The organism is Providencia sp. PROV122 (assembly GCF_028482365.1).
In the GTDB taxonomy this organism is placed as follows: domain Bacteria; phylum Pseudomonadota; class Gammaproteobacteria; order Enterobacterales; family Enterobacteriaceae; genus Providencia; species Providencia stuartii.
Genome location: NZ_JAMPQI010000001.1, coordinates 288,358 through 346,028 on the forward strand (window position 1 = coordinate 288,358; position 57,671 = coordinate 346,028).

47 protein-coding genes (2 of these 47 only partly in view) are annotated in these 57,671 nt (G+C 41.2%); 38 read left to right on the forward strand and 9 right to left on the reverse strand.

Translation table 11 applies throughout. From position 1 onward, the window contains the following. A protein-coding gene (leuA, locus tag PSE69_RS01270; protein WP_004921957.1) for a 2-isopropylmalate synthase crosses the window boundary here: on the reverse strand, positions 1–57 show its start. It extends 1,524 nt beyond the left edge of the window; the window shows 57 of its 1,581 coding nt (coding positions 1–57); its start codon is at positions 55–57; its stop codon lies beyond the left edge, outside the window. 886 nt (positions 58–943) lie between these two features. Between leuA and leuO the strand changes: the two genes are divergently transcribed. From leuO to lpxC, 21 genes are all read left to right on the forward strand, one after another. Next, positions 944–1,897 (forward strand): transcriptional regulator LeuO, encoded by a 954-nt coding sequence (leuO, locus tag PSE69_RS01275; RefSeq protein WP_121874977.1) that lies wholly within the window; start codon positions 944–946, stop codon positions 1,895–1,897. Between the two features lie 288 nt (positions 1,898–2,185). Further along, on the forward strand, positions 2,186–3,967 hold the full coding sequence (locus tag PSE69_RS01280; protein ID WP_169342124.1) for an AMP-dependent synthetase/ligase: 1,782 nt from the start codon (positions 2,186–2,188) through the stop codon (positions 3,965–3,967). A gap of 296 nt (positions 3,968–4,263) precedes the next feature. Then, entirely contained in the window at positions 4,264–5,991 is a 1,728-nt protein-coding gene (gene ilvI / locus PSE69_RS01285) for an acetolactate synthase 3 large subunit (protein ID WP_004921947.1), read from the forward strand. Positions 5,992–5,993: 2 nt separating this feature from the next. Further along, a complete protein-coding gene (gene ilvN, locus PSE69_RS01290) occupies positions 5,994–6,485 on the forward strand; it encodes an acetolactate synthase small subunit (protein WP_004921945.1) in 492 nt (163 codons plus the stop codon). A 164-nt stretch (positions 6,486–6,649) separates the two neighbouring features. Further along, positions 6,650–7,660 (forward strand): catabolite repressor/activator, encoded by a 1,011-nt coding sequence (gene cra, locus PSE69_RS01295; protein WP_004921942.1) that lies wholly within the window; start codon positions 6,650–6,652, stop codon positions 7,658–7,660. Positions 7,661–8,358: 698 nt separating this feature from the next. Next, a complete protein-coding gene (gene mraZ / locus PSE69_RS01300; RefSeq protein WP_004921936.1) occupies positions 8,359–8,817 on the forward strand; it encodes a division/cell wall cluster transcriptional repressor MraZ in 459 nt (152 codons plus the stop codon). A 2-nt stretch (positions 8,818–8,819) separates the two neighbouring features. Beyond that, positions 8,820–9,770, forward strand: a complete 951-nt coding sequence (gene rsmH, locus PSE69_RS01305; RefSeq protein ID WP_040133348.1) for a 16S rRNA (cytosine(1402)-N(4))-methyltransferase RsmH — start codon at positions 8,820–8,822, stop codon at positions 9,768–9,770. A 2-nt stretch (positions 9,771–9,772) separates the two neighbouring features. Continuing rightward, positions 9,773–10,093, forward strand: coding sequence for a cell division protein FtsL (gene ftsL / locus PSE69_RS01310; protein ID WP_004921932.1), 321 nt, complete (start codon positions 9,773–9,775; stop codon positions 10,091–10,093). A 12-nt stretch (positions 10,094–10,105) separates the two neighbouring features. Beyond that, positions 10,106–11,872, forward strand: coding sequence for a peptidoglycan glycosyltransferase FtsI (gene ftsI, locus PSE69_RS01315; protein ID WP_004921927.1), 1,767 nt, complete (start codon positions 10,106–10,108; stop codon positions 11,870–11,872). Next, positions 11,859–13,346, forward strand: coding sequence for a UDP-N-acetylmuramoyl-L-alanyl-D-glutamate--2,6-diaminopimelate ligase (gene murE, locus PSE69_RS01320; protein ID WP_040133347.1), 1,488 nt, complete (start codon positions 11,859–11,861; stop codon positions 13,344–13,346). The genes ftsI and murE overlap by 14 nt, the downstream gene beginning before the upstream one ends. Further along, positions 13,343–14,716 carry a UDP-N-acetylmuramoyl-tripeptide--D-alanyl-D-alanine ligase gene (murF, locus tag PSE69_RS01325; RefSeq protein WP_004921921.1) on the forward strand — a complete coding sequence of 458 codons (1,374 nt, stop codon included), beginning with the start codon at positions 13,343–13,345 and terminating at the stop codon, positions 14,714–14,716. The genes murE and murF overlap by 4 nt, the downstream gene beginning before the upstream one ends. Further along, on the forward strand, positions 14,710–15,792 hold the full coding sequence (gene mraY / locus PSE69_RS01330) for a phospho-N-acetylmuramoyl-pentapeptide-transferase (RefSeq protein ID WP_004921918.1): 1,083 nt from the start codon (positions 14,710–14,712) through the stop codon (positions 15,790–15,792). The genes murF and mraY overlap by 7 nt, the downstream gene beginning before the upstream one ends. Positions 15,793–15,794: 2 nt before the next feature. Next, positions 15,795–17,120: a UDP-N-acetylmuramoyl-L-alanine--D-glutamate ligase gene (murD, locus tag PSE69_RS01335; protein ID WP_121874989.1), complete on the forward strand. Its 1,326-nt coding sequence runs from the start codon at positions 15,795–15,797 to the stop codon at positions 17,118–17,120. After that, positions 17,120–18,313: a cell division protein FtsW gene (gene ftsW / locus PSE69_RS01340; RefSeq protein WP_004921913.1), complete on the forward strand. Its 1,194-nt coding sequence runs from the start codon at positions 17,120–17,122 to the stop codon at positions 18,311–18,313. The genes murD and ftsW overlap by 1 nt, the downstream gene beginning before the upstream one ends. Then, the gene (murG, locus tag PSE69_RS01345) at positions 18,310–19,383 is read left to right on the forward strand and encodes an undecaprenyldiphospho-muramoylpentapeptide beta-N-acetylglucosaminyltransferase (protein WP_272674907.1); all 1,074 of its coding nucleotides are present in this window, start codon (positions 18,310–18,312) and stop codon (positions 19,381–19,383) included. Before ftsW ends, murG begins: the two co-directional genes overlap by 4 nt. A gap of 57 nt (positions 19,384–19,440) precedes the next feature. Continuing rightward, positions 19,441–20,904, forward strand: coding sequence for a UDP-N-acetylmuramate--L-alanine ligase (gene murC, locus PSE69_RS01350; RefSeq protein ID WP_036941184.1), 1,464 nt, complete (start codon positions 19,441–19,443; stop codon positions 20,902–20,904). 3 nt (positions 20,905–20,907) lie between these two features. Continuing rightward, positions 20,908–21,828: a D-alanine--D-alanine ligase gene (locus tag PSE69_RS01355; protein WP_121874990.1), complete on the forward strand. Its 921-nt coding sequence runs from the start codon at positions 20,908–20,910 to the stop codon at positions 21,826–21,828. Position 21,829: 1 nt separating this feature from the next. Continuing rightward, a complete protein-coding gene (gene ftsQ, locus PSE69_RS01360) occupies positions 21,830–22,639 on the forward strand; it encodes a cell division protein FtsQ (protein WP_053110640.1) in 810 nt (269 codons plus the stop codon). 36 nt (positions 22,640–22,675) lie between these two features. Then, complete coding sequence (gene ftsA, locus PSE69_RS01365; RefSeq protein ID WP_004921898.1) at positions 22,676–23,932, forward strand: cell division protein FtsA; 1,257 nt, start codon at positions 22,676–22,678, stop codon at positions 23,930–23,932. A 57-nt stretch (positions 23,933–23,989) separates the two neighbouring features. Then, positions 23,990–25,150, forward strand: coding sequence for a cell division protein FtsZ (gene ftsZ, locus PSE69_RS01370; RefSeq protein ID WP_014656415.1), 1,161 nt, complete (start codon positions 23,990–23,992; stop codon positions 25,148–25,150). A 100-nt stretch (positions 25,151–25,250) separates the two neighbouring features. Continuing rightward, entirely contained in the window at positions 25,251–26,168 is a 918-nt protein-coding gene (gene lpxC / locus PSE69_RS01375) for a UDP-3-O-acyl-N-acetylglucosamine deacetylase (RefSeq protein WP_004921892.1), read from the forward strand. Between the two features lie 63 nt (positions 26,169–26,231). On the opposite strand, the gene PSE69_RS01380 is transcribed toward lpxC, so the two are convergent. Beyond that, the gene (locus PSE69_RS01380) at positions 26,232–26,753 is read right to left on the reverse strand and encodes a DUF721 domain-containing protein (RefSeq protein ID WP_004921887.1); all 522 of its coding nucleotides are present in this window, start codon (positions 26,751–26,753) and stop codon (positions 26,232–26,234) included. Between the two features lie 211 nt (positions 26,754–26,964). On the opposite strand from PSE69_RS01380, the gene secM reads away from it, so the two are divergent. From secM to mutT, 3 genes are all read left to right on the forward strand, one after another. Then, positions 26,965–27,492: a secA translation cis-regulator SecM gene (secM, locus tag PSE69_RS01385; protein ID WP_014656414.1), complete on the forward strand. Its 528-nt coding sequence runs from the start codon at positions 26,965–26,967 to the stop codon at positions 27,490–27,492. Between the two features lie 103 nt (positions 27,493–27,595). Next, the gene (gene secA, locus PSE69_RS01390; protein WP_004921881.1) at positions 27,596–30,307 is read left to right on the forward strand and encodes a preprotein translocase subunit SecA; all 2,712 of its coding nucleotides are present in this window, start codon (positions 27,596–27,598) and stop codon (positions 30,305–30,307) included. Positions 30,308–30,360: 53 nt separating this feature from the next. After that, on the forward strand, positions 30,361–30,765 hold the full coding sequence (gene mutT, locus PSE69_RS01395) for an 8-oxo-dGTP diphosphatase MutT (RefSeq protein ID WP_041705387.1): 405 nt from the start codon (positions 30,361–30,363) through the stop codon (positions 30,763–30,765). Positions 30,766–30,954: 189 nt separating this feature from the next. On the opposite strand, the gene yacG is transcribed toward mutT, so the two are convergent. From yacG to ampD, 7 genes are all read right to left on the reverse strand, one after another. Then, positions 30,955–31,152, reverse strand: a complete 198-nt coding sequence (yacG, locus tag PSE69_RS01400) for a DNA gyrase inhibitor YacG (protein WP_004921873.1) — start codon at positions 31,150–31,152, stop codon at positions 30,955–30,957. A 16-nt stretch (positions 31,153–31,168) separates the two neighbouring features. After that, positions 31,169–31,927, reverse strand: a complete 759-nt coding sequence (gene zapD / locus PSE69_RS01405; protein WP_004921870.1) for a cell division protein ZapD — start codon at positions 31,925–31,927, stop codon at positions 31,169–31,171. A gap of 9 nt (positions 31,928–31,936) precedes the next feature. Beyond that, positions 31,937–32,542 carry a dephospho-CoA kinase gene (coaE, locus tag PSE69_RS01410; RefSeq protein WP_014656411.1) on the reverse strand — a complete coding sequence of 202 codons (606 nt, stop codon included), beginning with the start codon at positions 32,540–32,542 and terminating at the stop codon, positions 31,937–31,939. A 155-nt stretch (positions 32,543–32,697) separates the two neighbouring features. After that, on the reverse strand, positions 32,698–33,885 hold the full coding sequence (locus PSE69_RS01415) for a type II secretion system F family protein (protein ID WP_004921863.1): 1,188 nt from the start codon (positions 33,883–33,885) through the stop codon (positions 32,698–32,700). Next, positions 33,885–35,285 (reverse strand): ATPase, T2SS/T4P/T4SS family, encoded by a 1,401-nt coding sequence (locus PSE69_RS01420; protein ID WP_004921861.1) that lies wholly within the window; start codon positions 35,283–35,285, stop codon positions 33,885–33,887. The genes PSE69_RS01415 and PSE69_RS01420 overlap by 1 nt, the downstream gene beginning before the upstream one ends. A 14-nt stretch (positions 35,286–35,299) precedes the next feature. After that, on the reverse strand, positions 35,300–35,725 hold the full coding sequence (ppdD, locus tag PSE69_RS01425; protein ID WP_004921858.1) for a prepilin peptidase-dependent pilin: 426 nt from the start codon (positions 35,723–35,725) through the stop codon (positions 35,300–35,302). Positions 35,726–36,278: 553 nt separating this feature from the next. Then, the gene (gene ampD / locus PSE69_RS01430) at positions 36,279–36,827 is read right to left on the reverse strand and encodes a 1,6-anhydro-N-acetylmuramyl-L-alanine amidase AmpD (protein ID WP_116820419.1); all 549 of its coding nucleotides are present in this window, start codon (positions 36,825–36,827) and stop codon (positions 36,279–36,281) included. 259 nt (positions 36,828–37,086) lie between these two features. On the opposite strand from ampD, the gene nadC reads away from it, so the two are divergent. The 14 genes from nadC to PSE69_RS01500 form a co-directional block, all read left to right on the forward strand. Beyond that, positions 37,087–37,986 carry a carboxylating nicotinate-nucleotide diphosphorylase gene (gene nadC, locus PSE69_RS01435; RefSeq protein ID WP_004921849.1) on the forward strand — a complete coding sequence of 300 codons (900 nt, stop codon included), beginning with the start codon at positions 37,087–37,089 and terminating at the stop codon, positions 37,984–37,986. Positions 37,987–39,036: 1,050 nt separating this feature from the next. After that, the gene (pdhR, locus tag PSE69_RS01440; RefSeq protein WP_014656406.1) at positions 39,037–39,807 is read left to right on the forward strand and encodes a pyruvate dehydrogenase complex transcriptional repressor PdhR; all 771 of its coding nucleotides are present in this window, start codon (positions 39,037–39,039) and stop codon (positions 39,805–39,807) included. Between the two features lie 165 nt (positions 39,808–39,972). Next, complete coding sequence (gene aceE / locus PSE69_RS01445) at positions 39,973–42,639, forward strand: pyruvate dehydrogenase (acetyl-transferring), homodimeric type (RefSeq protein WP_004921831.1); 2,667 nt, start codon at positions 39,973–39,975, stop codon at positions 42,637–42,639. Positions 42,640–42,652: 13 nt separating this feature from the next. Continuing rightward, positions 42,653–44,524 (forward strand): pyruvate dehydrogenase complex dihydrolipoyllysine-residue acetyltransferase, encoded by a 1,872-nt coding sequence (aceF, locus tag PSE69_RS01450; protein WP_121874991.1) that lies wholly within the window; start codon positions 42,653–42,655, stop codon positions 44,522–44,524. Positions 44,525–44,728: 204 nt separating this feature from the next. Then, a complete protein-coding gene (lpdA, locus tag PSE69_RS01455) occupies positions 44,729–46,156 on the forward strand; it encodes a dihydrolipoyl dehydrogenase (RefSeq protein ID WP_014656403.1) in 1,428 nt (475 codons plus the stop codon). 388 nt (positions 46,157–46,544) lie between these two features. Next, a complete protein-coding gene (locus tag PSE69_RS01460; protein ID WP_121874992.1) occupies positions 46,545–46,898 on the forward strand; it encodes a VOC family protein in 354 nt (117 codons plus the stop codon). A gap of 440 nt (positions 46,899–47,338) precedes the next feature. Further along, positions 47,339–49,936, forward strand: coding sequence for a bifunctional aconitate hydratase 2/2-methylisocitrate dehydratase (acnB, locus tag PSE69_RS01465; protein ID WP_004921820.1), 2,598 nt, complete (start codon positions 47,339–47,341; stop codon positions 49,934–49,936). Positions 49,937–51,053: 1,117 nt separating this feature from the next. Continuing rightward, positions 51,054–51,686 carry a fimbrial protein gene (locus tag PSE69_RS01470; RefSeq protein WP_014656401.1) on the forward strand — a complete coding sequence of 211 codons (633 nt, stop codon included), beginning with the start codon at positions 51,054–51,056 and terminating at the stop codon, positions 51,684–51,686. Positions 51,687–51,747: 61 nt separating this feature from the next. Further along, positions 51,748–52,455: a hypothetical protein gene (locus PSE69_RS01475; protein ID WP_004921813.1), complete on the forward strand. Its 708-nt coding sequence runs from the start codon at positions 51,748–51,750 to the stop codon at positions 52,453–52,455. Positions 52,456–52,457: 2 nt separating this feature from the next. Then, positions 52,458–53,114 carry a hypothetical protein gene (locus PSE69_RS01480; RefSeq protein WP_127891336.1) on the forward strand — a complete coding sequence of 219 codons (657 nt, stop codon included), beginning with the start codon at positions 52,458–52,460 and terminating at the stop codon, positions 53,112–53,114. A gap of 39 nt (positions 53,115–53,153) precedes the next feature. Further along, entirely contained in the window at positions 53,154–55,580 is a 2,427-nt protein-coding gene (locus PSE69_RS01485) for a fimbria/pilus outer membrane usher protein (RefSeq protein ID WP_223854817.1), read from the forward strand. Between the two features lie 43 nt (positions 55,581–55,623). After that, positions 55,624–56,304, forward strand: a complete 681-nt coding sequence (locus PSE69_RS01490) for a fimbria/pilus chaperone family protein (RefSeq protein WP_014656397.1) — start codon at positions 55,624–55,626, stop codon at positions 56,302–56,304. 99 nt (positions 56,305–56,403) lie between these two features. Continuing rightward, on the forward strand, positions 56,404–56,745 hold the full coding sequence (locus PSE69_RS01495) for a helix-turn-helix domain-containing protein (RefSeq protein WP_004921801.1): 342 nt from the start codon (positions 56,404–56,406) through the stop codon (positions 56,743–56,745). An 839-nt stretch (positions 56,746–57,584) separates the two neighbouring features. Then, positions 57,585–57,671, forward strand: partial view of a fimbrial protein gene (locus tag PSE69_RS01500; protein WP_042116721.1) — the beginning only. The gene runs 546 nt beyond the window's last position; only the first 87 of its 633 coding nucleotides appear in the window; its start codon is at positions 57,585–57,587; the stop codon falls past the right edge of the window.

The following is a 57,671-nucleotide window of genomic DNA, read 5'->3' on the forward strand; positions in this document are numbered from 1 at the left end:
TAATGCCTGCTCGCCATCACGTAACGTGGTGTCGAATATAATGACTTGATCGCTCATGTTGTGTTCCTCTTCTACAGAATTTGTCGTTATATTTTTGCGGTGCCGGCAGGCATAAAAAAACCCGCGGCTAGCGCGGGTTTTTATGTTTCTGGACTGTGAGTTTCCTATCTTCCGTCCATAAGCATACCGCGCACATTGGATGCGAGTAGTAGTAGGCTTAGTAGGCGGATAGAAGTTGTCATTTTCACAGTCTCTAAATTTGGTTTTAATCAATCTGTATTTATTGATACGTGATCTTTTCTTGGCTGTCAACTTTAGTTTTTTTCGTCAATTTTGGAGAATGATGAATCATCACTAATACTTGGTGATTGTGACTAATTTCTATATTTTTAGTGATGTTTTTCCCTATATTTTACCGATAAGTTAGGGGTAAAATTCTTTTTATGAAAGAGCCGGGCTGAAACATAGCATAAACTGATGGTTTGGTTGCTTTTTGAACTGCTCTGTGAGGGGGAAAACGATAACATGAGATATAAAAATAAATTTTAATTATAGTTTTTATTAAATAAATTATTTAGTAAATGAATTATTTAAAATTAATCTGATAATGGGATAGTATCGTGGTTGTTGATGATATTTATTATGATTTATTTTTAGAATTGTTTTATTATTTTGATGCTAACAATAATAGTTTTAAATGATTTGATAAAACTTATTATGTCGATGAATACCTTCGTTTCATTATCGTATCTATATTGTGTTGCTAAAATGATAGGTAATATAATAGAAGCGTCGTTTTAATAAATGCAGGGAACGCGAAATAGCTTATCATTGATAAGTTTTTTGAAGAATAATATTTAATGAATTTATAAAAACCTTATTTATTTAAGGGGAGATGATTTTCATTAATTAAAAATGATAAATATCTTTATTGGAGTACATAATGACTGATTTTGATACGGCTTCACCAGCTAAAAAAGAGAATAATGACATCAATTTGCGAAATGTTGATCTCAACTTACTCACCGTTTTTGATGTGGTTATGCAGATGCAAAACGTAACAAGGGCAGCACAGGTATTAGGCATGTCTCAACCTGCCGTGAGTAATGCTGTATCCCGTTTAAAATCAATGTTCAATGATGAGCTTTTTGTCCGCTATGGACGCGGTATACAACCGACATCCCGCGCTAAACAGTTGTTTGGGCCGGTTAGGCAAGCTCTACAACTCGTTCATAATGAGTTACCGGGGGCTGGTTTTGACCCTAAATTAAGTGAGCGAGTATTTAATCTTTCTATTTGTTCTCCATTAGATATTCGTTTAGCTGCCGTTATCGTTGAAAAATTCAAACAAGTATCACCAAATATTAATGTACGTATTCATTGTTTCTTAGATAATAACATTGAGCATAAATTAAAGTACCAAGAGACAGATTTTTCGGTAAGCTATAATCAATTCGAAAAAAGCGAATATCAACATCAGGTTTTATTTAATGATGAGTTAGTTGTCGTGGTCGCCAATGATCATCCACGAATTCACGGTAATGTTACGCAAGAATTATTAATTAATGAAAAGCATGCCGTGATGTCAATGGATAATATGGGGTCCTTTAGTAAGCCTTATTATCATAATACAGAGTTATCACATACAATTAGCTATCAGGGCACGGATTTAAATAGTGTTTTAAATATCGTTTCTTTAACTGATTTAGTGGCAATTGTGCCAAAATGGCTTGTTGAAAACTCAGCAAATAAACTTCAATTACGAACAGCCGCTTTGTCATGGGCAGAAAATACGCGCCCTTGCTATTTGACGTGGCATGAATCAACGGCTCGGGATAAAGGGCATCAATGGATGAAGTCACAATTTTGCCAACTAATCACTGAATTACCTATGTAGCACTGGCTTAATCATCCGCTGAAATCGCGGCAGTTGCACGGTTTATGATTAACTCATCATGGTAAAACTCTATGATGAGTTATGTTACCTGACTAACATTTGCAAAATATTTACATAATATCTCTTTTCACGACACTCTTTCACCTATACACTCAAATCATTCAGCTAACACTTGTAAGCTGAAATAATTAACTGGTGAAGCGCTTCGTGGGTTTACCGAGCGGCTTCAGTTAACAAATGTACTATAGGAAAAACATTTTGATTACTGAAAATCTATATCCATACCATATGGTCAATCGCTTGCACAGCCGGTTTAATGCCGCTGATTCAGCGACTCGGATAGCTTTCAGTCAATGGCATAATGGGCAACAGAGTGATCTAACATGGAAAGAGGTTGAACAGCACTCTTTTGCCATTGCTCGCCGCCTTTTGGCACTCAATGTTGAAGTACAAGAAAATATTGGGTTATTTGCGCATAACAGTATGAATTGGGCTTTGGTGGATCTTGCGGTCTTACAGTTAAAAGCCGTTACTGTACCTTTATATGCGACCAGCAGTGTTGAACAAGCTGCTTATATTATTAATGATGCAAATATTCGTATTCTATTTGTTGGTGAGCAAGAGCAATACCAAGTTGCATGCCAACTAAAATCACGCTGTCCTCAATTAACCACTATCGTGGTGCTGAATGAGGATGTTGAATTAGTCGATGGAGAACTGGTTTCTGTTCACCTATCAAATTTTATCGCGCAAGCAGAGCCTGAATACCAAGACGAGCTAAATCAACGTATTGCGGCTCACCATCTGAGTGATCTTTTCACCATCATCTATACATCGGGTACGACAGGGGAGCCTAAAGGGGTCATGTTGGATTATTACAATATGGCGGCGCAGCTCTATCTTCATGACCAGCGTTTGAAGTTAAACATCGATGATGTTTCATTAAGTTTTCTACCGTTATCACATGTTTTTGAGCGCGCTTGGAGCTTCTATGTCATGCATACAGGTGCTCGCAATGTTTATCTCACTGATACTAATGCGGTTAGGGATGCATTGACACAAGTTAAACCTACCGTGATGTGTGCGGTGCCTCGTTTTTATGAAAAAGTGTATAGCGCTGTACAAAGTAAGGTTGCTAAAGCACCACTTATGCGTCGTTTGTTATTTAAATGGGCAATCGCACAAGGCAATAAAAGGGTTAAAGCGCTGGCACAAGGTAAGCAGCTAAATGCGCTGAATCAGTCATTGTTTAATTTAGCCGACAAGTTAGTGTTAACAAAGCTACGCCAACTGTTAGGTGGACGTATTCGCTTTATGCCTGCCGCCGGTGCTCGTTTAGATGATGATGTTATCGCCTTTTTTCTCGCAGTAGGCGTGAACATCAAATATGGTTATGGGATGACAGAAACTTGTGCGACGGTGTCATGTTGGGAAGAGGGGGAATACCCATTAGGCTCTATCGGCACACCGTTGTCATCGGTTGAGGTACGTATTGGCGATAATAATGAGATTCAGGTAAAAGGGCCTGTGGTCATGAAAGGCTATTATCATCGCCAAAAAGAGACAGAAGATGCATTTACCCCTGACGGCTGGTTAAAAACTGGGGATGCAGGTGAAATCGATGCTCAAGGTAATTTGTATATTACCGACCGCTTAAAAGATTTAATGAAAACCTCAAATGGGAAATATATTGCACCACAAATGATCGAAGGGGTGTTAGGCCAAGACCGGTTTATCGAGCATATCGCCGTTATCGCGGATGCGCGTAAATTCGTTTCGGCGCTGATCGTACCTTGTTATGATTCATTAGAAGAATATGCGCGTTCGATCAATTTAAAATATCGTGATCGATTAGAGCTATTAAAAGATTCGAATATTGTGGCTCTGTTTGAAAATCGCTTAAAAGAGCTACAGAAAAATATCGAAAATTTCCATCAGGTTAAGCGTTTTACGTTACTCCCGGCTAATTTTTCCATGGAAAAAGGGGAGCTCACACCAACCTTAAAGCTGCGTAGAAAAATTATTTCAGAGCGTTATCACTCTGAAATTGAATCAATGTACCGCGAATAATTCCTCAATAGAGCCGGATAACACATAGCATGATATCCGGCTTCTCTTTGTACTCTTTTTCATCGCTTTATAGTGATATTTTCCACCATTCTTCCTTTTCTTGGTTAATTCAACCAATAATCTGAGTAGATAAAGATAATATTCAAAGTTGTCATGTTTGCTTAATAAATGGTGTTTGCGTCACCTTAGACACAACGATATGTTAATAGCAGTCATAACTACGGCAGAAATGACAATACATAGTAGAGGACTGTCATACCTCTGTTAACTTGTAAAAATAGTCTGGGGGCAAACTCATGGAGATGTTGTCGGGAGCAGAAATGGTCGTCAAGTCTTTGATTGACCAAGGTGTAAAGCATGTATTTGGGTATCCAGGTGGTGCTGTTTTAGATATCTATGATGCACTTCATACGGTAGGCGGTATTGATCACATCCTCGTTCGCCATGAACAAGCCGCGGTTCATATGGCGGATGGTTATGCACGCTCAACAGGAGAAGTCGGGGTGATTTTAGTGACCTCGGGTCCTGGTGCGACAAATGCAATTACAGGGATTGCGACGGCATACATGGACTCTGTTCCTTTGGTTGTTTTATCAGGACAAGTAGCAAGCTCCTTGATTGGGAATGATGCATTTCAAGAGTGTGATATGGTGGGAATATCTCGCCCAATTGTAAAACACAGCTTTTTAATTAAAAAAGCCGAAGACATACCTGAAACCATTAAGAAAGCCTTCTATATCGCTGCAAGTGGTCGTCCAGGTCCTGTGGTTATCGACTTACCTAAAGATACGGTTAATCCGGCAAATAAATACCCTTACCGCTATCCTGAAGCGGTTTCTTTACGCTCTTATAACCCAACCCTTCAAGGGCACAAAGGGCAGATTAAAAAAGCGTTAACAAAATTGATTGCGGCGCAGAAACCTGTTTTCTATATCGGTGGAGGGGCAATCAACGCAAATTGTTCGGCTGAGATCATCGCATTAGCAGAAAAACTGCAACTGCCTGTTGTATCAACACTCATGGGGCTAGGGGCATTTCCAGAAACCCATCACCAGTCAGTTGGGATGCTTGGTATGCACGGTACATATGAAGCCAATAAGGTGATGCATAATTCTGATGTTATTTTTGCTGTTGGTGTGCGTTTTGATGATAGGACAACGAATAATCTTGAAAAATATTGTCCGAATGCAACAGTGATCCAAATTGATGTCGACCCAACCTCTATTTCTAAAACCGTTAATACAGATATTCCGATCGTAGGGGATGCTAAGCTGACACTTCAGCAAATGTTGAGTCAGCTCGATCAAGTTTCCACCAAACAAAATAGCCAAGCATTAAAAACATGGTGGAAAGAGATTGAAACTTGGCGAGAGAGAAAATGCCTCCGTTATGAAACCAATAGCCAAAAAGTGAAACCTCAGCAAGCGATTGAAACCATTTACCGCCTGACAAATGGTGAGGCGTATGTCACTTCTGATGTTGGGCAGCATCAAATGTTTGCCGCACTGTATTACCCATTTGATAAGCCTCGCCATTGGATTAATTCAGGGGGCTTAGGCACCATGGGCTTTGGTTTACCTGCCGCTTTGGGGGTTAAATTAGCACATCCACAATCTACGGTTATCTGTGTTACTGGCGATGGCAGTATTCAAATGAATATCCAAGAACTGTCGACCGCAATGCAATATGGTTTACCGGTGGTTGTGTTGAATCTCAATAATGGGTTTTTGGGGATGGTTAAGCAGTGGCAAGATATGATTTATCAAGGCCGCCATTCTCAATCTTATATGCAATCGCTTCCTGATTTCGTCAAACTTGCAGAAGCTTATGGTCATGTAGGTATTTCGATTCATTCCCCCGATGAACTCGAAGAGAAATTAAAACAAGCACTGGTAGAAGTGAATGAAAACCAACGCTTAGTTTTTGTGGATATTAACGTTGATGAAACTGAACATGTTTACCCAATGCAGATACGTGGTGGTGCAATGGATGAAATGTGGCTGAGTAAAACAGAGAGGACCTGATCATGCGTCGTATTTTATCCGTCTTACTAGAAAATGAATCGGGGGCACTTTCCCGTGTTATTGGGCTGTTTTCTCAACGTGGTTATAATATCGAAAGTTTAACGGTTGCACCTACCGATGACCCAACACTGTCACGTATGACCATTCAAACAAAAGGTGATGCAAAGGTGCTTGAGCAGATTGAAAAGCAACTGCATAAGTTAGTCGATGTCTTACGTGTAAGTGAACTGACGGCTTCAGCACATGTTGAACGTGAGATCATGCTAGTTAAACTGCAAGCATCGGGTTATGGCCGCGATGAAATTAAACGTTGCTCCGATATTTTCCGCGGTCAAATCGTTGATGTAACGCCTACGCTGTATACCGTTCAGCTAGCGGGAACAAGCGATAAACTGGATGCATTCATTGAAGCAGTCCGTGGCGTTGCTGAAATTGTTGAAGTTGCACGCTCAGGTATTGTTGGTGTTTCACGTGGCGATAAAATTATGCGGTGAAAAATTTATCGGCTGAAGGTAGAATACCATTGCATAGAGCCCCGATTGATTCGGGGCTTTAACCGTTGGCGGCTATTTTAGCTTGGCTACGGTTATCAGGGATTGTAAAAAATAAATAGTAAAATCAATATGTTGGTTTTATCTGATAACACAAAGAGGTTAACGTGAAACTGGATGAAATAGCCCGTTTAGCGGGGGTATCTCGCACAACGGCTAGTTATGTGATCAACGGCAAGGCCAAGCAGTATCGAGTCAGCGATAAAACTGTAGAAAAAGTGATGGCTGTTGTCAGAGAGCACAATTACCATCCAAATGCTGTAGCAGCAGGGCTACGTGCAGGGAGAACACGTTCGATTGGGCTAGTGATCCCCGATCTCGAAAACACAAGTTATACTCGCATTGCTAATTATCTTGAGCGTCAAGCACGTCAGCGTGGCTACCAACTGTTGATTGCCTGTTCAGAAGATCAGCCCGATAACGAAATTCGTTGCGTTGAGCACCTTCTACAACGCCAAGTTGATGCGATTATTGTTTCAACGGCGCTGCCACCGGAACATCCTTTTTATCAGCGTTGGGCCAACCGTTCTTTGCCGATTATTGCGTTAGATAGGGCGCTAGAACAAGAGCACTTTATTAGCGTTGTCGGGGATGACCAAGAAGATGCATTGATGCTCTCTACGGAGTTGAGGCAATTTTCCGCGGAGTCAGTCTTGTATCTTGGCGCTCTGCCAGAATTATCGGTGAGCTACCTTCGTGAACAAGGTTTTAGAAAAGGCTGGCAAGGTGATGCTCGTGAGGTCAAGTATCTCTATGCAAATAGCTATGAGCGGGCGTCAGCGGCGGAGGTCTTTGCTGACTGGTTAGATAAAGGCAATCAGATGCCTGATGCACTCTTTACAACCTCATTTTCGCTGTTACAGGGGGTGTTAGATGTTGCATTGAAGCGTGATGGTCGTCTACCTGAGCATATGGTAATTGCAACGTTTGGTGACAGTGAGTTGCTGGACTTTTTAGGTTGCCCTGTTTTATCACTTGCACAACGTCACAGAGATATTGCTGAGCGTATTTTAGAACTGGTGTTGGCAAGTTTAGATGAAAAACAAAAACCGGATGCAGGGATTACTCGTATTCGTCGTGATCTGTGCCGACGTGGTAGCCTCGGGCGCAAACAGTAAAATATCATTTAAATAATAAAAACCAGACAAAAAGTCAGGTTGAATATTAAGTGATATCGATCACGTTTATAAGTATTATGTTAGCCCCAAAGTAAATGGGGCTTTTTATTTCATGCTAAAAATAAGTAAATATTTAACTTTAGGACTATTCTTAACGAGGTAAATCTAATTTATCATTGTAAAGAAAATAAAATAAAAAAATTTGATTTAAGAAATAACTTTTAAATCAAAGAAAGCACGTAAAATTTTATTTATTGTAAAATACTGGCTATTAAAACAGTATTTTAATTATATGAAATATATGGTTTTTATTTTTCTGTGAGGCTGTTATCGATAATATTTACCTTTATTAAACATTCACGGTTATTTTGAAAGTAAAGAATCGGTTAACGATATACTGATTAAAAATGAGACATATAAAGGAAATATCATCATTTGAGTGTTTTTTCATCAGTAAAATAGAGTTTACGTAATATTTGCTCTTTTGTTGAAAATAAATGAATTATATCAATCCGTTATTCCTCATTTTATCTCCGAAGTAGATTTTACCCACTCTTATCTTTTCTGAATTGTTCTGTAAATAAAGCAAAAGCTAGGCGCGTCTGGCTTGACAACGTTTTCCTACCATTCGTAAACTTTATAAGTGGAGAATTGTGGGGTAAAGTGGGTAAATAGGAAATAAAGAGGTTTTACTGGGTATGTTTCGTGGGGCAACACTGGTAAATCTCGACAGCAAAGGGCGGCTTACCGTGCCTACCCGATATCGGGGAATGTTGAGCGAGGAATCTAAGGGGCAGATGGTTTGTACTATCGACCTCCACCAGCCATGCCTGCTGCTTTACACTTTACCTGAGTGGGAAATCATCGAAGAAAAGCTCTCTCGCCTATCAACCATGAATCCAGCAGAAAGACGTGTCCAACGACTTTTGTTGGGACATGCCAGTGAATGTCAAATGGATAGCTCAGGGCGTCTTTTGTTAGCCAGCACGCTACGTCAACATGCAGGGCTAACAAAAGAGGTCATGCTAGTAGGCCAAATAAATAAATTTGAACTTTGGGATGAACAGACTTGGTATCAGCAAGTGGAAGAGGATATTGCCGCTGAACGACAAACCCAAGAACCACTGTCAACCCGTTTACAGGATTTGTCACTATAAACATGACACAGCAACAATTTAAACATGTAACAGTACTGCTTGATGAAGCAGTAAATGGCCTAAATATTAAACCAAACGGTATTTATATTGATGGAACTTTTGGGCGTGGTGGGCATTCAAGGCTGATTTTAAGCCAGCTAAACGAGCAAGGGCGTCTGATTGCTATCGATCGTGATCCAGAGGCGATTAAAGCAGCGCAAGAAATTGAGGACCCTCGCTTTATGATCAAGCATGGCCCATTTTCTGCAATTGCAGAGTATGTAGAAGAAGAAGGGCTAGTTGGCAAAATTGATGGCGTATTACTGGACTTAGGGGTGTCATCCCCCCAACTGGATGATCCTGAGCGTGGTTTTTCATTTATGCGTGATGGGCCGTTGGATATGCGTATGGATCCAACGAAAGGGCAGTCAGCCCAACAATGGCTAATGAATGCACAAGCTGATGACATCGCATGGGTTTTGAAAACTTTTGGAGAGGAACGTTTTGCAAAACGCATTGCGAAAGCCATCGTTGAGCGTAACCACAATCCAGAAGAAACACCTTTAACGAGAACTCGTGAGTTGGCTGAATTGATCGCTAAAGTCAGCCCTATCAAAGAGCGTCATAAGCACCCTGCAACGCGAAGTTTTCAAGCAATACGTATTTACATTAACAGTGAGTTGGAAGAAATAGAGCAGGCGCTTGAAGGTGCTGTCTCTGTATTAGCACCGGAAGGACGTCTTTCGGTGATCAGTTTCCATTCATTGGAAGATAGGCTAGTGAAGCGGTTTATTCGTCAAAATAGCAAAGGGCCTAGTGTTCCTGCTGGCATCCCTCTTACGGAAGCTCAAATACGAGAACTGGGTGTCGCTAAGCTGCGTGAAGTGGGCAAAATGAAGCCTTCAGACGCTGAAATTGACGAAAACCCAAGGGCACGTAGCTCTGTACTGCGTTTTGCACAGAGGACACTGTAATTATGGTTCCAGAAAGGCATAGTCTTGGGAAAGTGATTGGTCGTGACCTTTTTCGTCATGGGGTAATTCCTTTGATTTTGCTAGTGGCCATCATTATTAGCGCTATTTTTGTGGTCACAACTGCCCATGAAACGCGTTTGCTAACGGCAGAAAAAGACAAGTTATATGAAGAGAAAGATGCGCTGGATATTGAATGGCGTAACTTGATCTTGGAAGAAAACGCATTGGGAAGTCATAGCCGAGTTGAACGTTTATCGGTGGAAAAGTTGCAGATGGTTCATGTTGAACCTTCTCAAGAAAATATCATTGTCTCTAAGCAGTAGATAAGGTTACGAATGAAAGCACCTAAGTCAGCTAGGAATAAAAAACAGTCTGAAAATACCAGCTTTGTTAGCTGGCGTTTTGCCTTGTTGTGCGGCGGTATTCTACTGGCTTTAGTCGGGCTTTTAGTGCGTGTAGCTTATCTACAAATCATTTCGCCTGAAAAGTTAGTTAAAGAAGGGGATATGCGCTCCCTACGTGTTCAAGAGGTCTCTACAGCACGTGGCATGATAAGCGATAGGGAAGGGCGGCAACTGGCTGTTAGTGTGCCTGTTAATGCGATTTGGGCTGACCCAAAAGTGGTATTTGAAAAAGGTGGGGTGAACAATGATGAACATTGGAAAGCGCTCGCTGATGCATTGGAGATCCCACTTGAGCAGATCACCGCTAAAATTTCTGCCAATCCAAAAGGGCGCTTTGTGTACCTCGCTCGTCAAGTCAACCCTTCTATTGGCGAATACATCACGAAACTAAAATTACCCGGTATCTATTTACGCAAAGAGTCACGCCGTTACTACCCCTCAGGGCCTGTTGCAGCGCACTTAATTGGTGTGACAAATATTGATGGCGAAGGGATAGAAGGCGTCGAGAAGAGCTTTGAGCGCTGGTTAAAAGGGGAGCCAGGTGAGCGTATTGTTCGTAAAGACCGTAATGGGCGTGTGATTGAAACGGTTTCTTCCGTTGATAGCCAAGCGGCTCATAACTTAGTGCTAAGTATTGATGAACGCATTCAATCTATCGTTTATCGTGAATTAACGAAAGGTGTTCAGGAAAACAAAGCTGAATCAGGTGTTGCCATTTTAGTGGATGTGCACACGGGGGAGATTTTAGCGATGGCGAATAGCCCATCCTATAACCCGAACAATTTGGCAGGAACCCCCATGGATGCTATGCGTAACCGTGCGATCACCGATATTTTTGAACCGGGTTCAACGGTCAAGCCGCTCGTCGTTATGAGTGCATTAAATAACCGTATTGTCAAAGAAAATACCGTATTGAATACCTACCCATATCGAGTTAATGGTCATGAAATCAAAGATGTAGCTCGTTATCCTGAATTATCAATTACAGGTATTTTACAGAAGTCGAGTAACGTGGGTGTTTCAAAACTGGCGTTAGCGATGCCTGCCACAGAGCTGGTGGATGTGTATAGCCGCTTTGGGTTTGGCAAGCCGACTAATCTGGGGTTAGTCGGGGAAAGTAGTGGCATCTTTCCAAGTAAAAAAACACGGTGGTCTGATTTAGAAAGGGCCACCTTTTCTTTCGGGTATGGGCAAATGGTAACACCGTTACAGTTAGCCCGTGCCTATGCAACAATTGGTAGTTTCGGGATTTATCGCCCGCTATCGATTACTAAAGTTGACCCTCCTGTGCCGGGAACACGCGTTTTTCCTGAGCATATAATGCGCACCGTTGTGCACATGATGGAAAGTGTTGCCTTGCCGGGTGGTGGGGGAACAAGAGCCTCAATAAAAGGCTATCGTATCGCGATAAAAACAGGTACTGCGAAAAAAGTAGGGCCGGAAGGGCGCTACATTAATCAATATATTGCTTATACCGCAGGCGTCGCGCCTGCAAGTAACCCACGCTATGCCCTTGTCGTTCTTATCAATGAGCCTAAAGCGGGTAAATATTATGGTGGTGCAGTATCGGCACCCGTGTTTGGTTCAATTATGGGCGGTGTTTTACGCATGATGAACGTTGAACCTGATGCACTACAAACAGACGATAAAAACGACACAGTTCTTAACAGAAAAGAGGTTAAAAGTGGCAGATCGTAATCTTTGTGATCTTCTTTCGCCATTTGGCGTTAGCACAGCAAGTGTCTCGTTACGTGAGATGACATTAGACAGTCGTAAGGCGGCTGCCGGTGATCTGTTTATCGCAATTAAAGGCCATCAATCAGATGGTCGACACTATATTTCTCAAGCGATCGCCCAAGGGGTCGCCGCGGTGGTTGCAGAAGCGCATGGTGAAGCCGCTGAAGGTGAAATTCGTTATATTCACGGCGTTCCCGTTGTTTACCTAAATGATCTGAATAGTCGCCTATCAGCATTAGCGGGGGCATTTTATCAACATCCTGCTGAAAAAATGAAATTGGTTGGGGTGACAGGCACTAATGGTAAAACGACGACAACTCAACTGATCGCGCAGTGGGCACAAGGATTAGGTGAAACCAGTGCTGTCATGGGGACCGTAGGGAATGGTTTACTTGGGCAAGTTGCGCCGAGTGAAAACACCACAGGTTCCGCTGTGGATATTCAAGTTGAGTTGACTCAGTTATTGAAGCAGAAGGCTACATTAACCGCGATGGAAGTCTCCTCTCACGGCCTTGTGCAAGGTCGCGTAGCTGCCTTACCTTTCGATGCCGCAGTATTTACAAATTTAAGCCGTGACCATTTAGATTACCATGGTGATATGGAAAGTTATGAAGCGGCGAAATGGTTACTGTTTTCGACACATCAAACCAAAGCGCAAATTATTAATGCTGATGATGATGTGGGTCTAAAATGGTTACAGCGTTTACCGCAAGCTTGCGCCGTTTCTATGGAACAACGAATTCCTGAGCAATGGCAAGGGCCATGGTTACAAGCAACAGCGGTTGAATATCATGATCGCGGAGCAACCATTCAATTTACCTCATCATGGGGCAACGGAACGTTAGAAAGCCCATTGATGGGCGCATTTAACGTCAGCAACTTATTGTTAGCTATGGCAACACTGCTGACGATGGATTATTCGTTAGAACAGCTATTAGAGGCATCATCATCTCTTTCACCAGTATGTGGTCGAATGGAAGTGTTTAGTGCGCCAAACAAACCAACCGTGGTTGTTGATTATGCGCACACACCGGATGCACTCGAAAAAGCGTTGGCGGCAGCACGCTTACATTGTAAAGGCCAATTATGGTGTGTCTTTGGTTGCGGGGGAGACCGTGATAAAGGCAAGCGACCTTTGATGGGCGCAGCGGCAGAAGAGTGGGCGGATAAAGTCGTTATTACTGATGATAACCCGCGCAGTGAAGAGCCGTTAGATATTATCAATGACATTATGGCGGGGATCCTCGATTCAAGTCGAGTTCTTGCGATCCCAGGGCGTGCGGAAGCGGTTACCAGCTCAATCATGCAGGCAAATGCGGATGATGTGATTGTGATCGCAGGTAAAGGCCATGAAGATTATCAAATTATCGGTCATCGCCGTTTAGATTATTCAGATCGCCTAACCGTTGCAAGGCTATTGGGGGTGTTAGCATGATCCCCTTAACGTTAGCTCAACTGGCGGCCGTGACGGCTGGGCGTTTATTTAATGCTGAAGGTATTGATGCCGCTACACTGACATTAAGTGAAGTGAGTACAGATAGCCGCCAAATTGGTCAAGACTGCTTATTTATCGCCTTAAAAGGTGAGCGTTTTGATGCCCATGACTTTGCCCCTTCTGTGGTTGAAAATGGCGCCGTTGCATTACTGGTTGAGCGTGAGCTTGATGTTGATTGCCCACAGGTTATTGTGGCGAACACTCGTCTTTCTATGGGGCAACTTGCTGCATGGGTGCGCAAGCAAAGCCAAGCGAAAGTAGTCGGTTTAACAGGCTCCTCGGGGAAAACCTCTGTTAAAGAGATGACCGCATCCATTTTATCTCAGCGTGGCAAAACCCTGTATACAGCGGGTAACTTAAATAATGATATTGGTGTGCCATTAACGCTATTTCGGCTAACTCATGAATATGATTATGCCGTAATTGAAATGGGGGCGAATCATCCAAATGAAATCGCCTATACCACGAATATCGTGAAGCCTGAGAGTGCACTGGTGAATAATTTATTTGCAGCACATCTTGCCGGCTTTGGTTCACCTGAAGGTGTGGCTCGCGCAAAAGGGGAAATTTACCAAGGTCTACCTGACGAAGGTACCGCGATTGTTAACCTTGATAGTTATTCGCCACATTGGCAATTTCAACCGCGGCAAACCGTGTGGTATTACTCGCTGAAGCCACAAGACAAAGCGGATTTCTATCCATCGGATATTGAAGTTAAACAACTTTCAACAAACTTTACGTTGCATACGCCAGTTGGGCAAATTGCAATCACATTGCCTTTACCGGGGATGCATAACATTGCCAATGTCCTTGCGGCAAGTGCGCTTGCCATTTCAGTTGGCGCAACGCTGGAAGATATTCGCAATGGGTTAGCGACGACGAAAGCGGTGCCGGGGCGTTTATATCCGGTACAACTGAGTCCAACAAAAGTGGTATTGGATGACACTTATAACGCGAATGATGGCTCAATGATTGCAGCAATTAATGTTTTAGCTAAAATGCCCGGCTATCGTATTTTGATTGCAGGTGATATGGGCGAGCTTGGCGATTACGCACAAGATTGTCATCAACGCGTTGGCATTGCGGCAAAAGATGCAGGTCTGGATAAAGTACTGAGTGTGGGTACACTGAGCGAAATGATCAGTCAATTCAGTGAATGTGGTGAGCACTTTGCATTCAAAAAAGATTTATTAACCCGACTGATTCCGCTAGTCCAGCAGAATGAAGTTGTTTCTATTTTAGTTAAAGGTTCACGTAGCTCCGCGATGGAAGATGTCGTGAATGCATTAAAGGAGTGCTTTGCATGTTAGTCTGGCTTGCCGAAATATTGGTGCATCATTTTTCTGTTTTTAACGTCTTTTCTTATCTGACGTTCAGAGCCATTGTCGGTTTGCTAACGGCACTCGCTATCGCGTTATGGATGGGGCCACGTTTAATTACCTATTTACAAAAAATGCAGATTGGTCAAGTCGTTCGCGATGTAGGGCCTGAGTCTCACTTTAGTAAACGTGGCACACCTACAATGGGCGGCATACTGATTCTATTTTCAATCAGTATATCGGTGTTGTTGTGGGCACGTTTAGATAATCCCTATGTTTGGTGTGTCCTGTTGGTATTGGTGGGGTATGGCCTTGTAGGCTTCGCTGATGACTACTTAAAAGTGGTTAGAAAAAATAGCCGAGGCTTAATTGCTCGCTGGAAATATTTTTGGCAATCCGTCATTGCGCTCATTGTTGCTTTTTCAATGTATGCAGTCGGTAACGAGACGCCAGCGACACAATTAGTCGTACCTTTCTTTAAAGATGTGATGCCTCAACTGGGAATGCTTTATATTCTGCTGGCTTACTTTGTGATTGTTGGAACCAGTAATGCCGTTAACTTAACTGACGGTCTTGATGGTTTAGCAATTATGCCAACAGTATTCGTTGCGGCAGGGTTTGCTTTGGTCGCGTGGGCGACAGGTAACGTTAACTTTGCGAGTTACTTGCATATTCCATTCTTGCCACACGCTGGTGAACTAGTGATCGTCTGTACGGCTATTGTTGGTGCGGGATTAGGTTTCCTATGGTTTAACACTTACCCAGCACAAGTCTTTATGGGGGATGTAGGTTCTTTAGCACTCGGAGGCGCTCTAGGTACTATCGCAGTTCTACTACGCCAAGAGTTTTTGTTAGTCATTATGGGTGGCGTGTTTGTTGTAGAAACATTATCAGTCATCTTACAAGTGGGTTCTTTCAAATTACGTGGTCAACGTATATTCCGTATGGCACCAATTCATCATCATTATGAGTTGAAAGGGTGGCCGGAACCACGCGTAATTGTGCGTTTTTGGATTATTTCCTTAATGCTAGTCCTGATTGGGTTAGCAACATTGAAGGTACGTTAAACATGGCTCGTATTCAGGGTAAACAGTATCAAGGTAAAAAAGTGGTGATTATCGGGTTAGGTCTAACAGGCCTATCCTGTGTGCACTTTTTCTTATCACAAGGTGTCATTCCACGTGTGATAGATACTCGTTCTGCCCCACCTGGCGTAGAGCAATTACCTAGCAATGTCGAATATCACCATGGCAGTTTAAATAACTCATGGTTACAAGAAGCTGATTTGATTGTCGCAAGTCCGGGTATTGCTCTAGCGACACCTGAGTTGCAACAGGCGGCTAATAAAGGCATTGAGATTGTTGGCGATATTGAGCTGTTTTGTCGTGAGGCTGATGCACCAATCATTGCCATTACTGGCTCTAACGGTAAAAGCACGGTGACTTCTTTAGTCGGGGAAATGGCAAAAGCCGCAGGTATCTCTGTTGGTGTGGGTGGCAATATTGGTATTCCTGCATTATCCCTACTGAACCAAGGTAACCAGTTTTATGTGCTTGAGTTATCAAGCTTCCAATTAGAAACCACATCCAGTTTACAAGCCTTAGCGGCAACCGTACTGAATGTGACAGAAGACCATATGGATCGCTATCCATTAGGGTTAGCGCAGTATCGCGACGCTAAATTACGTATTTATCATAATGCGGCGAATTGCATTGTGAACGCGCAAGACCCACTGACGTTACCACGAGATAGACGTCATGAAGCGTGTATCAGCTTTGGGGTCGATAGTGGTGATTATTATTTTGATACACAGCAGCGTTTATTAGTTGCGAAAGGGCAAGCCATCATTGATGTTGCTGATATGCATTTGACTGGGCAACACAATTACACGAATGCGCTGGCAGCGCTTGCACTGGCAGATATTGCAGGCATAGAGCGTAAGGCTTGCTTGGATGTACTGAAAAATTACGCTGGATTAATGCACCGTTTCCAACTGGTGTTATTGAACAACGGAGTACGTTGGATTAACGACTCTAAAGCGACCAATGTGGGTAGCACGGAAGCCGCACTAAATGGCTTAAAAGTGGATGGAACACTGCATCTGCTATTAGGTGGTGATGGTAAAGCTGCCGATTTTTCACCCTTAAAGCCATATCTTGCCCAAGATAATGTGCGTGTGTACTGCTTTGGTCGTGACGGTAAAGCTCTAGCCCAATTGGAGCCTGAAAAATCTGTGCTGACGGAAACGATGGAGCAGAGCATGCGTTATTTGGCTCCACATTTAAAATCAGGCGATATGGTTTTACTGTCTCCAGCTTGTGCAAGTATCGACCAATTTAAAAACTTTGAGCAGCGAGGGATGATTTTTGCTCAGTTAGCGAAGGAGTTAGGCTGATGACTATACCAGGTGCTGTGCGCATAAAAAACTGGGTACTTGGTGAAAAGGGGGGCGTTATTGCTGGCTCAACACTCTATGACCGCACCTTGGTATGGCTGGCACTTGGCCTCGCTGCAATCGGTTTTATTATGGTGACATCGGCATCCATGCCGGTGGGGCAAAGATTGACAGAAGATCCTTTTTATTTTGCCAAGCGTGATGCCGTTTATTTAGCCATTGCCTTTGTTTTAGTGTTAGGCGTGATGCGGATCTCAATGGCAGTTTGGGAAAAATACAGCTTTGTATTGTTAATGGTCTCCCTGCTGTTATTAGCGGTAGTACTGGTTGCAGGGAGCTCTGTCAACGGGGCATCGCGTTGGATTGATATCGGTATTGTTAAAATTCAGCCGGCTGAGTTATCTAAATTAGCTCTATTTTGCTATGTATCCAGTTACTTAGTAAGAAAGTCAGAGGAAGTGAGAACACGCTTCCTTGGTTTTGTAAAACCAATGTGTATCTTGATTGTGATGTCATCATTATTGCTACTACAGCCTGACTTGGGAACCGTTATCGTACTAGTCGTCACCACCCTAGGGTTGCTCTTCCTTGCCGGAGCAAGATTGGCTCCCTTTATTATTGGGATTGCGGCGTGTGTTGTCGGGGTATTAGCACTGATTTGGTTTGAGCCTTACCGTTTGCGCCGAGTGACATCATTTTTGAATCCATGGGAAGACCCGTTTGGTAGCGGTTATCAGCTTACCCAATCATTAATGGCATTTGGTCGAGGTGAGTTAGTTGGGCAAGGGTTAGGGAACTCAGTCCAAAAACTGGAATATTTACCAGAAGCGCATACGGACTTTATTTTTTCGGTTTTAGCTGAGGAGCTTGGCTATATTGGCGTTGTGTTGGTGTTATTGATGGTATTTATGCTGGCATTTCGCGCAATGATGATAGGCCGTCGAGCTTTATTAGCTAACCAATTATTTGCTGGCTATTTAGCGTGTTCGATAGGTATTTGGTTTACCTTCCAAGCATTAGTTAATGTTGGGGCTGCTGCCGGTATGTTACCGACGAAGGGGTTAACATTACCATTGATCAGCTATGGTGGCTCAAGCCTATTAATTATGTCTGCTGCTATTGCCGTGTTATTACGTGTCGATTTTGAAACACGTCTGCAAAAAGCGCAGGCGTTTGTAAGGAGTGTTAAATGAGTCAAGCAAAAAGGTTATTAGTCATGGCTGGTGGTACTGGGGGGCATGTATTCCCAGGTTTAGCTGTGGCCCATTATTTGCAGGCTCAAGGCTGGGAAATCCGTTGGTTAGGCACAGCCGATCGCATGGAAGCAACGTTAGTACCGCAACATGGTATTGAGATTGAATTTATACGGATATCAGGGCTTAGAGGTAAAGGCGCGTTAGCATTGGCTGCCGCGCCTTGGCGGATCTTTAAAGCGATACGCCAAGCAAAAGCCATTATCAAACAATATCAACCTGACGCTGTACTCGGTATGGGCGGATATATTTCAGGGCCTGGTGGGATTGCGGCTTGGTTATCAGGTGTACCTGTGGTGCTACATGAACAAAATGGGATTGCAGGTTTAACGAATAAATGGTTGTCAAAAATTGCAAAACGAGTACTTCAAGCGTTCCCCGGTGCTTTTGCGGATGCGCCAATTGTTGGCAATCCAGTACGAAAAGATGTCTTAGCGCTGCCACTGCCCGAGGAGCGATTATCGGATCGCGACGGTAAAATACGCGTACTAGTTGTAGGTGGTAGTCAAGGCGCGCGTATTTTGAACCAAGTAATGCCAGAGGTTGCTGAAAAAGTAGGCAAACAGTTAAATATCTGGCATCAAGCGGGAAAAGGCAGTAAGGAAACTACAGAAGCGTTGTATAATGAACGGCTAAAAAATTCAGTTAATTCCGAGTATAAAGTTACGGAGTTTATTGATGATATGGCTCAGGCGTATGCATGGGCGGATATTGTGGTTTGCCGTTCTGGAGCGTTAACGGTCAGTGAAATTGCCGCAGCAGGGTTACCTGCGATTTTTGTGCCATTTCAGCATAAAGACCGTCAACAGTATTGGAATGCGCTTCCGCTAGAAAAGGCGGGAGCGGCAAAAATCCTTGAGCAACCACAATTTACTGCGGATAACGTTGCTAGCCTATTGGCGCAGTGGGATAGGCAAGCATTATTATCGATGGCGAAAAAAGCACGTTCTTGTGCTATCACCGACGCGACAGAGCGTGTAGCAGCAGTAATCAGTGAAGTGGCTAAATAGTTATCACCATCGATAACATGGCATAGATATAGAATTAACTAAAAGCGAAGACATACAGTGAATACACAACAGTTGGCGAAATTAAGAACATCAGTGCCAGAAATGAGAAGAGTCAGGCACATCCATTTTGTCGGTATCGGTGGTGCTGGCATGGGTGGTATCGCCGAAGTGTTGGCAAATGAAGGTTACCAAATTAGTGGTTCTGATTTAGCGCCAAATGCCGTTACTCAGCAACTCACGGCTTTAGGTGCAACTATTTATTTTAATCACCGTCCTGAGAATGTTGAAGATGCGAGCGTAGTCGTTGTTTCGACTGCAATTTCAGCGGATAACCCTGAAATCCAAGCGGCGCATGAATTACGTATTCCTGTTATCCGCCGCGCTGAAATGTTGGCGGAATTAATGCGTTATCGTCATGGTATTGCAGTGGCAGGTACACACGGTAAAACTACGACAACAGCGATGATTTCAGGGATCTATGCGCAAGCGGGCTTAGATCCTACATTTGTTAACGGCGGTCTAGTGAAATCCGCGGGGACTCATGCCCGTTTAGGTAGTAGCCGTTATTTAATCGCAGAAGCTGATGAAAGTGACGCCTCTTTCTTACATTTGCAGCCTTTAGTTGCAGTGGTTACTAACATTGAAGCGGACCATATGGATACTTACCAAGGTAACTTTGAAACCTTGAAAGATACGTTCATCAACTTCCTGCATAACTTACCATTTTATGGTCGTGCGGTGATGTGTATTGATGATCCTGTGATCCGTTCATTATTACCGCGAGTCAGTCGCTACGTGACGACGTATGGCTTTAGTGAAGATGCCGATGTACGCATCGTTAAATATGAGCAAAAAGGTAATCAAGGCTTCTTTACTATTGCCCGTGAAAATATGCCGGAACTGACCGTAGTGCTGAATGCACCGGGGCGACATAACGCTCTGAATGCAACAGCGGCTGTCGCCGTGGCGACGGAAGAAGGCATTGATGATCAGCATATCTTGTCTGCACTGGTTGAGTTCCAAGGTACAGGGCGCCGTTTTGATTTTCTTGGAAACTATTCACTACGTCATGTGAATGGTAAAGAAGGCGAAGTGATGTTGGTGGATGATTATGGTCACCATCCAACAGAGGTTGACGCGACAATAAAAGCGGCAAGAGCCGGATGGCCAGACAAACGAATTGTGATGGTGTTTCAGCCACACCGTTATTCACGTACTCGTGACCTATATGATGACTTTGCCCATGTCCTCAGCCAAGTAGATGTATTGCTGATGCTAGAGGTTTATCCTGCGGGAGAGAAGCCTGTGCCGGGGGCGGATAGTCGTTCATTATGTCGGACGATACGCGGTCGTGGTCAGCTTGATCCAATTTATGTGGCAGAGCCTGAACAAGTTGCACAAATTTTAGCTCAAGCACTTGAAGATAATGACTTAATTTTAGTTCAAGGTGCTGGGAATATTGGTAAAATAGCGCGTAATCTTGCTGAAACAAAATTACAGCCACCCATGGTAGAGGAGTGATTCATGGCCGAGAAAGTCGCGGTGTTATTTGGCGGAACATCTGCTGAACGTGAAGTTTCTCTTCAATCAGGCAATGCGGTGCTTGCTGGTTTACGTCAGGCTGGAATTGATGCGCATCCTATTGATACAAAAGATTTTCCAGTGTTCACTCTCAAGGATGCTGGGTTTGATAAAGTGTTTATCGCCCTTCATGGCCGAGGGGGAGAAGACGGTACAATTCAAGGGATGCTGGAGTTTTTAGGTTTGCCGTACACAGGTAGTGGCGTGATGGCCTCCGCCTTGAGTATGGATAAATTAAGAACAAAGCAACTTTGGGAAGGAGCAGGGCTAGCAGTATCGCCTTATGTTTCGTTGAGTAAATTTGAGTTTAGTTCACTTAAAACTGAAAAAATTGAAGAATTAGTCGCATATCTAGGATTACCACTTATTGTCAAACCGAGCCTTGAAGGGTCAAGTGTAGGGATGAGCAAAGTTGATAATTTAGGTGATTTATCAGCGGCGTTGGCACTAGCGTTTCGTTTCGATGAAACCGTACTGATTGAGAAATGGTTAAGTGGTCCAGAATATACGGTCGCAGTGCTTGGTGAACAAACATTACCATCAATTCGTATTCAGCCTCCTGGGGTGTTTTACGATTATGAGGCGAAATATCTTTCTGATGAAACGCAATATTTTTGCCCAAGTGGCTTAGATGCAGGATCAGAAGCGCAGTTATCACAACTTGCGATGCGTGCTTATCAGGCGGTTGGGTGTCGCGGTTGGGGGCGAGTTGATGTGATGCAAGATAGTGACGGTCAATTCTACTTGCTAGAGGTGAATACCTCACCAGGAATGACAAGTCACAGTTTAGTGCCAATGGCAGCGCGCCAAGCAGGTATGGATTTTTCGCAGTTGGTAGTACGTATTTTGGAATTGGCTAACTGATATGTCACAGGCAGCATTGAATGTTCGGCATCATAAGCATAATGATGACAACAACGAGTCAGGGTCAGGCCCAAGTAATGGTGCTTTTCTCGGCGGGTTGATTTTCTTTCTAATGGTTGTGGGAACAATCATTTGGAGTGGCTGGACCGTCATGAACTGGATGAAAGATGCAGATAGGCTGCCAATGTCAAAGTTAGTATTAACCGGAGAGCGCCACTATACCAGCAATGATGATGTAAGGAAGGCGATATTATCTCTAGGGCAACCTGGTACTTTTATGACAGTTGATGTCAATGCCATCCAAAATCAGATAAGTGCGATGCCTTGGATCCGTCAGGTGACGGTTCGCAAACAGTGGCCTGATGAGTTAAAGATACATCTGGTAGAATACGTACCTTACGCACGTTGGAATGACCAAAATATGGTTGATCAGGAGGGGCGAGTATTTAGCCTCCCTGCGAGTGAAAGCAGCAAGGGCAATTATGTGATGCTCTATGGCCCCCAAGGTAGCCAAAAAGAAGTTATAAAAGAGTACGTTGAATTTAAAAGAATATTGTCAGAACACAATTTAAAATTGAAATCAGTATCTATGACGGCACGCCATGCTTGGCAACTTATCTTAGATAATGATGTCCGAGTAGAGCTCGGGAAAAAAGAAGTTTTTCAGCGGTTAAATCGTTTCCTTGAACTTTATCCGCTTTTGCAGCAAGCCACAGATAAACGTGTCGACTATGTTGACCTTCGTTATACCAGTGGTGCTGCGGTGGGGTGGGCTCCGCTCCTAGTGGATGCTCCACTGGAGTTACAATAATTAATATTGCTAATAACTCAGACTAGGCAGAAGCAAATGATCAAAACGACGGACAGAAAATTAGTTGTAGGCCTTGAAATTGGAACTTCCAAGGTGTCGGCCCTTGTCGGCGAAATTCTGCCCGATGGTATGGTGAATATTATCGGGGTGGGAAGTTGTCCATCTCGTGGAATGGACAAAGGTGGCGTTAATGACTTGGAATCAGTCGTTAAATGCGTGCAAAGGGCGATTGATCAGGCTGAGTTGATGGCGGATTGCCAAATTTCTTCAGTTTATCTTGCGTTATCAGGTAAGCATGTTAGCTGCCAAAACGAAATCGGCATGGTGCCCGTTTCGGAAGAGGAAGTGACACAAGAAGACGTTGACAGTGTTGTTCATACCGCAAAATCAGTTAGGGTTCGTGATGAGCATCGAATTCTTCATGTCATACCACAAGAATTCGCGATTGATTACCAAGAAGGTATTAAGAACCCTGTTGGTTTGTCAGGTGTACGTATGCAAGCCAAGGTACATTTGATTACTTGTCATAACGACATGGCAAAAAATATTGTAAAAGCGGTTGAGCGTTGTGGATTAAAAGTCGACCAGCTGATTTTTGCAGGTCTTGCGGCGAGCTATTCAGTATTGACCGAAGATGAACGCGAACTTGGCGTTTGTGTTGTCGATATTGGCGGCGGAACCATGGATATGGCGGTATACACCGGTGGGGCACTACGTCATACCAAAGTTATCCCTTATGCAGGTAATGTCGTCACCAGTGATATCGCTTATGCCTTCGGTACTCCACCGAGTGATGCGGAGGCAATCAAAGTTCGTCATGGCTGCGCTGTCGGTTCGATAGTGAGCAAAGATGAAACTGTTGAAGTCCCTAGCGTGGGAGGGCGTCCTCCAAGAAGTCTACAACGTCAGACTTTAGCGGAGGTCATTGAACCACGTTACACAGAGCTGTTAAACCTTGTAAATGAAGAAATTTTAAATTTACAGGAACAGTTACGCCAACAAGGTGTCAAACACCATTTGGCAGCGGGTATCGTGCTAACGGGAGGGGCGGCACAAATCGATGGCCTCGTCGAATGTGCTCAAAAAGTCTTCCATACACAAGTTAGGGTCGGTATTCCGCTCAATATTACAGGCTTAACGGATTATGCTCAGGAGCCATACTATTCAACTGCGGTTGGGCTTCTGCATTACGGTAAAGAGAGCCATCTTGGCGATGATACCGAAACGGAAAAACGTGCTTCAGTTAAAGGGTGGTTTAGTAAAATCACAGGCTGGCTGAGAAAAGAATTTTAATTTTTATTCAGAAGCATATTATTAGCTTCGAAGTAAAGCACAAAACGGAGAGACATTATGTTTGAACCAATGGAGCTAACCAACGATGCGGTGATTAAAGTCATCGGCGTTGGTGGCGGCGGCGGTAACGCCGTTGAACACATGGTGCGGGAACGTATTGAAGGCGTGGAATTCTTCGCCGTCAATACTGATGCACAGGCACTGCGTAAAACTGCAGTCGGACAAACAATCCAGATCGGTACTGGTATCACTAAAGGCCTTGGCGCGGGTGCAAACCCAGAAGTCGGTCGCAATGCCGCTGAAGAAGATCGTGAAGCTTTACGTAATGCACTTGAAGGTGCTGACATGGTCTTTATTGCAGCTGGTATGGGTGGTGGTACAGGTACAGGTGCTGCCCCAGTTGTGGCTGAGGTTGCCAAAGAGCTGGGCATCTTAACAGTTGCTGTTGTGACTAAGCCATTCAACTTTGAAGGCAAAAAGCGCATGGCATTTGCGGAATCTGGTATCACTGAGCTATCTAAGCATGTTGACTCATTGATTACGATTCCAAATGATAAATTATTAAAAGTCTTGGGTCGTGGTATCTCTTTACTTGATGCATTTGGCGCTGCTAACGATGTACTGAAAGGCGCTGTTCAAGGTATTGCGGAATTGATCACACGCCCAGGTCTGATGAACGTGGACTTTGCTGACGTACGTACTGTGATGTCAGAGATGGGCTACGCAATGATGGGGTCCGGTGTGGCTCGTGGTGAAGATCGTGCTGAAGAAGCGGCTGAAATGGCAATTTCAAGTCCACTGTTGGAAGATATCGATCTGTCTGGCGCACGTGGTGTTCTTGTCAACATTACCGCTGGTTTCGACCTGCGTTTGGATGAGTTTGAAACGGTGGGTAATACCATCCGCGCATTCGCATCTGATAATGCAACCGTCGTAATTGGTACATCACTTGACCCTGAGATGAATGATGAATTGCGCGTGACTGTCGTGGCTACCGGTATCGGTATGGACAAACGCCCTGAAATCACTCTGGTGAATAACAAGATGTCACAGCAAGCGTCTATGGAGCAGCGTTATCAGCAAATGCAAAATAGCATGTCTTCTCTGACAGAGGAAAAACCAGTTGCTGCGAAAGCGGTGAATGACCAAAATACGCAAGCGAATAAAGAACCTGATTACTTAGATATTCCGGCATTTTTGCGTAAACAGGCCGATTAATTTTAATTAATATTGGATTCTCCGCTTTTTGTGCTAAACTTTCCCGCTGGTTATCTAGTAAGATAATCAGCAGGACGGATAACATTGCGAGAAAAATACGATGATCAAACAAAGGACACTTAAACGTATAGTTGAAGCGACTGGTGTTGGTTTACATACCGGCAAAAAAGTCACGCTTACTCTGCGTCCAGCGGCGGCAAACACCGGGGTCATCTACCGTCGTACTGACCTAAATCCTCCGGTTGATTTTCCGGCTGATGCTAAGTCTGTCCGCGATACCATGTTATGTACTTGCTTAGTCAACGAAGACAACGTGCGTATTTCGACCGTAGAGCATCTGAATGCTGCTTTGGCAGGATTAGGTATCGATAACATTGTTATTGAAGTCAATGCGCCTGAAATCCCGATCATGGATGGCAGTGCAGCACCGTTCGTTTTCTTATTACTAGATGCTGGTATTGAAGAATTGAACAGTGCGAAAAAATTCTTACGTATAAAAGAGAAAGTACGTGTAGAAGATGGTGATAAATGGGCAGAATTTGCACCATACAATGGTTTTAGCCTAGATTTTACCATTGACTTTAATCACCCAGCGATTGATAGCAGCACTCAACGTTATAAGCTGGATTTTTCAGCAGAAGCGTTTGTGCGCCAAATTAGTCGTGCGCGTACATTTGGTTTTATGCGTGATATTGAATATCTGCAATCCCAAGGCTTATGCTTAGGTGGTAGCTTCGATTGCGCTATCGTTGTTGATGACTATCGTGTACTCAACGAAGATGGCCTACGTTTTGAAGATGAATTCGTTCGTCACAAAACTCTCGACGCTATTGGTGACCTATTCATGTGTGGACATAATATTATTGGTGCATTTACTGCATACAAGTCAGGCCACGCATTGAATAACAAACTTCTACAAGCGGTATTAGCAAAAGAATCTGCTTGGGATCTGGTCACATTTGAAGATGAAGCTGAATTGCCGGTGGCATTCAAAGCACCTTCAACTGTTTACGCCTAATCACACTGATAATAGTCAGTGTTGAGTAAGCAGTGATATTACTACCACATATATAATGATGTGTTAGTCTTTTCTGTTGGTTGTACTGGTACTCTCTCCGGCCAGTGCAGCCAGCCGCTCTAATCTCTCTTTTAATCTCTTCGGACTATTCTCCGCTAAATGCAAAAGTTGTTTTGCCGTTTCTGTACTGATCTTACGTTTATTCGCAACCTGAGCAGTTTTAGCTGTTTGATTATTCAGTGAGCTATTTTCAGCCTTTTTTCGCATGAGAACGGGATTGATTCTGATGTCTATAGAAGATAAAGATGGTAGAATAGAGTTTCGTAATGCAGAAAGTAGCTGAAGTTTTTCGTAATTCAGTCGCGTCATCCAACTTGCGTTAGCAACTTCGATAACCAAAATGCAATTACGGTAGTTTGCTACGCGGCACATGGGTTTTAATTCGCTTGGCAGCAGTGCTTTAACGGCTTTGTTTAGTTTATTAATCGCGATAGCATTACGTTGAATGGTGAGCAAGGGGCTGCGCGTTTTGGCGAGTGACTCCTCAAGAACATCGAACAAAGCTTGTGGGTGGCTATCTCTCATTGTTAGCTCCGTCTAAATAGGTAGGTTTAGTATCTAAGTATACTCTAAATTACCAAGGCTGTAGCAAGGTGCTGTTGGGTGTTTGAGAAAATCGCGCCAACAAGGGCCACAATCATAGAGATTGGTGAGTTATAGCAAGCGGGTATGGTTGGCATGCTGTTAAGCAATCATGAATAAGAATGGTATATTAGAAATATAATATAAGACTTTGATGGGCATTTTAAATCTTTGGCGACAATTTGGTATAAAATACTTTTGGCCGCACCTTTTACTAGGGGTTGTGGCTACGAGCATTGGCATGCCTGGGATTTTAAATGCGTTATCTGATGCTCAGCAAACGCAGTTCAACTCCTCTTCAATTAATCGCCAAAACCAAGCGGTTAATGCGTTTGATAATTTATTTGCTCAGCAAAGCCCTCAGCGCTCCTCATCATCATCTTCTTATTCCGTGAATTACTGGCAGCAGCATGCGGTCAGGAATGTGATTAGGCAATTAACATTCGCTTTTTCAATCTCTGAAGATGATGATGCAAATCAACAAGATGAAAAAAAAGGGCCACTGTTAGCACCTCAAGTCATGCTTGATACGTTGTATGCCATGTTGGCACAACGTTCACTTCAATGGAGTGATAGTTTCGATCAAACTGATCACTATGCTTACCCTCATTTCGTTGCATACCAACCCGCTATTTGGGTTGCTCAGGTACATGGTATCCGTGCGGGCCCTGCTTTCAGTTAATTGTTAGTTTTATTTAAGCATCTGTTCGAGATGCACTGTATTTATTCAAAATACAGGGTTTTACTATTTAGTAATTAACTGAATTACCTGAGAATATATCAATATGTTAACAAAATTATTAACCAAGGTTTTTGGTAGTCGTAATGATCGTACTCTACGTCGCTTGCGTAAAGAGGTTGAAAAAATCAATCGTCTTGAGCCTGAATTTGAAAAATTGAGCGATGATGAGCTTAAGGCAAAAACGCAGGAATTTCGTGATCGCCTAAGCAAGAATGAAAGTCTCGAAAGCTTGATCCCAGAAGCGTTTGCGACAGTGCGTGAAGCCAGTAAACGTGTTTTCGGTATGCGCCATTTCGACGTACAGTTGATTGGTGGTATGGTTCTGAATGAACGTTGTATCGCTGAGATGCGTACAGGTGAAGGTAAAACACTTACCGCGACATTGCCAGCTTACTTGAATGCCTTAACGGGTAAAGGGGTTCACGTTGTTACAGTAAACGACTACTTAGCTAAGCGTGACGCCGAAAATAACCGTCCTTTATTTGAATTTTTAGGTTTAACCGTTGGTATCAACCTTCCGGGTATGCCTGCTGCGCTGAAACGTGAGGCTTATGCGGCTGACATCACTTACGGAACTAACAACGAATTCGGTTTCGACTATCTACGTGATAACATGGCATTTAGCCCAGAGGAGCGCGTACAGCGTAAACTTCATTATGCGTTAGTGGATGAGGTTGACTCCATTCTTATCGACGAAGCTCGTACCCCACTGATTATTTCAGGCCCTGCTGAAGACAGTTCAGAGCTGTATAAAAAAGTCGATAAATTAATTCCTAAGCTAGTGCGTCAAGAAAAAGAAGATTCAGACACTTTCCAAGGCGAAGGTCACTTCTCTGTTGATGAAAAATCACGTCAAGTTACGCTGACTGAACGCGGCTTGGTGCTGATTGAGCAGCTGCTGACAGAAGCAGGCTTAATGGAAGAGGGGGAATCACTCTATTCGCCATCTAACATTATGTTGATGCACCATGTTATGGCCGGCCTACGTGCGCATGCGCTGTTTACTTTGGATGTCGACTATATCGTTAAAGATGGTCAAGTTATCATTGTTGACGAACATACAGGTCGTACAATGGAAGGGCGTCGTTGGTCAGATGGTTTGCACCAAGCTGTTGAAGCCAAAGAAGGTGTTGAGATCCAAAACGAAAACCAAACATTGGCATCGATTACATTCCAAAACTATTTCCGTTTGTACGAAAAACTTGCTGGTATGACAGGTACAGCGGATACCGAAGCATTTGAATTTAGTTCTATCTATAAACTCGATACGATTGTTATTCCAACTAACCGTCCAATGATCCGTAAAGATTTACCTGATCTGGTTTATATGACAGAAACAGATAAATTTGCGGCTATTATCGAAGATATTCGTGAAAGAACACAAAATGGTCAGCCTGTTCTGGTCGGTACAATCTCAATTGAAAAGTCAGAGTTAATTTCTAACGCGCTTAAAAAAGCAAAAATTGAGCATAACGTATTGAATGCTAAATTCCACGCCTTAGAAGCAGATATTGTTGCAAACGCGGGTCAAGCGGGAGCAGTAACTATCGCGACTAACATGGCAGGTCGTGGTACCGATATTATGTTAGGTGGTAGCTGGCAGACAGAAGTTGCTGCTTTAGAATCGCCAACTCAAGAGCAAATCGATGAAATTAAAGCACGTTGGAAAGAGCGCCATGATGCCGTTCTTGCCGCGGGTGGTTTGCATATCATTGGTACAGAGCGCCATGAATCCCGCCGTATTGATAACCAGTTACGTGGTCGTGCGGGTCGTCAAGGGGATGCCGGTTCTTCTCGCTTCTACTTATCAATGGAAGATGCGCTTATGCGTATTTTTGCGTCTGATCGTGTCACAGGCATGATGCGTAAATTAGGTATGAAACCTGGTGAGGCGATTGAGCATCCATGGGTAACCAAAGCGATTGCTAATGCACAGCGTAAAGTAGAAAACCGTAACTTTGATATTCGTAAGCAACTTCTTGAGTACGATGATGTTGCGAGTGACCAACGTCGTGCTATTTATAGTCAGCGTAACGAATTGCTCGATGGTGGTGACATTAAAGAAACCGTGGATAGCATTCGTGAAGATGTCTTTACGGCAACAATCGATACTTATATTCCACCGCAATCACTAGAAGAAATGTGGGATATTGAAGGCCTACAAAAACGACTGGTGAGTGACTTTGATTTAGATTTACCCATTAAAGAGTGGCTGGATAAAGAACCAGAGTTACATGAAGAAACGCTTCGTGAGCGTATAATGGAAAAAGCCATCGAAGTCTATCAGAAGAAAGAAGAGATTGTTGGCGCAGAAATGATGCGTAACTTTGAAAAAGGTGTCATGCTACAAACGTTAGATACGTTGTGGAAAGAACACTTAGCTTCGATGGACTATTTACGCCAAGGTATCCATTTACGTGGTTACGCACAAAAAGATCCGAAACAAGAATATAAACGTGAATCTTTCAACATGTTCGCGAATATGCTTGAATCGTTAAAATATGAAGTAATCAGTACACTTTCTAAAGTGCAAGTTCGTTTGCCTGAAGAAGTTGAAGCTTTAGAGCAACAACGTAAAGAAGAAGCTGAGCGTTTAGCAAGAAGACAACAGTTAAGCCATGAAGCTGGCGCTGAATCATTGATGTCTGAAGCGGAAGCGCAAATAGCAACACAAGGTCATAAAATTGGTCGTAATGACCCATGTCCTTGTGGTTCAGGTAAAAAATACAAACAGTGTCATGGTCGGTTAAAATAATTAATTATTACATCAAACAAGGCGGGGTAACCCGCCTTTTTAACGAAGAAATTATGGAAAAAAAACACCTTTATATCGCTGCTGGAATTATTCGTAATAACGCGCAAAAAATATTTATTACAGAGCGTCCAAGTGGAACGCATATGGCCGGTTTTTGGGAATTTCCCGGGGGAAAACTGGAAAACGGCGAACAACCGCAAGATGCACTTATCCGTGAACTAGAAGAAGAAGTTGGCATTATCGTCACTGAATGTGAGCTTTTTCATTGTGTCGAACACGAATTTGATGAACGTTATGTCACTTTATACTTCTTTATGGTTTCAGCTTGGGAAAATGAACCTTATGGGAAAGAGGGACAAAAAGGGCGTTGGGTCGATCAAAAAGACTTGGTCGCAAGTGAATTTCCTCCAGCTAACCGAGTGATTATTGATATGTTAAACGCAGAAGATATTCACTGAGATTAAGTTAGGGGTTGTTGACGATAAACCGGGGCCGTATCCCAAGGTAAACAGCCATATTAATGTTTTCTTGTTCGTGTAGAAAAATATCATTACTAGCTTATAGCAGCAGGATATTTATCAAAAATGCTTTATATCTCAATCTATCTCAGAGGAATGATTGGGATATAAAGCTCATCATTCATGTTGCTACTGGTCGGGTTGTTCGCTCCAGTTATCGCTGTCAGAAATATCCCCTTGGCTGGTAATACGCTTTTCTTCAGCAGCCCATTCACCTAGGTCAATGAGCTGACAGCGTTTACTGCAAAAGGGCCGATAAGGGCTTTCTTCACCCCAGACCACAACTTTTTGGCAAGTTGGACAATTAACTTCAATTTTCTCAGTCATTTATTACTACCCCTTATTAGCAGCAGGATAATTCAAAGGCCATCGTTGTGGGTACAATACCATTTTCACTGTCAATGTGAAGAAAACGGATAGCAAATCGCGTTTTATGACCTGAAATCTGAGGGAAAATTAATTTATCGCTGGATAACTTCACTCTTAATAACTCTTTGTCTTCAACACTATCTTGATAAAAACCATTATGGCACTCTTTTAGCTCAAAAGCGCCTGCGTGGCGGATTAAGTTCAAGATAGTATCTAATGCATCTTTGAGTGGCATGAGACTCTTTAGCCACTCGCTAATAGCCTGATCTTTTTGTTCTTGTGGCATATGAAGCCATAACTGTAATGTGGGCAGATCGAAACTACAGCATCCACCAGGGATACTTAAGCGCTGGCGCACCATACTAATAATTTTGTCATTTCGTAATTGTTGACCAAATCTAGGCGCCGCGGTGATATTGGTAATCTTAGCCGCAAGATCATCAAGAAGTGTTGAGATCAACTGGTTGTCTGCATTTGGAGCCTCGGCCCATGCAGCTAAACGCTTACGCTGTTTTTCTAGCTCTTTGATCAGATCAGAGCGTACTTCACCTCTATCAAGGATTTCAATTAATTCTGAAACTGAGCGGAAAAAGGCAATACCAGAGGTATAGGATGTAATGTGACTAAGCTCATAAACCTGTTGTAATAGTGTTTCGAGCCTTAACCATGAGCGAATTTTTTCATTCAATGGATACTCGTAAGTGACGAAGTTTACAGTGTTTGATTCACTCATATTTATTTCCTATTTTTGCTGTTGTGCTAACGTCATATACTTTTCGTGCAATGTGGCTACCTTTTCAGCTATGTTTAATTCACCATCATGGTTTGTAATAACATCATCAGCTTGTAGTAAACGGTTTTCTCTGCTGGTTTGGGCTTTCAAAATATTCACTACATGCTCTTCACTCACATTGTCTCTTTGTACCGTGCGTAAAATTTGTTCTTCAGGGGTGACATCAATAACCAGCACCCGATTGGCAAGATGAGCGAGTTTATTTTCAAATAACAGAGGTACAACCCATAACACATAAGGGCTATCGGCCTGCTGTAATTGTTGTTGTGTTTCTTGATGAATTAAGGGATGAAGTAGGGCATTTAGCCATTGTTTCTCGGCGACATCAGAAAAAATAATTTCCCTAAGACGTTGTCGATTGAGAGAGCCATCAGGTTGAATAATGTCTGCGCCATAACGAGAGGCGATAGCTTCAAGGGCTGGTGAGCCAGGCTCGACGACTTTTCTGGCAATAATATCAGCATCAACTAGCGGTATTCCTAGCTTGGCAAAGTGATTCGCAACGGTTGTTTTACCGCTACCGATCCCCCCTGTTAATGCAACAATATAGCTCATATTCTTCTTCATTCTATTGAAAAATAGTAGGTTACACGGATTTTTTTGATTTGTCTTCACTCACAAGATAATACGCACGGTAGGTTTACTGATCTTAACATCCGCAAGTAGTTTTATAGCATAAATAGGCAAAATGCTATCCTATAATTAAGCCATTAAATCCCTGTTATAACATTTCCTAAATTGAAGATAGGGAGGTACATTGCCACCATAATAGTTCCAACGAGGAATGCCATTAGCAATAGTAAGATAGGTTCGAGATTCTTTAATGACTTTTCAGTTAAGCTAGTATGTTGCGTTGAAAAATGTGTAAATAAATACTGTAAGAAGTGAGGAAGCTGACCAGACTCTTCTGCAACAGCGATTAGCTGATGCACAATACTTGGAAAGAAAGCGCTGTTTTTAACGGCAGCAGATAATGACTCCCCTTTTAAAACAGCATGATATACAGAAAGGCTTTCTTTTTTATACAACGGATTATGCAGTGTATCCGCTGTACATTTTAAACATTCTGTTAGTGGCAAACCCGCTTGGAGTGTTGAGGATAAGGTTAAGAAAAAGATATTCAAGTTACTATTTTTGATTAATTTTTTGATAGGTGGAACATAAAATAGCAACGTAATAATGAGTCTTACGGTATTCGCTTTAAATTTCCAAATCAGTAATGAAATAATTAGCGTTATAAGTAAAAAATAAGGGAAATAATCAGTGATCAAATTAGATAAATAGATCATGATTTTTGTGATTAAAGGAAGCTCGTGTTGAAAACTTTGATAAATAGTTTCAAATTGTGGTAACACATAAACCAACATAATGAAGATTAATGCGATAGAAAACAATGTTAATACAATAGGGTATCTAAGTGACTTAGTGATTTTTTTCTTTGTCTCTTCATTGTGTTTTAGCATACCTGCAATGATTTTAAAGTTATTTTCATAATTTCCGGTTTTTTCTGCGACGCTTATTAAACTGATTATGGTGGGGGTGAAGATGTTAGGGTGTTTTCTTAAGCTATCAGAAAACCGATTGCCTTTCTTTAAGTCAGTGATCGTCGATGTGATAATCTTTTGCCAAAATGGTGAGTGTGTGTTTTTTTGCAAAATATATAGACTTTGGAGTAAATTAATACCGGATGATACGAGGGAATTTAGTTGATAGAAAAAATGCGTTCGGTAGTTAATATTGGCTGCGTTGAGAATGAATATGGCTTTTAAACGAATATGAAGTGGAGTTTGTTCCGCTTCTAAGAGTTCAATAAAGGCTGATTTTTTATTTTTAGAAATAATAAAATCTTGGACAATATTATTGTCATGAGATAAAGCAGTATAAGAATAGATAAACATTAAATAATCTCCCCTGTTCCTGTGATAGCATAGAGCTCTTGTAATGTGGTTTCACCTGCTTCAATTAAGTTCAATCCATCCTGAAAAAGTGTTTGAAAATGAGTGATACATTGTTTTCCATGCTGAAAAATCTCAGTCAGTGCATCTTGCCCTAGATACTCATATATGGCGGTTCTCCCCATAAACCCTGCAAAACAGAGATCACATCCCGTGGATGACCACTCTTTAATCGTTTTATTGTCGCTAATTTGTGTATTTTTAGGGTGTGTGACTTTACAGTTTGGGCATAATCGGCGTACCAGCCTTTGTGCAATCACCATTTTTAAGCAAGAACTCAATTGGGATTGACTCACACCTAATTGCGCCATCCTTTCAATGGCGCTAAATGTGCAATTGGTATGTAGAGTTGATAAGACTAAATGGCCTGTTTGTGCGGCTCTGGTTGCTATTTGTGCCGTTTCTTCATCTCGAATTTCTCCTACCATGATAATATCAGGATCTTGCCGGAGTAAGGCTCTTAGTATGTGAGCGAAACTCAAGCCATATTTATCGTTTACTTGAACTTGGTTAATTCCAGATAGTGGGATCTCAATAGGGTCTTCAATGGTAGATATGTTACGTGAAGATTGGTTGAGATACTCTAATGCACTATAGAGCGTGACGGTTTTCCCACTGCCAGTCGGGCCTGTGACAAGAATTAAGCCCTGTGGTTGCAATAGCTCTTTTTTTAAACTTAATAGCAAATTATTGTGCATCCCTATTTGTTCTATAGAATACTTTAGCTGGGTGCTAAGTATCCGTAGAACCAATTTTTCACCATATAATGTTGGTATCGTTGACAGGCGAATACTGTAATTATGCCCTTCGAAATGCCAACTCATTTGCCCATCTTGTGGTAATCGCTTCTCTGCAATATTCAATTTGGCAACTATTTTTATTCGAGCAATAATTTCATTATTGATTTCGAGAGGTGGTGAAGGAATAAAATAGAGCTTGCCATCTACACGTAAACGGATTTTTATCCCTTGTTTTGATGGTTCGATATGAATATCAGATGCGCGTTTTCTTACCGCTGTTTTGAGCATATTCTCTACAAAATCGACGGCGGGTGAACGTGTATCTAGCTGCTCGGCGCCATTAGGTTGATAGTTTGTTTCTGGCTCTTGGATCTCCTCATATTTTTTATTGAAGTAATGATCAATCTTTTCTTTTGGCCAAATGTCATAGCATACCGGCACGCTAGCAATAAAACGTAAAGTAGCAAGTATATTGTCATCTGGCTTTTTAGGTACACCTATAGATAATCTTTTATGATTGTAATCAACAATAATAATATAGTGTTTATCACAAATACTTTTTAATTCTTTAAATATAAAATCTCTTTCCCTGGTGCTATTCATAAACTTACCTTATATTAAAAGATGAAGGTATTTTCACATAATGCTTTTAATTTACTGTCACTATCATGTTCGCAGGCTACTTGCCATTGGAATGGTGAACTATCAGTAGGGATAATTGGGGTTAAAGTCACAGAGAGATTGGCAAGACTCTTATCGGCTATAAAGTTAATAATGCCTGACTTTACATCTATTGTTTTGATATATTTTCCTTTTATATTATTAGGAATATTTTCACTTCCTGCATTACAGCCAGTTAATGAGCCTTTATTAAACGCACAAATTTCAATATTATTCTTATATGGTAAAACTGTTTGTAATACATCGGTTATTGCCGCTTTTTGCATATAACCTTGATATCCCGGTATTGCAATAGCACTTAATATAGAAATTATTGCAATGACAACCATTATTTCAATTAAAGAAAATCCTTGTTGATTCATATAGCCTCCTTGTTGAGTGAGGAGGTATCTTAAATTGTTCCATTTGATTATTTAATCTCTTCAAACCCTGCATACGAGCACCTACGAAAAATTAAAATAAAAAATGTATCGTATTACATTTTCTTGGGAGAAGACTCGCAAAGGTAAATATGGTGGACAATAAAATATCGAGTTAATGAGAAAGTATGATAAAACTAATGAGTAGAAGCGGGGGAAGTAGGGGCTATTTTAGAGAGAATGCTATAAACCTCGCGCAGTGTGGATTGGGATATAAGACGAAAAACCTAAAGGGCTTTAAAGAGTAATCCATCGTTGAACATGACTGACAATCCACATCCGGCATAAGGGAATTATAGGGGGCAATAGCTGAGCTTGTCGTATCAGCCGACAAAGAGCAGTCTTATCCGTCATATCGGCAGTTGCGGGTCGAAAAGTGGAAAGCTTCGCGGTTTATGGCGAGGGGCAGTCATTGTAGAGACTTAAAAGAGTCCATCTAAAGTAGGTTTAAACAGAGATAAGGCACTCAGTTAAGTCGGTTGCACTATAAATTATATTATCTTTTATGTTTTAACAGAGCCTTGAATTGTTGCCAATCAAAATAAGGGCCGGGATCTGTTTTACGGCCGGGGGCAATGTCGCTGTGACCGGTGATGTTATCTTGTAATTCAGGGTATAGCTCAATAAGAGCATGTGTCAGTTTTACTAGCGAATTGTATTGTAAAGGCGTGAAAGGCTCAAAATCCGTGCCTTCAAGCTCGATCCCAATTGAAAAATCATTACATTTTTCTCTACCCTTATAAAGGGATTGCCCAGCGTGCCAAGCTCTTAAATGAAAAGGAACATATTGAATAATCTCGCCATCACGGCGAATTAAACAGTGGGCTGAAACACGAAGGTGTTTGATTTCATCAAAAAAGGCATGCTCTGTTGGGTCGAGTGTTCCAGTAAAAAGCTGGTTGATATAAGGCCCACCAAATTGGCCGGGGGGTAAGCTAATATTATGGATAACTAACAGGGAAGGGATAACGTTCTCAGGGCGCTCATCATGGTGTGGTGAAGGGATATGAGTTACATTTTGTAGCCAGCCATTATGTATTTTTATCTCTGGTAGCATAGTATTCCCGTTTTATTACTCGCTTATATTCGTTATCTTGAGTTGAGAAGATTAGCATATACACAAAATTATTCGAGATGTATGTTTGTAGCGGTGGTTCTATTTTCATACCCAAGCACATTGAGTTGTATGTACTGTAATAGCTTAGATGATTGGGCGATAGCAAGATGAATAACGTGCGCCATAAGGCTTGATACATGATGGGTATAGATGGCAATGGGCACAATAAATTTATTGGAGTGGATTGATGGCGACGAGGCGTTATAGCGAAGAACAAAGACGTGAATTATTGCTTGAAAGGTTAAATAGCGATATTCCATTTATAGTAAGCCACGCGTTAAAAGAAGATCTTGGGCAAACAGTTGATTTTAAGCAAGATATTACGGGGCAGCTTTTACAACCTACTTCACAAGCTAAAGCGCGTATTATTACACGGGAAGAAGGTGTTTTTTGTGGACAAAAATGGTTAGAAGAAGTTTTTAGCCAGCTTGGTGGGCAAGTTAGCATTGTATGGCATGTGAATGATGGAGATAAGGTTGCGCCAAATCAGCTGCTTTGTGAAATGTCAGGGCCTTCACAAGTATTACTCACTGGAGAAAGAACGGCATTGAACTTTATCCAGACATTGTCTTCTGTTTCTACTGTAACTGCTCAGTATGTGGCGAAAATTGAAGGCACAAGAACCAAATTATTAGATACACGTAAAACGATCCCCGGCTTAAGAAGTGCTCTTAAATATGCGGTACTAATGGGTGGGGGTTTTAATCATCGTCTTGGTTTATCAGATGCTTATTTAATTAAAGAAAACCATATCATTTCGGCAGGCTCTGTTGCTCAAGCAGTGGCGTTAGCGAGGCAAGCTCATCCGGAAGTTCCTATTGAGGTTGAAGTTGAAGATTTAACTGAATTACTTCAAGCATTAAAGGCGAATGCAGACATTATTATGCTTGATAATTTCACTGTCACGATGATGAAAGAGGCTGTTGTACTGACAGCGGGTAAAGCCGCTCTCGAGGTGTCTGGTGATGTTACATTAGATACTATCAGAGAATTTGCGGAAACTGGGGTTGATTTCATTTCTGTTGGTGCATTGACGAAACATATTAGAGCGATGGATCTTTCAATGCGTTTTATTGAAGAAAAATAAGCAATATAGCCAGGACTCCCATCGCTAACCTAGTGCCCGATGATGGCCGCATTTAGCAACAACAGAATAAATATTAACCATCATAACTCCCCCTTTCTCATAACAAGAAAGGGGGAAGAGATTTTCTGTTTATTTAGTCACAACAGTGGGCATTTTGCCTTGATTCATGTATGGCAGCAGTAATAGCAAATATGAAAATTGAGAGCCGTTAGCTTAACAAATCCACCTTATTACGCTGTGCATAAAGCTAAAACGAGGGAGTGCTACGCCAACGCTTTTTACTCAGAAAGGTGGGTTTTGAGTATGGCCTTGATATTAGCTTGTTGATTACTAGCTAACGAAAATAAATATTGGAGCGATAGGCCGCGAAAGCGAGCATCGCCGTCTCATGCTAGTAGGCCTCCTAGGTTGAGGCAGGCTTATTTTTTCGTATAGGTAGTATCATCTAGGGCGCTTTGCTGTTTTTTGAACTATTCTAGGTGTATTCATTCCAACTAATTAGCCAGACATTTTTATCTATAAAACGCAGTGCAGTTAGAGTCTAATCAAGATGTAACCTCATCATTAATCGATAGATGAGCCGATTACAGATTTTTATATCGTGTAGCCTTGCTATCTTGGTGAATATAGACAACGCTTACATTGCGTAAAATAACAAATGACGTGAATATTTAACTAGATTGTTAAGGTTGCTCCTTGCGGATCTGCATTTGAAACGGTTATTGTGAGCTAATTTGGTTATTATTCGTTATTATTGAATATTAAAACACTAATGGTTTGGCTATATCGATTCAGTTAGCGTGTTTATAGCATAGAAATTCGCTTCAAATGTTAAATTACCGTGCTGGCAATCGGAGGATTAGTTATCAAAACATGCTAAAATTTAAAAAAATCTGTTAAAATTTGCAGGATTTTATGATTTAGCTCAAGGTCTTTATGGACAGTTAGTGAATACTTTGTTACTTTATTAATCCGTAAAGAAATTGGTATTACCAATTAACACTGAGCAATACCTAATCAATAATTAATCACTAACGATCATGGCAGGTTATGGCTTACGGTAAAATTCGCCAACCAAAATTATCAGATGTTATTGAGCAGCGCCTCGAGCATCTTATTTTCGAAGGGACATTGCGCCCCGGCGAAAAGCTGCCTCCTGAACGTGAGCTGGCAAAACAGTTCGACGTTTCTCGGCCATCAGTGCGTGAAGCTATCCAAACTCTTGAAGCTAAAGGTCTATTATCTCGCCGCCAAGGTGGGGGAACTTTTGTTCAAAAACAGATGTGGCAAAGTTTTAGCGACCCACTAACTGAACTTCTTACGGGGAATCCCGAATCTCAATTTGATCTTCTTGAAACACGCCATGCCCTTGAAGGGATAGCTGCTTATTATGCGGCGTTGCGTGGTACGGATGAGGATTTGGAGCGAATTCGACAAAGCTATGAGCTAATTATTAAAGCTCAACAAAGTGGCGATATTAATGCGGAATCAAATGCGGTTTTGCAATATCAACTGATTGTCACAGAAGCGGCGCATAATGTGGTGATACTGCATTTGCTACGTTGTATGGTGCCAATGTTGGAACAGAATATTCGTCAAAACTTTGAGTTTTTGTATACCCGCAAAGAAATGTATAAAGCAGTTAGTGAACATCGAGCTCAAATATTCTCCGCTATAATGGCAAGAGAGCCTGAGAAGGCAAGGGAGGCTTCCCATCGCCATTTAGCCTTTATTGAAGAGCTACTTTTGGATATTAGTCGTGAACAAACAAGGCGGGAGCGTTCTCTACGTAGGTTGCAGCAACATCCTGAATTAAATTAGTAATGCAGATTACTGACTGCTGCGTCTGCATTACTGTGACTACTCTCTGTGAGAGTTCTAGCGGCAACAACAGCAGGGCCTATCTTCTCGCTATTTTGTAGAAAGTAGCGCGAAGATAGGCTCCACATAAACATTAAAAAATAGATAACAGATAAGGAATACACCATGTCAGATATGTTGAAAAATGACGTGGATCCGATTGAAACTCGCGACTGGCTACAGGCGATTGAATCGGTCATCCGTGAAGAAGGTGTTGATCGTGCTCAGTTCATTATCGAACAGGTATTGAATGAAGCGCGTAAAGGCGGTGTTAACATTGCTGCTGGTGCATCTGGTAGTTCTGATTATATCAACACTATTGCTGTTGAAGACGAGCCTGCATACCCTGGTAACATGGATTTGGAGCGCCGTATTCGCTCCGCAATTCGTTGGAACGCAGTCATGACTGTACTGCGTGCTTCTAAAAAAGACTTGGAGCTGGGTGGCCATATGGCATCATACCAGTCTTCTGCAACTTTATATGAAGTCTGTTTTAACCATTTCTTCCGCGCTCATAACAACAATGATGGCGGTGACTTGGTCTTTTTCCAAGGTCATATCTCCCCAGGGATCTACGCACGCGCATTCTTGGAAGGTCGTTTAACTGAAGAGCAGATGAATAACTTCCGCCAAGAAATTGGTGGTAAAGGTCTGTCTTCTTATCCACACCCTAAATTAATGCCTGATTTCTGGCAATTCCCAACTGTCTCAATGGGTCTTGGTCCGCTAAATGCTATTTATCAAGCGAAATTCTTGAAATATCTTGAAAACCGCGGCCTGAAAGACACTTCAGCTCAAAGAGTGTACGCTTTCTTAGGCGATGGTGAGATGGATGAGCCAGAATCTAAAGGTGCTATCACTATCGCGACACGCGATAAGCTAGATAACCTTGTATTCGTGATTAACTGTAACCTACAGCGTCTAGATGGCCCTGTTACAGGTAACGGTAAAATTGTCAACGAGCTGGAAGGTATCTTTAATGGTGCAGGCTGGCAAGTCATCAAAGTTATGTGGGGCGATCGTTGGGACGAGTTGCTGCGTAAAGACACTAGCGGCAAACTGGTTCAATTAATGAACGAAACCCTTGATGGTGATTATCAAACATTCAAATCACGTGATGGCGCGTACGTTCGTGAGCACTTCTTCAATCGTTACCCAGAGACTGCTGCATTAGTTAAAGACATGACTGATGACGAAATTTGGGCGCTGAACCGTGGTGGTCATGATCCGAAGAAAGTGTATGCCGCATTTAAAAAAGCAGCAGAAACTAAAGGCAAGCCAACTGTTATTTTAGCTCAGACCATCAAAGGTTATGGTATGGGTGAAACAGCTGAAGGTAAGAACATTGCGCACCAAGTGAAGAAAATGAACATGGACGGTGTTCGTCACTTCCGTGATCAATTCAATGTGCCTGTGGCTGATGATCAACTGGAAAAACTGCCATTTATTACTTTTGATAAAGATTCAGAAGAATACAAATATCTGCATGAGCGTCGTCAAGCTCTAGGTGGTTATCTACCAGCACGTCGTACGCACTTTGATGAGAAATTAGAAATCCCTACGTTATCTGATTTCAGCCAATTGCTAGAAGAGCAATCAAAAGAAATTTCAACCACTATCGCATTTGTTCGTGCGTTAAACGTGATGTTGAAAAACAACTCTATCAAAGACCGTTTAGTGCCAATCATTGCTGACGAAGCTCGTACTTTCGGTATGGAAGGTTTGTTCCGTCAAATTGGTATTTATAGCCCTAAAGGTCAGCAGTATACGCCTCAGGATCGTGAGCAAGTGGCTTACTATAAAGAAGACTCTAAAGGTCAGATCCTACAAGAAGGTATTAACGAGCTAGGTGCAGGTTCATCATGGTTAGCAGCTGCAACATCATACAGCACAAACAACCTGCCGATGATCCCATTCTACATTTACTACTCAATGTTTGGTTTCCAACGTATCGGCGACCTAATGTGGGCAGCGGGTGACCAGCAAGCTCGTGGTTTCTTGATTGGTGGTACTTCAGGCCGTACAACTTTAAATGGTGAAGGCTTACAACACGAAGATGGTCATAGCCATATTCAATCACTGACTATCCCTAACTGTATCTCTTATGACCCTGCTTATGCTTATGAAGTTGCCGTCATTATGCAGGATGGTTTAGAGCGTATGTATGGTGAAAAACAAGAGAACGTGTACTACTACATCACGACTCTGAATGAAAACTATCATATGCCTGCAATGCCTGAAGGTGCTGAAGAGGGGATCCGTAAAGGTATTTATAAACTGGATTCAATCGAAGGCAGCAAAGGTAAAGTTCAGTTGTTAGGTTCTGGTTCTATGATGCGTCATGTTCGCGAAGCAGCTAACATTCTGTCAGCGGAATATGGCATCGGTTCTGATGTGTATAGCGTTACTTCATTCACTGAATTGGCTCGTGATGGTCAAGATTGTGAACGTTGGAACATGCTGCATCCTTCTGAAGCACCACGTGTACCTTATGTTGCTCAGGTAATGAATGATGCGCCAGCCGTTGCATCAACTGACTATATGAAACTGTTTGCAGAACAAATTCGTACTTACGTACCAGCAAGCGATTACCGTGTATTAGGTACTGATGGTTTCGGTCGTTCTGACAGCCGTGAAAACCTACGTCACCACTTTGAAGTGGATACATCTTATGTAATCGTTGCGGCGTTAGGTGAATTGGCTAAACGTGGTGAAGTTGATGTTAAAGTCGTTGAAGAAGCGATTAAAAAATACAACATCAACCCAGAAAAAGTTAACCCACGTCTGGCATAAGAGGTAATAATCAATGTCTATTGAAATCCAAGTGCCTGATATCGGTGCTGATGAAGTTGAAGTCACCGAAGTTATGGTTAAAGTTGGTGATAAAGTAGAAGCAGAGCAATCGCTGATCACTGTTGAAGGCGATAAAGCATCTATGGAAGTCCCATCACCACAAGCAGGTGTGGTTAAAGAAATTAAAATTGCAGTAGGTGATAAAGTCACCACTGGCAAATTGATCATGGTCTTTGAATCCGCAGAAGGCGCGGCTCCGGCTGCGTCAGCAGAAGCACCAGCGGTACCAGCCGCTGCCCCAACAGCAGCAGCTCTGAAAGAAGTGTCTGTCCCTGATATTGGCGGCGATGAAGTCGAAGTGACGGAGATCATGGTAAAAGTAGGTGATACAGTTGCAGAAGAGCAATCGCTGATCACTGTTGAAGGTGACAAAGCTTCCATGGAAGTTCCTGCACCCTTTGCTGGTACTGTAAAAGAGATCAAGATTGCGACTGGTGATAAAGTGAAAACAGGTTCACTGATCATGGTCTTTGAAGTTGCAGGATCAGCACCGGCAGCGGAAGCAGCACCCGCATCGGCACCTGCGTCAGCGCCAGCAGCCTCGGCAATTAAAGATGTTAATGTACCTGACATCGGTGGTGATGAAGTTGAAGTCACTGAGGTTATGGTGAAAGTTGGTGATACTGTTTCAGCTGAGCAATCAATCATTACGGTTGAAGGCGATAAAGCATCAATGGAAGTTCCTGCACCCTTTGCCGGTACCGTGAAAGAGATCAAAATCGCCACTGGTGATAAAGTGAAAACAGGTTCACTGATCATGACGTTTGAAGTTGCAGGTGCAGCACCAGCAGCATCGGCACCAACTGCGTCACCAGCGCCAGCCGCTTCCGCTCCGGCAGCCGCACAGGCGCCAGCACCAGCACCAGCAAAAGCAGCTGATAGCAAAAATGAATTTGTTGAAAACGACGCTTATGTACATGCAACGCCAGTCATCCGCCGTTTAGCGCGTGAGTTTGGTGTTAACCTTGCTAAAGTAAAAGGAACGGGTCGTAAAGGTCGTATTCTGCGCGAAGACGTACAATCTTACGTTAAAGACGCCATCAAGCGTGCCGAAGCACCAGCCGCTGCGGGTGGTGGTTTACCGGGCATGTTGCCATGGCCAAAAGTGGATTACAGCAAGTTCGGTGAAGTTGAAGAAGTTGAACTGGGTCGTATCCAAAAAATCTCTGGTGCTAACCTAAGCCGTAACTGGGTGATGATCCCTCATGTTACGTTGATGGAAGAAGTCGACACTACAGATGTCGAAGACTTCCGTAAGCAGCAGAACAAAGAAGCTGAGAAGAAACAACTCGGTGTTAAAATCACGCCACTGGTGTTTGTGATGAAGGCTGTTGCTCGTGCGCTAGAAGAAATGCCTCGTTTTAATAGCTCTATTTCTGAAGATGGCCAACGCCTATTCATGAAGAAATATGTCAACATCGGTATCGCGGTTGATACGCCAAATGGCCTAGTTGTTCCTGTTATCAAAGACGTGAACAAAAAAGGCATTATGGAACTGTCTCGCGAACTGATGGAAGTTTCTAAGAAAGCGCGTGCAGGCAAATTAACAGCTTCTGATATGCAAGGTGGATGCTTCACTATTTCTAGCCTTGGTGGCATCGGAACAACTGGTTTTGCACCAATTGTTAATGCACCAGAAGTTGCAATTATGGGTCTATCTCGCTCTTCCATCAAACCAGTTTGGAATGGTAGTGAGTTTGTGCCTCGACTGATGTTGCCTATGTCTCTTTCATTCGACCACCGTGTGATCGACGGCGCTGATGGTGCTCGTTTCATCACCCTAGTAGGTCAATTGATGAGCGACATTCGTCGACTGGTGATGTAATAAATTAGGCCGGCTTATTAGCCGGTCTGTTTTATTTAGGCTGGGGCAGAATTTTTTACTGTTCATCCGAAACGTTGCGAGTTACGTCACGTAATGAGCCTTTTCAGGATGTTAACAATTCTGTAAACTGCTCGCGGTGTGTATTTTCCGGTGGAATAATTCGTTTTTCGGCTGCCCCGCTGGACAAAACAAAAAGAGGTCATGATGAGTACTGAAATTAAAGCCCAAGTAGTGGTACTTGGTGCAGGCCCTGCAGGGTATTCTGCGGCTTTCCGTTGCGCTGACTTAGGTTTAGATACTGTTTTAGTAGAACGTTATTCAACTCTGGGTGGAGTTTGTTTGAACGTTGGTTGTATTCCTTCTAAAGCACTATTGCACGTTGCTAAAGTGATTGAAGAAGCTAAAGCGTTGGCTGAACATGGTATTGTTTTTGGTGAGCCAAAAACCGATATTTCTAAAGTTCGCCTGTGGAAAGAGAAAGTGATTAACCAGCTGACTGGTGGTCTAGCTGGTATGGCAAAAGGCCGTAAAGTAAACGTTGTGAACGGTCTTGGTAAATTTACTGGTGCTAACACACTGGTTGTTGAAGGCGAAAACGGTAGCACAACTATCAACTTTGATAATGCGATTATTGCTGCGGGTTCACGTCCTATTCAGTTACCATTCATTCCTCATGAAGATCCACGTATTTGGGATTCGACAGATGCGTTAGAGCTAAAAGAAGTTCCAGAGCGTCTGCTTGTTATGGGTGGTGGTATCATCGGTCTGGAAATGGGTACTGTGTATCATGCTCTGGGTTCTCAGATTGATGTTGTTGAGATGTTTGACCAAGTCATCCCTGCGGCTGACAAAGATGTGGTTAAAGTCTTCACTAAACAAATCAGCAAGAAATTTAACTTACTGTTAGAAACCAAAGTGACTGCCGTTGAAGCAAAAGAAGATGGTATTTATGTCACAATGGAAGGTAAAAAAGCACCTGCTGAACCACAACGTTATGACGCAGTTCTGGTCGCGATTGGTCGTGTTCCAAATGGTAAAAACCTTGATGCTGGTAAAGCGGGTGTTGAGGTTGATGACCGTGGCTTTATCCATGTTGATAAGCAAATGCGTACTAATGTACCTCACATTTTTGCAATTGGTGACATCGTTGGTCAGCCAATGTTGGCGCACAAAGGTGTTCACGAAGGTCACGTAGCGGCTGAAGTTATCTCTGGCCTGAAACACTACTTTGATCCAAAAGTTATTCCATCAATCGCTTACACTGAGCCAGAAGTGGCTTGGGTTGGTTTAACTGAGAAAGAAGCGAAAGAGAAAAATATCAGCTATGAAGTTGCAACATTCCCATGGGCAGCATCAGGCCGTGCGATTGCATCTGACTGCGCAGAAGGTATGACTAAGCTGATTTTCGACAAGCAATCTAACCGTATTATCGGTGGTGCTGTTGTCGGTGTTAATGGTGGTGAACTTCTGGGTGAAATTGGCCTTGCAATTGAAATGGGCTGTGACGCAGAAGATATCGCATTGACTATCCACGCTCACCCAACGCTGTATGAATCAATTGGTATGGCAGCGGAAGTCTTTGAAGGTAGCATCACTGACTTACCAAACGCAAAAGCGAAAAAGAAAAAATAATTTCTTAAGTCGCCTTAATAAACGGCCTCTCTAGTTGGCTGTTTATGACCAAAGAGCATAAAGCCAATGTGGAAACACATTGGCTTTTTACTTTTTCAAATATAAGCAGAGAGTCATATATATTTATCCTCTTATTTAAGTTGTGTTTATATTCTTAAGGAAAAAATTATCAACAATAATGTTTAGATGACTAATGGAATATTAAATTCTCATTTTTTATTCTGTTTTTATTTATATCTAATAAAGGGATGTGCATTTGATAACACGTAAATACGTAAGTCATGGCAAATTGGATTATTGTTTATACGTTCCGTAACTTACCTTCAATTGTGAACGAACCTGACATATCATTATCGATTATGGGTACTCACATAAATAAGCTAATTCAATGAAACTAATACCGACTGCTATTTTAATCCATGTTCCTGACGTTGCTATCGGCTTAGCTTGGTATCAACAAGCCTTTCCACAGGCGGTTGCCGAATATCTACCAGAGTTTGATTTTACCGTATTACACGTAGGGAATTTCACTATCGAGGTTGTCCAAGCTGACGCAAAGGTCTGTGAAGGCAAACGAGGCACAGTATTATATTGGCAGGTGGAATCTTTCGATTTAGCGGTTGAGCATTTATCTAAATTAGGTGCAAAACGGTATCGAGGGCCGATGTTAATAGAAGGTAACAAACGAATGTGTCAGCTTGAAGATCCGTTTGGTAATTTAATTGGATTAAAAGGGCAATAAAATCAATTAAAACCTTTAAAAAAATTAAAGCCAATCGTAATGATTTGCCTTATCAATTAGTAACGTAAATAAAATTACGATAAAAATATAATTTGTGATATGAGAGGTAAAAACACATCAAAAAGGGTGCGTTAAATGCGTAAATGCATTATAAAAAGTGAGGTTTTATCTGCTTTTTATAACTCTTTATAGTATCTTAAGCTAAAAAATAACCCGAAATTAATGGTTAAGGCTTAAAGTAAGCAGAGGGATGTTGCTTTCTTGTGAATGAATTAACATTTCGTTTAAACTCTGCTATGCTGAACGCCCGAAGCTGGGCATAATTTTACTGCCATTGAGATTATGCGAGCAAGTTCCTCTGACCTGGCACCGGATGATGATTTTTTCAAGATGGTGCAGACAGCCGGGTATATAAATTACAATGAAGCGAGGAGAACGTCGTGCTAGAAGATTACCGTAAGCACGTAGCCGAGCGTGCCGCTCAAGGGATTGTCCCTAAGCCATTAGATGCTGCGCAAGTTGCTGCATTAGTAGAATTACTGAAAAATCCACCTAAAGGTGAAGAAGATTTCCTATTAGACCTGCTGACCAACCGTGTGCCCCCCGGTGTTGATGAAGCAGCGTATGTCAAAGCGGGCTTTTTAGCCGCTATCGCGAAAGGTGAAACTACCTCTCCTCTTATCAGCCCAGAAAAAGCCATTGAACTGCTCGGTACAATGCAGGGCGGGTACAATATTCATGCGCTAATTGAAGCTTTGGATGATGCTAAGCTAGCACCAATCGCGGCTAAAGCACTTTCCCATACTTTGCTCATGTTTGATAACTTCTATGATGTAGAAGAAAAAGCAAAAGCAGGGAATGAGTACGCGAAACAAGTTATTGAATCATGGGCAAATGCTGAATGGTTCATCGAGCGTCCTGAGCTGGCTGAAAAGCTGACTGTGACTGTATTTAAAGTTACAGGTGAAACTAACACAGATGACCTGTCTCCAGCTCCGGATGCATGGTCTCGCCCTGATATTCCGCTTCATGCCCTAGCTATGCTGAAGAATGCTCGCGATGGTATTGAGCCGGATGAGCCAGGTAATGTCGGGCCAATTAAACAGATTGAAGCCCTGAATAAGAAAGGTTTCCCGTTGGCCTATGTTGGCGACGTTGTGGGCACAGGCTCTTCTCGTAAATCAGCAACTAACTCTGTGTTATGGTTTATGGGGGATGATATTCCGTTTGTTCCTAACAAACGTGGTGGTGGTGTTGTACTTGGTGGTAAAATCGCCCCTATTTTCTTCAATACCATGGAAGATGCCGGCGCGTTACCTATTGAAGTGGACGTATCTAAGCTGAATATGGGCGATGTTATTGATATCTACCCATATAAAGGTGAAGTGCGTAACCATGAAACGGGTGAGTTACTGGCAACATTTGAACTGAAAACGGATGTATTGATTGATGAAGTCCGTGCTGGCGGTCGTATTCCATTGATTATTGGCCGTGGTTTAACGGCTAAAGCGCGCGAATCACTTGGCTTAGAGCCAACTAACGTATTCCGTCATGCGAAATCTGTTGCACAAAGCAATCGTGGTTTCTCTTTGGCTCAAAAAATGGTTGGTCGTGCTTGTGGCCGCCCAGGTATTCGCCCAGGTGAATACTGTGAGCCTAAGATGACTTCTGTTGGCTCGCAAGATACCACAGGCCCAATGACACGCGATGAGCTAAAAGACTTAGCTTGCCTAGGGTTCTCCGCAGATTTAGTTATGCAATCATTCTGCCATACTGCGGCATATCCAAAACCCGTTGATGTGACTACGCACCATACATTACCTGATTTTATTATGAATCGTGGTGGTGTTTCCTTGCGCCCAGGCGATGGCATCATTCACTCATGGTTGAACCGTATGTTATTGCCAGATACTGTCGGTACGGGTGGTGACTCGCATACCCGTTTCCCAATCGGTATCTCTTTCCCAGCAGGTTCTGGTTTGGTGGCATTTGCAGCAGCAACAGGTGTAATGCCGCTTGATATGCCTGAATCTGTTTTAGTGCGCTTTAAAGGAGAAATGCAACCGGGCATCACGCTTCGTGATCTTGTTCATGCTATCCCTTTATATGCAATCAAAGAAGGCTTACTGACTGTTGAGAAAAAAGGTAAGAAGAATATTTTCTCTGGTCGTATTCTTGAAATTGAAGGGTTGCCTGAGCTAAAAGTTGAGCAAGCATTTGAATTAGCAGATGCTTCCGCAGAGCGCTCAGCAGCAGGCTGTACGATTAAACTGGATAAAGCACCAATTATTGAATATCTCCAGTCAAACATTGTTCTGCTGAAATGGATGATCTCAGAAGGGTATGGTGATCGCCGTACCATTGAGCGTCGTATCAAAGGAATGGAAAACTGGTTAGCTGACCCGCAGCTTCTTGAAGCAGACGCTGATGCAGAATATGCCGCAGTGATCGAAATCGACCTAAATGAGATCAAAGAGCCTATCTTATGTGCTCCTAACGACCCTGATGATGCACGTTTGCTGTCTGATGTTCAAAATGAAAAAATCGATGAAGTCTTTATCGGTTCTTGTATGACAAACATTGGTCACTTCCGTGCGGCAGGTAAGCTGTTAGATCAGCATAAAGGGCAGCTACCAACACGCCTATGGGTTGCTCCACCAACTAAGATGGATGCAGCACAATTGACTGAAGAAGGTTATTACAGTGTGTTTGGTAAGAGCGGAGCACGTATTGAAGTGCCGGGATGCTCTTTGTGTATGGGTAACCAAGCACGTGTTGCAGATGGGGCAACCGTTGTTTCAACCTCAACACGTAATTTCCCGAACCGTCTTGGTACAGGGGCAAATGTATACTTGGCTTCGGCTGAACTTGCTGCTGTCGCATCTTTGCTCGGTCGTCTCCCTACGCCTGCTGAGTATTTGCAGTTTATGGATAAGGTCGATGAAACTGCTGAGGATACTTACCGTTATCTGAACTTTGATCAGTTAGAGCAATATACTGAAAAAGCAGATAGTGTTATCTTCCAAACAACAGTTTAATTTAGCGATTTAGCAACAAATCAAAAGCCCTGAATTTAATCAGGGCTTTTTTTATGGTCGCTAATTAGGGTGTTAGTAACTTGATTAGCCGATTTGATAGGCGATAGTAACAGTGAGGAAAAATGTCGCTAATCGCTCGATAGGAAGCGCAATAGATCCTTTATCGTTTGGTGGATGATGAAGGGGAATCTATATAGTTAATGCATAAAAAGTGGTTTTAAGTGATACAGAGGAGTAATTCGGTTAGATCGTAAGCGTCGAATACGCAATATTGTGACAGAGTATGCGGATATTTTGTTGTAGATCTATATCGATATCACTCTAAACTGTTATCTTTTTGGCTAATTAATATTCATTAATTTCAATCTTGGTATGATTACTTTTTAAAACGACTAGCTAAAAAAGACTATTTTATCATTATTTGAAATTCTTAATTTGAATATTAAAAAAAGAAAAAAGATTATCTTTTTATTGATTATATTAATTTGATGATGCTTATTTGATATTGAAACAATATTACTCGTTGCATTGAAGGCTATATTTATCATGTTTTTATTTTAAAAAGTCATAATAATCAAAGAGGTGTGGTATTTTTTTAACTTGGTTGTTTTATTTATGCAAATAATTACTCGCGTTGCGAGTTAAAATTGAAAGATTATATTATAAAGTATTAAACTACATTAAATTAGATATTTTGTTCTTTTCTTTAGTTCTTATTGTGATTTGTTTGGAGTTATTTTCTTATCAATCTTGATTGGTATGAGTGACTATTACTATATTCTATTGTTTTTAATGGTGAAATAAATTGTTACATCTATGACTCCTTTGGTGAGTGTGCAATTTACTCGAATTAGGTGTAATGTTAATTATAAAAAAGTTATCTATAATACTTACATCTGAAAAACAGTATTTCGTTGAGATGTTTTAAAGATGCATAAAAATAGAATGTGTTATCATAATTAGAGGTAATTAATATCGGCAGTAAAAATATTTTTATAACTCTTATTAAGATAAGTAATAATAATAATTAAAATATTTTTTTATATATTTACTAATATAAGTATTGGTAATGGATTCTATTTTTCTTTATTTTGTTTTTTATTATAGAAGGTTAATCATGTTTAAGAAAACATTATGTGCACTGTCGTTAATTTCTGTTTCATATGCGGCATTCTCTGCACCTGTTGCTAATTTAAAAGTTACGGGCTCGATTACGCCACCAACATGTACTATCGATAACCAAAATGAAGTGGATGTTGAATATAAATTTGATACAGCGCCAAGTATGTTCCCTTTATCAGGTAACTTAACGTTAACGCCAGTATCGAAAAAAATTGAGATAGTGTGTGATGCAACAACGTATTTAAGCTTTGAAGCTAAAGATAACCGCAGTGATAGCCCTATGACGGCTGCTGATACCAACTTTGGATTAGGTAAATTTGGTACAGACGGCAGTAAAAATATTGGTTTTTATACCATCAATATGAAAAACGCGACGGTGAAAGCAAACAGTGAAGATGCAGGAAAGCAGACAGGGATCCGATCAGGCACGCTTTTCTCTGCCGCACAGGCCTTGGTTAAAAAGACAGGCAAAACAGCGTGGGCAATATCATCAACACAATTAGCCTCAGGACAAATCTTTGCGGCTGATTTTGAAGTTACCCCAACATTGAGCGAAGACTTAAAGAATAGCTCGGGTGATGTGTCTTTAGATGGCCACGCGGTACTATCATTTGGTTTTGGTATCTAACGTGATTCTAAGATAGGTCATCTATTTGGCCTATCTTAATTATCGAGGTTGTTAACTGAGTATGAAAAACACAATTAAGTATTTAGGTTTACTACCATTACTAGCGGTTAGCTTTAGTTATGCAGATACAAATGCCAATTTGAAAGTATCTGGTGATATTAAGCCACCAACCTGTATGGTTAATGGAGAAGAGCAAACCAATATCATATATGACATGGGAAAACTCTCTGTTGATGTTATACCTATGTCGAGCATGTATATTTTTCCCGAAAATTCGAAAGTAAAAAATACCGTTACGGTGACATGTGATGCTCAAACATATTTAATATTTATGGCGACAGATACCTACCAAGGTTTGAGTTTACCTTCAACACCGGTATCAAGCTCGTATTCACATAAATATTTTCATATTAATGGGGGTAAACCGGCCGCACTTGGTGGTGTCTCATTTTTAGTAAAAGATGCTAAGGTCGATAATAATTCTGGATATGTTCGCCGTTTATATAATTCAACACATGCCACTTCTAGGCTTGGAGATTATGTATTGACTAAAGGTGAATACTATGGATGGTCTAATACTAAGCATGAAGCCGGGGGTAAAGATGCATTTATGCAATCATTAATACCTGGAAAAGTCTTTTCAGCGAGTTTTGAACAAGACAGTGTATTTATTAACTCACGAGATGATTTAGCTAAAGCAAATATTGAACTTAATGATGAACTTAATTATAACGCAGAAGCTGTAATTACATTTAGCTTTAGTCTTTAATAATGAAAAAAATGGGCATGTATCTTATGCGGATAATATTATATCAACTTACAGTAGTGTTAATGTTCTATTTTTGTGATTATTCAAATGCTCAGGGCGTATATAGGCAAAATATAATCACCGATATTGTGACACCTCCAAGTTGTGAAATTATCCCACCAAATAACGGGAACTATCAATTTTCCCAGTTACATGCCCATTATTTTAAATTAAACAAAGTCACAGCGCTTCCAGAATTAAAACAAACATGGCAAGTGATGTGCAATACACCGATAAATTTATTTTTAAAAATTATTGATAATCGTCATGATTCCTCCCGTATGGATGATGAAAGCTATTTTGGGTTAGGTAACGTAAATGGTTCAGGGAAAATAGGTGATTATCGATTAACGTTGAGTCATGCCAATGTTGATAATGAAAAAGCGGAGTTGTTTTTAAGCGAAAATTTATCAGGAACAAGAACATCTGCTATAACGGTGAAAAAAAATAGAACCTATGGTTGGTTAACGGGTGAAAGTCATATTGCCTCGGGAAAATTATTTTCTGTTGATATTACTGTTTCGCCTAAACTTAATTCTTTAAAAGAAACCCATGGGCCTATTGTTAATGGTGCTGAATTAGACGGTAATGCTGAATTGATTTTTTCATTTGGCATTTAATGCCTGAACACATTAATTATAATTAAGCAATGAGCATGTATGTTATATACTAATAAAAAAACACGACGTTACTATTTTTTTATGGCTTTAATATTCATGTTATATAATGAGTATTCATATTCATCAAATCAAGATAATGCTGATAAAAACTCAAAAGTGAATTTTGATATTGATTCATTAAAGGCACTTGGTTACGGTGAAGAAGTCGCTGATTATTTTATGCAAGGGAGCCAATTTCTTCCTGGTAACCATGATGTCACAATACAATTAAATGGTGATCAAACTTATTCTGTTAATGCCAAAATAGATGATAGTGGTCATCTTTGCCTTGATGATAGTTTGCAGAAGACGTTGAGATTAAAATCGACAAATTTAGAAGATGGATGTCATGTTTTTCAAGATGTCTATCCTGATTCACGGGTGGTAATGCGACCTAATGAGTTTGCTATTGATATTACAGTCGCTGAAAACAACTTTGATCCTAAGTTGCTAGGTCGTGAATTGACTTATGGTGGCTTTGGTTTAGTTAATAACTATCGAATTTACGGTATGCATATTAATGGCCATAATAACCAAGAGTTTTATCAAGGTGAATTTGAAACGGGAGCAAACTGGAATAACTGGGTTTTACGCAATAATAGTAGTTTTTCTTCAAGTAAAGGGAACTCAGAGTATCAATTTAATGAAACAGTATTATCGCGTAGTATCGAGTCATTAAAGTCTCAATTTGAAATAGGTCAACTGAATAGCCGAGGCAGTTATTATTCTGGTATACCAGTTAATGGCATTCAACTCTATTCGGACAGTGCATTACAGCTTAATAATCGATTAGTTGTACCGATAGCTGGTTTTGCAAATTCGCCATCAACCGTAGAGGTTCAGCAAAATGGTCGTCTGCTCTATCGAACAATAGTGCCTGCTGGTCCTTTTGAACTAAATAGAATTAATAATATTATCAATGGAACACCAGTTGATGTAACAGTTATTCAAGATAATGGTGAGCGTCAGAAATATCAAGTAATGACCTCAAATCAAGCAACTGAAAATTTATCACCTTTATCTTATCAATTTTTTATTGGTAAATATCGTACAGTCAATAGTGTTCAAGAAAGTGATAATCCTTTAATTAGTAGTTTGGAAGCAAGCGCACAATATAAAAAAATAGATTATTCAGCAGGGGCTTTATATTCAGATAAATATCAATCTGTAAGTGGTGGTGTTCATTCTTCATTTGGAGAAAAACTACTCATTAATGGTGGAGGCAATGTTTCAATTTCTCGTAATGATGAAAAAGAGGGAAGCCAGTTAGACTTTAATACATCGTTGGCCAAAGGTGCCGCATCATTGGGAGTCTCATTTCTATATCGCAGTCATGAGTATCCGACGTTAGATAGTACATTAGAAAAACAGCAACCAATATTGGATGAAGATGCATGGAATTTACCATGGTTTAGTCGAGACCTTCAGACTTCTTCTTCACTTTATACAAGTTGGGGTGATATTAACTGGGGAAGTTTTAGCTATAGTTTAAATTATAACCATTATTATGGAGACGGTTCAGATACAGTAAGTCATTTAGTCGGTTATAGCAGAAAGATCGGTGATGTCTCATTAAATTTATCTTTTCAGTCTGGAACAGATCAAGACAATCGCTTTTATCTGAATGCATCAATCCCAATAAATAGCCGTTCAAGTGCAAGTATACAAAGCCAATATTACGATGACCGTAGTACTTTAATGGCGAATTATAACTATAGACAGAATGATAGGTGGAATTACTCTATCGGTGCAGGTCGTAGCAGTGATGTAAATCGTGTTAACGGGAGCATTAATAATACGAATGCTTATACACAATTATCATTAAATGCTTCCATGACTGAAAATAATGTTTACTCATTTATGTCATCTGCTACAGGCGCTATTGCTTATTCAAATGGGCTAGTTGCAACCTCTTCAGTGCCATTAAGTAATACTTTTGGGATTATATATATTCCAAATCAACCAAATGTTAAGGTGAGTGCGTTAGGCAGTGGTTCAACAATCACGAATCATTTTGGTACGGCTGCCATTTCGTCATTACCAACAAATAGGAAAACAACGGTTCAATTGAACACGCAAGATTTACCGTTAAATATTCGGCTTGATACCACTTCGTTCGATGTTGCAGTTGCTAGAGGAAGTGTTATTACAAAAGAAATTAAAGCTACCGAAATGAGACAGTTATTACTGAGTATTACGCTTAAAAACGGTCAAAAAGCACCTAGTGGTGCAAGCTTAATAAATAAAAAAGGAAAGTATGTCAGTGCCATTATGGGTGAAGGGAATACTTTTTTAACTAACGAACAAATTGGTGATGAATTAATTCTTCGTTCGCCAAACTCAGATGATTGTATTGTGAAATACACAGTACCAGAACATTTTTCATCTGAGTTGCTTTATGAAGAAGTAGACGCAATATGTCAATAAGTCATCAAAAAACTAAACATAGATTTTGATAAAGAGGTTATTTATGAAAAAAATATTTGCAACTATTCTTTCAAGCTTTTTATTAATAGTGAGCACAAATGTTCATGCAAGTTTCCAATTAGAAACCATGACTGTAATATTAGATGCAGGAGAAGGGCGAAAGGTTTTTAATGTTAAAAATACCGGTAATTCACCTATTTTATTATCAACCAAAGTTGAAGAGCTAGATGGTTCAACAAAACTTGCTGGTGATATTATGATTTCGCCACCGATTGTTCGTATTGAACCTCAACAAAGTCAACAAATTAATTTTATTTTGAAAAAAGGCGTTGATATTTCCGATGAAGTAATTTTAAAAGCATCATTTCAAGGTATTGGGGCAAGTAAAGAGAATGTCACTAAAATGCCTATTCGTCAGGATGTGGCAATGTTAGTTTCTCCTGCTAATATGAAAGTGAGCCAAACACCTTGGGACGCTCTTTCAGTGAGCCAAAAAAATAATCAGTTAACATTAAAAAATAATGGAAAGCAAGTCATTAGGTTATCACCCTCATTTAAAGTTTTACCGAGTAACGAAGATTACGCGCTAGACCAGTTTTATATCAGACCTGGTGAAAGCAAAGTTGTCAATATTAAAGGTAATGCAACGAGTATATCTATCTCCCCTTTAAGTCGTTATGGATTTAAAATGAGTGATAACGCTATTTTAGCTGTGGAACACTAATTCCCTATTATAGGCAATTAGATATTAAGGCCCATTTATCTTTAGCATATTGAATGGGGTTTAATTTTTCAGGATATATAGTAAAAGGGTAATTTAACCTTGAATAATGTAATACCTAAAAACTTTTTCACCAAAGTGATTGGTGAAGAAATTAAGAGATTGCGAAAAGCAAGTTCATTTTCAGGGACAAAAATGGCGAGTGAATTAGGCATTTCGCAGCAACAATACTCTCGATATGAAAGGGGGGTTAATACAATATCTGTTGATGCTTTACTAAATATATTGTGCATTCTTGATTGCGATGTGAGTTCCTTTTTTTCATATCTGCGTCAGCAGATAGAAAAAGATAATCATGAATTGTATGATACATTAAAGCCATTGTTTTATAACTTTGAGACTCATACAGAGATAGAAAAGTATTTTTTAAAAAGAGGCCTTTAAATTTAAAGATAGAGTCGGTTTGCTTTGGAACAGCCTAATTTTATCAAGGTGGCAAGTTTATACGGCTTATGCCACCTTGATATTAACTGGGGAAATTCATGCTTTACCTATAATTGACTGCCTGAGATTGAGTAAAACCGACTTTATCATCTAGAGTTTTGTAGTGATAAGATAAAAAATCGTGATAGTCTTTTTATACTAAAGGAAATAGGCAAGGTAAACTTGATGTTGAAACAATATTACTCGTGATATTGTGTATTACCTTGACGATACTTCTTCTAAAGTGATTAATAATCATAGGGATAAAGGTTATTATTATGAAGTGTTTTTCCAATGTGAATAATTACTCTCTAACCGAGTTGAAATTAAAAGGATTTATGTTTAATTATTAAACTACATTAAATTAGGTATTTTATTCTTTTCTTTAGTTCTTATTATGATTTGTTTGGAGTTATTTCCTCATTAATCATAGGTGCGATAGCTAGATGTTAATCTACTTTATTGTTTTTAATGATGAAATAAAATGTTACATTTGTGATTTTTTAGGTTAAAGTGCGGTTTACTCGATTTTGGTGTAATGATAATTATAAAAAAGTTATCTATAATACTTACATCTGAAAAACATTATTTCAGTAAGATATTTTAAAATTACATAAAAGTAGAATGTTTTATCATATTTAGAGGTGTTTAATACCAGTAACCAAAATTATTTATTATAGCTCTTGTTAAGCTAAGAAATGACAGCGAGTTTAAATATTTTTCTCTATGTATTACTAATATAAATGTTGGTAATAGATTCTATTTTTCTTTTTTTGTTTTTTATTATAAGAAGGTTAATCATGTTTAAGAAAACATTATGTGCACTGTCGTTAATTTCTGTTTCATATGCGGCATTCTCAGCACCTGTTGCTAATTTAAAAGTCACG

Excerpts from the sequence above, each read along its gene's own strand:
- leuO (WP_121874977.1), top strand. The coding sequence starts at position 944 with ATGACTGATTTTGATACGGCTTCACCAGCTAAAAAAGAGAATAATGAC.
- PSE69_RS01280 (WP_169342124.1), top strand. The coding sequence starts at position 2,186 with ATGGTCAATCGCTTGCACAGCCGGTTTAATGCCGCTGATTCAGCGACT.
- ilvI (WP_004921947.1), top strand. The coding sequence starts at position 4,264 with ATGGAGATGTTGTCGGGAGCAGAAATGGTCGTCAAGTCTTTGATTGAC.
- ilvN (WP_004921945.1), top strand. The coding sequence starts at position 5,994 with ATGCGTCGTATTTTATCCGTCTTACTAGAAAATGAATCGGGGGCACTT.
- mraZ (WP_004921936.1), top strand. The coding sequence starts at position 8,359 with ATGTTTCGTGGGGCAACACTGGTAAATCTCGACAGCAAAGGGCGGCTT.
- rsmH (WP_040133348.1), top strand. The coding sequence starts at position 8,820 with ATGACACAGCAACAATTTAAACATGTAACAGTACTGCTTGATGAAGCA.
- ftsL (WP_004921932.1), top strand. The coding sequence starts at position 9,773 with ATGGTTCCAGAAAGGCATAGTCTTGGGAAAGTGATTGGTCGTGACCTT.
- ftsI (WP_004921927.1), top strand. The coding sequence starts at position 10,106 with ATGAAAGCACCTAAGTCAGCTAGGAATAAAAAACAGTCTGAAAATACC.
- murF (WP_004921921.1), top strand. The coding sequence starts at position 13,343 with ATGATCCCCTTAACGTTAGCTCAACTGGCGGCCGTGACGGCTGGGCGT.
- mraY (WP_004921918.1), top strand. The coding sequence starts at position 14,710 with ATGTTAGTCTGGCTTGCCGAAATATTGGTGCATCATTTTTCTGTTTTT.
- murD (WP_121874989.1), top strand. The coding sequence starts at position 15,795 with ATGGCTCGTATTCAGGGTAAACAGTATCAAGGTAAAAAAGTGGTGATT.
- ftsW (WP_004921913.1), top strand. The coding sequence starts at position 17,120 with ATGACTATACCAGGTGCTGTGCGCATAAAAAACTGGGTACTTGGTGAA.
- murG (WP_272674907.1), top strand. The coding sequence starts at position 18,310 with ATGAGTCAAGCAAAAAGGTTATTAGTCATGGCTGGTGGTACTGGGGGG.
- PSE69_RS01355 (WP_121874990.1), top strand. The coding sequence starts at position 20,908 with ATGGCCGAGAAAGTCGCGGTGTTATTTGGCGGAACATCTGCTGAACGT.
- ftsQ (WP_053110640.1), top strand. The coding sequence starts at position 21,830 with ATGTCACAGGCAGCATTGAATGTTCGGCATCATAAGCATAATGATGAC.
- ftsA (WP_004921898.1), top strand. The coding sequence starts at position 22,676 with ATGATCAAAACGACGGACAGAAAATTAGTTGTAGGCCTTGAAATTGGA.
- ftsZ (WP_014656415.1), top strand. The coding sequence starts at position 23,990 with ATGTTTGAACCAATGGAGCTAACCAACGATGCGGTGATTAAAGTCATC.
- lpxC (WP_004921892.1), top strand. The coding sequence starts at position 25,251 with ATGATCAAACAAAGGACACTTAAACGTATAGTTGAAGCGACTGGTGTT.
- PSE69_RS01380 (WP_004921887.1), bottom strand. The coding sequence starts at position 26,753 with ATGAGAGATAGCCACCCACAAGCTTTGTTCGATGTTCTTGAGGAGTCA.
- secM (WP_014656414.1), top strand. The coding sequence starts at position 26,965 with ATGGGCATTTTAAATCTTTGGCGACAATTTGGTATAAAATACTTTTGG.
- secA (WP_004921881.1), top strand. The coding sequence starts at position 27,596 with ATGTTAACAAAATTATTAACCAAGGTTTTTGGTAGTCGTAATGATCGT.
- mutT (WP_041705387.1), top strand. The coding sequence starts at position 30,361 with ATGGAAAAAAAACACCTTTATATCGCTGCTGGAATTATTCGTAATAAC.
- yacG (WP_004921873.1), bottom strand. The coding sequence starts at position 31,152 with ATGACTGAGAAAATTGAAGTTAATTGTCCAACTTGCCAAAAAGTTGTG.
- zapD (WP_004921870.1), bottom strand. The coding sequence starts at position 31,927 with ATGAGTGAATCAAACACTGTAAACTTCGTCACTTACGAGTATCCATTG.
- coaE (WP_014656411.1), bottom strand. The coding sequence starts at position 32,542 with ATGAGCTATATTGTTGCATTAACAGGGGGGATCGGTAGCGGTAAAACA.
- PSE69_RS01415 (WP_004921863.1), bottom strand. The coding sequence starts at position 33,885 with ATGTTTATCTATTCTTATACTGCTTTATCTCATGACAATAATATTGTC.
- PSE69_RS01420 (WP_004921861.1), bottom strand. The coding sequence starts at position 35,285 with ATGAATAGCACCAGGGAAAGAGATTTTATATTTAAAGAATTAAAAAGT.
- ppdD (WP_004921858.1), bottom strand. The coding sequence starts at position 35,725 with ATGAATCAACAAGGATTTTCTTTAATTGAAATAATGGTTGTCATTGCA.
- nadC (WP_004921849.1), top strand. The coding sequence starts at position 37,087 with ATGGCGACGAGGCGTTATAGCGAAGAACAAAGACGTGAATTATTGCTT.
- pdhR (WP_014656406.1), top strand. The coding sequence starts at position 39,037 with ATGGCTTACGGTAAAATTCGCCAACCAAAATTATCAGATGTTATTGAG.
- aceE (WP_004921831.1), top strand. The coding sequence starts at position 39,973 with ATGTCAGATATGTTGAAAAATGACGTGGATCCGATTGAAACTCGCGAC.
- aceF (WP_121874991.1), top strand. The coding sequence starts at position 42,653 with ATGTCTATTGAAATCCAAGTGCCTGATATCGGTGCTGATGAAGTTGAA.
- lpdA (WP_014656403.1), top strand. The coding sequence starts at position 44,729 with ATGAGTACTGAAATTAAAGCCCAAGTAGTGGTACTTGGTGCAGGCCCT.
- PSE69_RS01460 (WP_121874992.1), top strand. The coding sequence starts at position 46,545 with ATGAAACTAATACCGACTGCTATTTTAATCCATGTTCCTGACGTTGCT.
- PSE69_RS01470 (WP_014656401.1), top strand. The coding sequence starts at position 51,054 with ATGTTTAAGAAAACATTATGTGCACTGTCGTTAATTTCTGTTTCATAT.
- PSE69_RS01475 (WP_004921813.1), top strand. The coding sequence starts at position 51,748 with ATGAAAAACACAATTAAGTATTTAGGTTTACTACCATTACTAGCGGTT.
- PSE69_RS01480 (WP_127891336.1), top strand. The coding sequence starts at position 52,458 with ATGAAAAAAATGGGCATGTATCTTATGCGGATAATATTATATCAACTT.
- PSE69_RS01485 (WP_223854817.1), top strand. The coding sequence starts at position 53,154 with ATGTTATATACTAATAAAAAAACACGACGTTACTATTTTTTTATGGCT.
- PSE69_RS01490 (WP_014656397.1), top strand. The coding sequence starts at position 55,624 with ATGAAAAAAATATTTGCAACTATTCTTTCAAGCTTTTTATTAATAGTG.